This window comes from Citricoccus sp. GCM10030269, assembly GCF_042665635.1.
Taxonomy (GTDB): Bacteria; Actinomycetota; Actinomycetes; order Actinomycetales; family Micrococcaceae; genus Citricoccus.
On sequence record NZ_JBHTCV010000001.1, the window covers coordinates 1 to 55,890 of the forward strand.

Annotated in this window: 54 protein-coding genes (1 of these 54 only partly in view); 18 read left to right on the forward strand and 36 right to left on the reverse strand. The window is 66.8% G+C overall.

Translation table 11 applies throughout. The features are described 5' to 3' along the window. Positions 1-142: 142 nt before the first annotated feature. Positions 143-991 (reverse strand): PHP domain-containing protein, encoded by an 849-nt coding sequence (locus tag ACFQQD_RS00005; protein ID WP_378084903.1) that lies wholly within the window; start codon positions 989-991, stop codon positions 143-145. Positions 992-1,037: 46 nt separating this feature from the next. On the opposite strand from ACFQQD_RS00005, the gene ACFQQD_RS00010 reads away from it, so the two are divergent. Further along, a complete protein-coding gene (locus tag ACFQQD_RS00010) occupies positions 1,038-2,648 on the forward strand; it encodes an aminopeptidase P family protein (protein ID WP_378084904.1) in 1,611 nt (536 codons plus the stop codon). Positions 2,649-2,676: 28 nt separating this feature from the next. On the opposite strand, the gene ACFQQD_RS00015 is transcribed toward ACFQQD_RS00010, so the two are convergent. Further along, positions 2,677-3,786, reverse strand: coding sequence for a general stress protein (locus ACFQQD_RS00015; protein WP_378084906.1), 1,110 nt, complete (start codon positions 3,784-3,786; stop codon positions 2,677-2,679). A 43-nt stretch (positions 3,787-3,829) separates the two neighbouring features. Here ACFQQD_RS00015 and ACFQQD_RS00020 point away from each other — a divergent pair, with 43 nt between their 5' ends. Genes ACFQQD_RS00020 through ACFQQD_RS00030 form a run of 3 tightly spaced genes read left to right on the forward strand, consistent with a single transcriptional unit; the run spans position 3,830 to position 7,100 of the window. After that, positions 3,830-5,086 carry a magnesium transporter MgtE N-terminal domain-containing protein gene (locus tag ACFQQD_RS00020; protein ID WP_378084908.1) on the forward strand — a complete coding sequence of 419 codons (1,257 nt, stop codon included), beginning with the start codon at positions 3,830-3,832 and terminating at the stop codon, positions 5,084-5,086. Beyond that, entirely contained in the window at positions 5,086-5,904 is an 819-nt protein-coding gene (locus ACFQQD_RS00025; protein ID WP_378084910.1) for a DUF1003 domain-containing protein, read from the forward strand. The genes ACFQQD_RS00020 and ACFQQD_RS00025 overlap by 1 nt, the downstream gene beginning before the upstream one ends. Continuing rightward, a complete protein-coding gene (locus ACFQQD_RS00030) occupies positions 5,901-7,100 on the forward strand; it encodes an Mrp/NBP35 family ATP-binding protein (RefSeq protein ID WP_378084912.1) in 1,200 nt (399 codons plus the stop codon). The genes ACFQQD_RS00025 and ACFQQD_RS00030 overlap by 4 nt, the downstream gene beginning before the upstream one ends. Positions 7,101-7,146: 46 nt before the next feature. On the opposite strand, the gene ACFQQD_RS00035 is transcribed toward ACFQQD_RS00030, so the two are convergent. After that, positions 7,147-7,956 carry a twin-arginine translocase TatA/TatE family subunit gene (locus ACFQQD_RS00035; RefSeq protein ID WP_378084914.1) on the reverse strand — a complete coding sequence of 270 codons (810 nt, stop codon included), beginning with the start codon at positions 7,954-7,956 and terminating at the stop codon, positions 7,147-7,149. A gap of 68 nt (positions 7,957-8,024) precedes the next feature. Beyond that, positions 8,025-9,167: an anti-sigma factor family protein gene (locus tag ACFQQD_RS00040; protein ID WP_378084916.1), complete on the reverse strand. Its 1,143-nt coding sequence runs from the start codon at positions 9,165-9,167 to the stop codon at positions 8,025-8,027. 279 nt (positions 9,168-9,446) lie between these two features. Between ACFQQD_RS00040 and ACFQQD_RS00045 the strand changes: the two genes are divergently transcribed. Continuing rightward, positions 9,447-10,097 (forward strand): O-methyltransferase, encoded by a 651-nt coding sequence (locus ACFQQD_RS00045; protein ID WP_378084918.1) that lies wholly within the window; start codon positions 9,447-9,449, stop codon positions 10,095-10,097. An 8-nt stretch (positions 10,098-10,105) separates the two neighbouring features. Here the strand turns inward: ACFQQD_RS00045 and ACFQQD_RS00050 are convergent, their stop codons facing one another. Both ACFQQD_RS00050 and ACFQQD_RS00055 read right to left on the reverse strand, forming a co-directional pair. Continuing rightward, on the reverse strand, positions 10,106-10,276 hold the full coding sequence (locus ACFQQD_RS00050) for a DUF3117 domain-containing protein (RefSeq protein ID WP_378084920.1): 171 nt from the start codon (positions 10,274-10,276) through the stop codon (positions 10,106-10,108). Positions 10,277-10,420: 144 nt separating this feature from the next. Beyond that, a complete protein-coding gene (locus ACFQQD_RS00055; protein ID WP_378084922.1) occupies positions 10,421-10,723 on the reverse strand; it encodes a DivIVA domain-containing protein in 303 nt (100 codons plus the stop codon). A gap of 138 nt (positions 10,724-10,861) precedes the next feature. Between ACFQQD_RS00055 and ACFQQD_RS00060 the strand changes: the two genes are divergently transcribed. The 4 genes from ACFQQD_RS00060 to ACFQQD_RS00075 all read left to right on the forward strand — a co-directional run bounded on the left by ACFQQD_RS00060 (position 10,862) and on the right by ACFQQD_RS00075 (position 14,202). Continuing rightward, positions 10,862-11,656, forward strand: a complete 795-nt coding sequence (locus ACFQQD_RS00060) for an amino acid ABC transporter ATP-binding protein (protein WP_378084924.1) — start codon at positions 10,862-10,864, stop codon at positions 11,654-11,656. A gap of 102 nt (positions 11,657-11,758) precedes the next feature. Continuing rightward, entirely contained in the window at positions 11,759-12,625 is an 867-nt protein-coding gene (locus ACFQQD_RS00065) for a glutamate ABC transporter substrate-binding protein (RefSeq protein WP_378084926.1), read from the forward strand. Between the two features lie 21 nt (positions 12,626-12,646). Next, a complete protein-coding gene (locus ACFQQD_RS00070; protein WP_378084928.1) occupies positions 12,647-13,321 on the forward strand; it encodes an amino acid ABC transporter permease in 675 nt (224 codons plus the stop codon). Continuing rightward, complete coding sequence (locus ACFQQD_RS00075) at positions 13,318-14,202, forward strand: amino acid ABC transporter permease (protein WP_378084930.1); 885 nt, start codon at positions 13,318-13,320, stop codon at positions 14,200-14,202. Before ACFQQD_RS00070 ends, ACFQQD_RS00075 begins: the two co-directional genes overlap by 4 nt. A 31-nt stretch (positions 14,203-14,233) precedes the next feature. Here ACFQQD_RS00075 and dapE read toward each other — a convergent pair whose 3' ends face one another. Continuing rightward, positions 14,234-15,472 (reverse strand): succinyl-diaminopimelate desuccinylase, encoded by a 1,239-nt coding sequence (dapE, locus tag ACFQQD_RS00080; protein ID WP_378084932.1) that lies wholly within the window; start codon positions 15,470-15,472, stop codon positions 14,234-14,236. A 49-nt stretch (positions 15,473-15,521) separates the two neighbouring features. Here dapE and dapD point away from each other — a divergent pair, with 49 nt between their 5' ends. Both dapD and ACFQQD_RS00090 read left to right on the forward strand, forming a co-directional pair. Beyond that, a complete protein-coding gene (dapD, locus tag ACFQQD_RS00085; RefSeq protein ID WP_378084934.1) occupies positions 15,522-16,577 on the forward strand; it encodes a 2,3,4,5-tetrahydropyridine-2,6-dicarboxylate N-succinyltransferase in 1,056 nt (351 codons plus the stop codon). A 43-nt stretch (positions 16,578-16,620) separates the two neighbouring features. Beyond that, positions 16,621-17,502 (forward strand): hypothetical protein, encoded by an 882-nt coding sequence (locus tag ACFQQD_RS00090; RefSeq protein WP_378084936.1) that lies wholly within the window; start codon positions 16,621-16,623, stop codon positions 17,500-17,502. A 48-nt stretch (positions 17,503-17,550) separates the two neighbouring features. On the opposite strand, the gene ACFQQD_RS00095 is transcribed toward ACFQQD_RS00090, so the two are convergent. The 19 genes from ACFQQD_RS00095 to ACFQQD_RS00185 all read right to left on the reverse strand — a co-directional run bounded on the left by ACFQQD_RS00095 (position 17,551) and on the right by ACFQQD_RS00185 (position 40,636). Further along, positions 17,551-18,834, reverse strand: a complete 1,284-nt coding sequence (locus ACFQQD_RS00095; RefSeq protein WP_378084938.1) for a citrate synthase — start codon at positions 18,832-18,834, stop codon at positions 17,551-17,553. A gap of 138 nt (positions 18,835-18,972) precedes the next feature. Then, the gene (gene dapC / locus ACFQQD_RS00100) at positions 18,973-20,124 is read right to left on the reverse strand and encodes a succinyldiaminopimelate transaminase (protein ID WP_378084940.1); all 1,152 of its coding nucleotides are present in this window, start codon (positions 20,122-20,124) and stop codon (positions 18,973-18,975) included. 25 nt (positions 20,125-20,149) lie between these two features. Continuing rightward, entirely contained in the window at positions 20,150-20,482 is a 333-nt protein-coding gene (fdxA, locus tag ACFQQD_RS00105) for a ferredoxin (protein ID WP_378084942.1), read from the reverse strand. A gap of 75 nt (positions 20,483-20,557) precedes the next feature. Continuing rightward, the gene (locus tag ACFQQD_RS00110; protein ID WP_378084944.1) at positions 20,558-21,049 is read right to left on the reverse strand and encodes a hypothetical protein; all 492 of its coding nucleotides are present in this window, start codon (positions 21,047-21,049) and stop codon (positions 20,558-20,560) included. Beyond that, positions 21,036-22,943, reverse strand: a complete 1,908-nt coding sequence (typA, locus tag ACFQQD_RS00115; protein WP_378084946.1) for a translational GTPase TypA — start codon at positions 22,941-22,943, stop codon at positions 21,036-21,038. The genes ACFQQD_RS00110 and typA overlap by 14 nt, the downstream gene beginning before the upstream one ends. Positions 22,944-23,105: 162 nt before the next feature. Beyond that, a complete protein-coding gene (locus ACFQQD_RS00120) occupies positions 23,106-24,926 on the reverse strand; it encodes an ABC transporter ATP-binding protein (RefSeq protein WP_378084948.1) in 1,821 nt (606 codons plus the stop codon). Beyond that, positions 24,923-26,089 (reverse strand): ABC transporter permease, encoded by a 1,167-nt coding sequence (locus tag ACFQQD_RS00125; RefSeq protein WP_378086056.1) that lies wholly within the window; start codon positions 26,087-26,089, stop codon positions 24,923-24,925. The genes ACFQQD_RS00120 and ACFQQD_RS00125 overlap by 4 nt, the downstream gene beginning before the upstream one ends. A gap of 65 nt (positions 26,090-26,154) precedes the next feature. Further along, positions 26,155-27,672 (reverse strand): ABC transporter permease, encoded by a 1,518-nt coding sequence (locus ACFQQD_RS00130; protein ID WP_378084950.1) that lies wholly within the window; start codon positions 27,670-27,672, stop codon positions 26,155-26,157. 208 nt (positions 27,673-27,880) lie between these two features. Continuing rightward, positions 27,881-29,710 carry an ABC transporter family substrate-binding protein gene (locus tag ACFQQD_RS00135; protein WP_378084952.1) on the reverse strand — a complete coding sequence of 610 codons (1,830 nt, stop codon included), beginning with the start codon at positions 29,708-29,710 and terminating at the stop codon, positions 27,881-27,883. A 369-nt stretch (positions 29,711-30,079) separates the two neighbouring features. Continuing rightward, positions 30,080-31,012, reverse strand: a complete 933-nt coding sequence (locus tag ACFQQD_RS00140) for a hypothetical protein (RefSeq protein ID WP_378084954.1) — start codon at positions 31,010-31,012, stop codon at positions 30,080-30,082. Next, entirely contained in the window at positions 31,009-31,716 is a 708-nt protein-coding gene (locus ACFQQD_RS00145; protein WP_378084956.1) for a hypothetical protein, read from the reverse strand. The genes ACFQQD_RS00140 and ACFQQD_RS00145 overlap by 4 nt, the downstream gene beginning before the upstream one ends. A gap of 9 nt (positions 31,717-31,725) precedes the next feature. Beyond that, a complete protein-coding gene (locus ACFQQD_RS00150; RefSeq protein WP_378084958.1) occupies positions 31,726-33,237 on the reverse strand; it encodes a phytoene desaturase family protein in 1,512 nt (503 codons plus the stop codon). A 125-nt stretch (positions 33,238-33,362) separates the two neighbouring features. After that, positions 33,363-33,710 carry a monovalent cation/H(+) antiporter subunit G gene (locus ACFQQD_RS00155; RefSeq protein WP_378084960.1) on the reverse strand — a complete coding sequence of 116 codons (348 nt, stop codon included), beginning with the start codon at positions 33,708-33,710 and terminating at the stop codon, positions 33,363-33,365. Beyond that, positions 33,710-33,988: a monovalent cation/H+ antiporter complex subunit F gene (locus ACFQQD_RS00160; protein ID WP_378084962.1), complete on the reverse strand. Its 279-nt coding sequence runs from the start codon at positions 33,986-33,988 to the stop codon at positions 33,710-33,712. Before ACFQQD_RS00160 ends, ACFQQD_RS00155 begins: the two co-directional genes overlap by 1 nt. After that, a complete protein-coding gene (locus ACFQQD_RS00165) occupies positions 33,985-34,368 on the reverse strand; it encodes a Na+/H+ antiporter subunit E (protein WP_378084964.1) in 384 nt (127 codons plus the stop codon). The genes ACFQQD_RS00160 and ACFQQD_RS00165 overlap by 4 nt, the downstream gene beginning before the upstream one ends. Beyond that, a complete protein-coding gene (locus ACFQQD_RS00170; RefSeq protein ID WP_378084966.1) occupies positions 34,368-35,942 on the reverse strand; it encodes a proton-conducting transporter membrane subunit in 1,575 nt (524 codons plus the stop codon). Before ACFQQD_RS00170 ends, ACFQQD_RS00165 begins: the two co-directional genes overlap by 1 nt. Beyond that, positions 35,939-36,331 carry a sodium:proton antiporter gene (locus ACFQQD_RS00175; RefSeq protein ID WP_378084968.1) on the reverse strand — a complete coding sequence of 131 codons (393 nt, stop codon included), beginning with the start codon at positions 36,329-36,331 and terminating at the stop codon, positions 35,939-35,941. Before ACFQQD_RS00175 ends, ACFQQD_RS00170 begins: the two co-directional genes overlap by 4 nt. A 1-nt stretch (position 36,332) precedes the next feature. Continuing rightward, entirely contained in the window at positions 36,333-39,485 is a 3,153-nt protein-coding gene (locus ACFQQD_RS00180; RefSeq protein WP_378084970.1) for a DUF4040 family protein, read from the reverse strand. 29 nt (positions 39,486-39,514) lie between these two features. Further along, positions 39,515-40,636 carry a serine hydrolase domain-containing protein gene (locus ACFQQD_RS00185; protein WP_378084972.1) on the reverse strand — a complete coding sequence of 374 codons (1,122 nt, stop codon included), beginning with the start codon at positions 40,634-40,636 and terminating at the stop codon, positions 39,515-39,517. A 32-nt stretch (positions 40,637-40,668) separates the two neighbouring features. Between ACFQQD_RS00185 and zupT the strand changes: the two genes are divergently transcribed. Next, positions 40,669-41,472, forward strand: a complete 804-nt coding sequence (gene zupT / locus ACFQQD_RS00190) for a zinc transporter ZupT (RefSeq protein ID WP_378084974.1) — start codon at positions 40,669-40,671, stop codon at positions 41,470-41,472. A 39-nt stretch (positions 41,473-41,511) separates the two neighbouring features. Then, positions 41,512-42,804: an MFS transporter gene (locus ACFQQD_RS00195; protein WP_378084977.1), complete on the forward strand. Its 1,293-nt coding sequence runs from the start codon at positions 41,512-41,514 to the stop codon at positions 42,802-42,804. A 19-nt stretch (positions 42,805-42,823) separates the two neighbouring features. Here ACFQQD_RS00195 and ACFQQD_RS00200 read toward each other — a convergent pair whose 3' ends face one another. Beyond that, a complete protein-coding gene (locus ACFQQD_RS00200; protein ID WP_378084979.1) occupies positions 42,824-44,134 on the reverse strand; it encodes a S1C family serine protease in 1,311 nt (436 codons plus the stop codon). A gap of 12 nt (positions 44,135-44,146) precedes the next feature. Further along, entirely contained in the window at positions 44,147-44,647 is a 501-nt protein-coding gene (gene tpx, locus ACFQQD_RS00205) for a thiol peroxidase (protein ID WP_378084981.1), read from the reverse strand. Between the two features lie 31 nt (positions 44,648-44,678). Here tpx and ACFQQD_RS00210 point away from each other — a divergent pair, with 31 nt between their 5' ends. Continuing rightward, positions 44,679-45,572 (forward strand): patatin family protein, encoded by an 894-nt coding sequence (locus tag ACFQQD_RS00210; RefSeq protein WP_378084983.1) that lies wholly within the window; start codon positions 44,679-44,681, stop codon positions 45,570-45,572. Between the two features lie 23 nt (positions 45,573-45,595). Here ACFQQD_RS00210 and ACFQQD_RS00215 read toward each other — a convergent pair whose 3' ends face one another. Continuing rightward, on the reverse strand, positions 45,596-46,129 hold the full coding sequence (locus ACFQQD_RS00215) for a PACE efflux transporter (protein ID WP_378084986.1): 534 nt from the start codon (positions 46,127-46,129) through the stop codon (positions 45,596-45,598). Positions 46,130-46,374: 245 nt separating this feature from the next. On the opposite strand from ACFQQD_RS00215, the gene ACFQQD_RS00220 reads away from it, so the two are divergent. After that, positions 46,375-47,439 carry a DUF808 domain-containing protein gene (locus ACFQQD_RS00220; RefSeq protein WP_378084988.1) on the forward strand — a complete coding sequence of 355 codons (1,065 nt, stop codon included), beginning with the start codon at positions 46,375-46,377 and terminating at the stop codon, positions 47,437-47,439. Here the strand turns inward: ACFQQD_RS00220 and ACFQQD_RS00225 are convergent. Next, a complete protein-coding gene (locus ACFQQD_RS00225; RefSeq protein ID WP_378084990.1) occupies positions 47,419-47,841 on the reverse strand; it encodes a VOC family protein in 423 nt (140 codons plus the stop codon). The genes ACFQQD_RS00220 and ACFQQD_RS00225 overlap by 21 nt on opposite strands. 190 nt (positions 47,842-48,031) lie before the next feature. Between ACFQQD_RS00225 and ACFQQD_RS00230 the strand changes: the two genes are divergently transcribed. Further along, positions 48,032-48,871: a patatin-like phospholipase family protein gene (locus ACFQQD_RS00230; RefSeq protein WP_378084992.1), complete on the forward strand. Its 840-nt coding sequence runs from the start codon at positions 48,032-48,034 to the stop codon at positions 48,869-48,871. 19 nt (positions 48,872-48,890) lie between these two features. On the opposite strand, the gene ACFQQD_RS00235 is transcribed toward ACFQQD_RS00230, so the two are convergent. From ACFQQD_RS00235 to ACFQQD_RS00250, 4 genes are all read right to left on the reverse strand, one after another. Next, positions 48,891-49,817, reverse strand: coding sequence for an NADP-dependent oxidoreductase (locus ACFQQD_RS00235; RefSeq protein ID WP_378084994.1), 927 nt, complete (start codon positions 49,815-49,817; stop codon positions 48,891-48,893). Positions 49,818-49,858: 41 nt separating this feature from the next. Beyond that, complete coding sequence (locus ACFQQD_RS00240) at positions 49,859-50,653, reverse strand: alpha/beta fold hydrolase (protein ID WP_378086058.1); 795 nt, start codon at positions 50,651-50,653, stop codon at positions 49,859-49,861. A gap of 130 nt (positions 50,654-50,783) precedes the next feature. After that, complete coding sequence (locus ACFQQD_RS00245; protein ID WP_378084996.1) at positions 50,784-51,842, reverse strand: SRPBCC domain-containing protein; 1,059 nt, start codon at positions 51,840-51,842, stop codon at positions 50,784-50,786. 43 nt (positions 51,843-51,885) lie between these two features. Further along, a complete protein-coding gene (locus tag ACFQQD_RS00250) occupies positions 51,886-52,287 on the reverse strand; it encodes an ArsR/SmtB family transcription factor (RefSeq protein WP_378084999.1) in 402 nt (133 codons plus the stop codon). Between the two features lie 170 nt (positions 52,288-52,457). On the opposite strand from ACFQQD_RS00250, the gene ACFQQD_RS00255 reads away from it, so the two are divergent. Then, on the forward strand, positions 52,458-53,261 hold the full coding sequence (locus ACFQQD_RS00255; RefSeq protein WP_378085001.1) for a SurA N-terminal domain-containing protein: 804 nt from the start codon (positions 52,458-52,460) through the stop codon (positions 53,259-53,261). A gap of 71 nt (positions 53,262-53,332) precedes the next feature. Here the strand turns inward: ACFQQD_RS00255 and ACFQQD_RS00260 are convergent, their stop codons facing one another. Both ACFQQD_RS00260 and ACFQQD_RS00265 read right to left on the reverse strand, forming a co-directional pair. Continuing rightward, entirely contained in the window at positions 53,333-54,034 is a 702-nt protein-coding gene (locus ACFQQD_RS00260; RefSeq protein WP_378085003.1) for an SCO1664 family protein, read from the reverse strand. Then, positions 54,031-54,708: a histidine phosphatase family protein gene (locus ACFQQD_RS00265; RefSeq protein WP_378085005.1), complete on the reverse strand. Its 678-nt coding sequence runs from the start codon at positions 54,706-54,708 to the stop codon at positions 54,031-54,033. Before ACFQQD_RS00265 ends, ACFQQD_RS00260 begins: the two co-directional genes overlap by 4 nt. A gap of 101 nt (positions 54,709-54,809) precedes the next feature. Between ACFQQD_RS00265 and ACFQQD_RS00270 the strand changes: the two genes are divergently transcribed. After that, positions 54,810-55,890, forward strand: the 5' portion of a protein-coding gene (locus ACFQQD_RS00270; protein WP_378086060.1) for a sigma 54-interacting transcriptional regulator. 326 nt of this gene lie beyond the right edge of the window; 1,081 of the gene's 1,407 nt are visible here — the first part of the coding sequence; it begins with the start codon at positions 54,810-54,812; its stop codon lies beyond the right edge, outside the window.

Genomic DNA, 55,890 nt, shown 5'->3' on the forward strand with positions numbered 1-55,890 from the left:
GGCATTAACCATCCTGGTCCAGAGCCTGATCAACCCGATCACTGACTCCAAACAGGTTGACACACACCGTAAACCGCTCATAATGGGGCACTTTTGACCTCCAGTTGCACGCAACGGGGGTGGCTCCGGGGGGCGGCGAGGGTCAGGGACGGATGACCGCTGATCCAGTGGCTCGCTCCTCGATCTGGGCGACCACGGCGTCCGGCGTGGTGTACTCGCCGAGCCGATTGGGTTTTCCGGCGCCGTGATAGTCCGAGGACCCCGTGACGAACAGCCCGTGTTCCCGGGCCAGGTCCCACAGTGTCCGGCGGTCCTCCTCGGAATGGTCCCGGTGGTCTGCCTCCACGCCGGCCAGTCCGGCGTCAATCATCTCCCGGAACAGATCCACTCCGACGACGCGCCCACGTACCGAGGCCATGGGGTGGGCGAACACCGGCACGCCGCCGGCCTCGATCACCAACCGCACGGCCTCGACCGGGTCGGGCGCATAGTGGCCGACGTAGTACGGCGAGCGCGGAGTGAGAATGGAGCTGAAGGCCGCCGAACGGTCATCCACCACGCCGGCCGTGACCAGAGCATCGGCGATGTGCGGCCGGCCGATCGTGGCATTCGGGCTGGAGTGTTCCAGCACCATCTCCCACGTGATGGGGTAGTCGCCGGCGAGGCGCTCCACCATGCGCTGTGCCCGGCTCAACCGGGACTGCCGGGATCTCTCGATCTCCCCGTAGAGACCCGGAGCGTGCGGGTCATGCAGGTAGGACAACAGGTGCACGCTGATGCCCGTCTCCGAGAAGCAGGACACCTCCATGCCCGGGATGAACGAGATTCCAGAGGAGAGGGCCTGTTCGTGCGCCTCTTTCCACCCGGCGGTGGAGTCATGGTCGGTCAGCGCCAGCCCCGTGAGTCCCGCACTGGCCGCGGCACGCACGACGGCGGCGGGCGGCTCCGTGCCATCCGAGACATGTGAGTGCGTGTGCAAGTCGAACGGCATGTACCCCAGCCTAGCCAACGGCCGAACGAGTGCGATGATGGAAGCCATGAACGACGAAACGCCTGAAGTCCCGGAGCACGCCGACCAGCCCGCCCCTGCGGCCCAGCATGACGCTGAGTCCGCCACAGAATCCCCCGACGAGAGCCAGCCCGTCGAAGACCGGGTGAACAACCGCTCGCAACGGCCGACGTCGGCGGCCTTCAAGAGGTTCATGGGCTCCAGTTGGGCCCCGGCTGAGGCTCCTGAGGTCGGCCCGGACCCCTCGGCGCCCTTCGCTGCGGAACGCCGGGCGGCGCTGTCCTCCCGGTTCGAGGGTGAACGGGTGGTCATTCCGGCCGGGCCGATGAAGGTCCGATCCAATGACACGGACTACCGGTTCCGGGCGCACTCCGCCTTCGCCCACCTCACCGGGCTCGGCGTGGACCACGAACCCGACGCCGTCCTCGTGTTGGAACCCGTCGATCCGGGCGCCGGCGACCATGGTTCGAACCACGAGGCGACCCTGTACTTCCGCCCCATGGCCGGCCGCGATTCCGAGGAGTTCTACTCCAACGCCCGTACCGGCGAGTTCTGGGTCGGCCCTCGTCCTACCCTGGGCGAACTGCAGGCGCGGACGGGCATCCGCACCGCCGACCTCTCGGAGTTGGAGGTGGCGGTAACGAAGAACGCCGGCGCCGTGGAGATCGGCGGCGTCCGCATCCGGCTGCTGCGCGGCTCGGACCTCGACGTCGAGGCGCTGGTGGACACCTCCCGCATCAACACCGGTGTGGACCTGGAGACCTCGGACGGCCTGGACGCCGAGTTGACCGAGTTCCTCTCCGAGCTGCGTCTCGTCAAGGACAGCTGGGAGATCGAGGAACTGCGCGGGGCAGTGGCCTCCACCATCGACGGGTTCGAGGACATCGTCAGGGCTCTGCCGGCTGCCCGCGGACACCAGCGCGGCGAGCGCATCATCGAGGGAGCCTTCTTCTCACGGGCCCGGCTCGACGGCAACGATCTGGGGTATGACACGATCGCCGCAGCAGGCAACAACGCCACGGTCCTGCACTGGATCCGCAACAACGGTGAGGTCCGCGACGGAGATCTGGTTCTGGTTGATGCAGGCGTGGAAGCCGAGTCGCTCTACACCGCGGACATCACCCGGACACTGCCGGTCAATGGAACCTTCTCCGAGGTCCAACGCCGGATCTACCAGGCCGTCCTCGATGCAGCCGACACCGCCTTCGCGGCCGTCAAGCCGGGGCTCACGTTCCGTGATGTCCACGCCACGGCGATGCAGGTCCTCGTCGAGCACTTGGATCAATGGGGACTGTTGCCGGTCTCCATCGATGAGGCCCTTTCCCCCGAAGGGCAGCAGCACCGCCGCTGGATGCCCCATGGAACCAGCCACCACCTCGGCCTCGACGTGCACGATTGCGCCCAGGCCAAGCGCGAGCTGTACCTGGATGCGGAGATCGAACCGGGCATGGTGTTCACCATCGAGCCGGGTTTGTACTTCAAGAACGAGGATCTCGCCGTGCCGGAGGAATACCGGGGCATCGGCGTGCGCATCGAGGACGACATCTACGTCACGGAGGCGGGTGCCGAGAACCTCTCCGCTGCCTTGCCACGCCGGCCCGACGACGTCGAGGCCTGGATGGCGAAGCTGCTGGGCTAGTTCCGCTCCGGCCGTCAGCGCGGCGTGATCAGTCGCGCGGGCCAGCCTGACGGCCGGCGTCAGGGCCGGCGTCGGGCTCAGTCTCACTCGAGGTCGCCGAGGTGTCCTCGGGCTCCGCTGTGATGTCCCGGCGCCCATAGCGGGGACGTTCGTACTGGTCGGCCTGATTCTCGCTGTGGTCGTCCTTCTTGCCGTGGTCGTCGCTAGCCTCGTCGGCTGACTGAGCCGACTGACCGGGTTGACCCGGCTCCGCCGGTGTGTGACCGGAGACCGTGCCTTCGCGAGGACCGCCCTTGCCATAGGCCGGAGCGGCGAAGGACCCCGTGGCCGATGAGGCTGCAGCAGGCTGCGCTGAGTTCTCCCGAAGGATCCGCTCCTGTAGTGCTTTGGCCTCGTGCTCGGGCAACCGGATCCCGTACTGTGGACGCCCATCCGGCAGATCGGCGTAGGACGAGTCCTGCGGTGACGTCAGGACGGGATGTTGCTGTGTCGGCTGTTGTGTCGGCTGCGGCGCCGGCTGCTGTGCTTGCTCCGGGCGCTCCGGCTCCTCAGGTCGTGGAGCCGGCTGCTGCGTCTGCTGAACCGTCGGCGCTGAGCCAGCTGCCTTGCCCAACAACTGCTTGGCCTGGCGGGCGGACTCGAACTCACAGACCACATCGAAGTTGGTCGGCACGAGCTGTTGCACCGAGCTCACGCCGCGACCTTTGCGCATCGCGTGGCCGATCACCCCGAAGAGCACCCAGACCGCGACGCCGAGTCCCACGGTATAGAGCACTTGGAAGCCGCTGGCGTCCGGGTCGATCAAGCTCAACAGGATGCCGATCATCAGACCGAAGAACGCGCCCTGGACGGCCGAACGCAAGGCCACCGAGGGATAGGTCAGCCGATTGCGAATCCGTTCGACCGTGCGCAGGTCAGTGCCGACCACTGACACGGTCCGCACATCGAACTCCTGTTCGGCCAGCTGGTCCACGACGTTCCGCGCCTCTTTGTAGGTCGGGTAGGAACCCAGAACCTCGCCGCGGGGCAGCCCGCTGACCGAGGGATCGGAGGTGGCAGGACCGAAGAGCATGGACATGCATCCCATTGTGCCGTCCCCGGCCTGACCGGTCACCACGGCACCGGGCTTCTCCGCCACCGGCGTAAGGAATCCACCCCGTCAGGCCGACTAGTCTGGATGGGTGAGTGCGCCCAAGATCTTCGTCGCCCGATTGCTGGGCCTGGACGTGTTCGACCCCCTGGGTGACCGTCTGGGCCGGATGCGTGATGCCGTCGTCGCCGATCGAGGACCGGGATTGTCTCCCGTCGCCGTCGGGCTCGTCATTGAGGTGCCGGGAAAGAAGCGCGTCTTCGTGCCGATGACTCGCGTGACCTCGATGGGTGCCGGTCAGATCATCACCACGGGCCTGATCAACTTGCGCCGCTTCGAACGCCGCGGCGCGGAGATGATGGTCGCCGCGGACTTGTTCGACCGCCGCGTGACCCTCGCCGACGGCTCCGGACAGGCCGTCCTCGAGGATCTCGGCCTCGAGCAGCAGCGCAACGGCGACTGGCTGGTCAGCGATCTCTACGTGCGCCGTGAGGCCCGCCGCGGCGCCTTCGGCCGGGCCCGCGGGGACCACGTGCTGCTTAGCTGGAACGAGGCCCGCTGGGCGGCCCGTGAGGACCCGCAGGGCGCCTCCAGCTTCGTCGCGGCCCACGAAGACCTCAAGGCGGCCGACCTGGCCGACGTCCTGCACGAGATGACCACCAAGCGGCGCGTCGAGGTGGCCACCGAACTACAGGACGGTCGGCTGGCCGACGTGCTGCAGGAACTTCCCGACGACGACCAGGTCGAGATCATTTCCAACCTGGACATCGACCGCGCCGCGGACGTCCTGGGCGAGATGGACCCGGACGACGCGGCGGACCTGCTCCACGAGCTCTCCGATTCCCAACAGGAACTGCTCCTGGAACTGATGGAGCCGGAGGACGCCGACGACGTCCGGCGCCTGATGGAGTACGAGGAGAACACGGCCGGCTCCGTGATGACCACCGTTCCGGTCATCATGCCGCCGGAGGCGACCGTGGCCGAGGCCTTGGCCAACATTCGTCAGCAGGAGTTCACCCCGGCGCTGGCGTCGCTGGTCATCGTGGCCCGTCCTCCGCTGGAGACACCCACTGGTCGCTATCTCGGCGTCGTCCACTTCCAGCGCCTGCTGCGCTATCCCCCGCCGGAGCCCCTGGGAAATCTGCTCGACAAGAACCTGGAGCCCGTCTCCGACCTGACGCCCCTGCCTGCCGTCACCCGCGAGCTGGCGACCTACAACCTGACGTGTGTTCCCGTGGTGAACGAGCATCACCGGGTGGTCGGGGCCGTCACGGTGGACGATGTACTGGACCATCTGCTGCCGGAGGATTGGCGGAGCATGGACGATTCGGATGAGGAGGTGACGTGATGCCTGAGAAGAACATCGACCCGCCAGGACAGCGGCGGGCCGGACTGGACACGCCACTGGGTGCCCGCGGGCGCCGCTGGCCACGACTGACCCCTGATCCGGACGCCTTCGGCCAGGCCACGGAGGGCTTTGCCCGGTTCATGGGCACACCGCAGTTCATCCTGTGGATGACCGTCTTCTGTGCGCTCTGGCTCGGCTGGAACTCCTTCGCCCCGGAGCAATGGCGGTTCGACTCGGCCGCCATCGGCTTCACCGCCCTGACCTTGGTGCTGTCCCTGCAGGCCTCGTACGCCGCTCCCCTGTTGCTGTTGGCGCAGAATCGCCAGGACGACCGGGACAAAGTCTCCCTGCGCCAGGACCGGAACCGTGCTGAACGCAATCTCGCGGACACCGAATACCTCACCCGTGAGCTGGCCGGCCTGCGCATCGCCCTGCAGGACGTGGCCACTCGCGACTTCGTCCGCTCCGAGATGCGTGACGCCGTCGTCGAGATCACCCAGGAGCTCAAGGACGAACTGCGCGAACAGGTCCGGGCCGAGATCCTCGAGGAGATCGAACAGGATCCCGACGCCGGCCGGGCACCGAAGGCGTCCGGCACCGGCCCACGGAAGCCCAAGAAGAAGAAGAACCGGGTCAGCCGCGAGGTTCGTGAACGCATCGAGGGCGATGACGACAGTCCCCAGACCACCACGCTGGCCATCATCGCTGCCGAAGAGGCCACCCAACCGACCGGCTCGCCTTCCCCGGACGACTCTCCTTCGGAGGTCACCCCGCCCTCCGAAGACCACCCGACTTCTCAGGACACCTCCACCGAATGACCGATACCCCAGACCACTCCCCTGACCGCACGCCTGATCACACGCTCGACGAAACTCTGCCGCCACCCGAGCTGACCACCGACCTGGAACGGGCCGCCTGGGAACGGCTCGGAACAGTGCTGGACCCGGAGATCCGGCGCCCCGTCACCGAACTGGGCATGGTCGCCTCCATCACGGAAGACCCGGCGTCCGGGCACCTCACCATCGGCGTCCGGCTGACTATCGCCGGCTGTCCGATGCGGGACACCATCACCGACGACGTCACCCGCGCCCTCGAGGGACTGCCGGGCTGTTCCGGGGCCGAGGTGGTGATGGCCGTCATGACGGCCGAGCAGCGTGCCGCCTTGAAGGGCATGCTCACCGAGGGCCGGCCGGCGAACCAGTTCGGGGAAGGGACGCTGGCTCGCGTGTATGCGGTGGCCTCAGGCAAGGGCGGTGTCGGCAAATCCACGGTGACGGCCAATCTTGCCGCCGCGCTGGCTGAACGCGGGCTCGCCGTCGGGTTGATCGACGCTGATATCCACGGCTTCTCCATCCCCGGCCTCTTGGGCACCGCCGCACGACCCACCCGCGTGGACGAGATGATCCTGCCGCCGGTGGCCCATGGCGTGAAGGTCGTCTCGATCGGCATGTTCCTCGATGCCGACCGACCGGTGGCGTGGCGCGGCCCCATGCTGCACCGGGCGCTGGAGCAGTTCGTCACCGACGTCTATTGGGGAGACCTCGACGTACTCCTGGTCGACCTGCCTCCGGGCACCGGTGACATCGCCATCTCCGCCGCACAGCTGCTGCCGACCTCGGAGCTGCTGATCGTGACGACTCCTCAACAGGCGGCGGCACAGGTGGCGGCCCGGGCCGGCGAGCTGTCCGGGCAGACCGGTCAGCAGGTGGCCGGAGTCGTCGAGAACATGGCCGCCATGACCCTGCCGGATGGCACCGTGCTTGACCTCTTCGGGTCCGGGGGCGGACAGATCGTGGCCGATCGGCTCACCGAGCGGTTGGACTCGACCGTTCCGCTGCTGGGCTCGGTTCCCTTGGACCAGGAGTTGCGTCAGGACGGCGACGGCGGCACGCCGGTCGTGCTGGAGCATCCCGGCTCGGCAGCCGGTACCGAGCTACGGCGCATCGCTGAGTCCCTGGCCGTCCGGCCGAGGGGACTGTCCGGGCTCAAGCTGCCGGTCACGCCACGCGACTGACACTTGCGACGGGGGCGCGGCGGCTGACGGTGGCACGGTCGACTGCCTAGGTGGCGTCGACGTCGAAGGGGGTCGGGGCCACCTCGCCGGCGCCCGCCTCCGCGTGCTGGTCCCCACGGCTCCGGCGGGCGGTGCTGCCCTCGCTGTCTTCGGGGTCGGTGCTGGAGGAATCGGCGCTGGAGGACTCAGCAGCGGCGCCAGCGGCCGCCGCGGTGCCCACGGCCGTAGCAGTTCCGGCAGCAGGTCCCGCAGCGGCAGGAGGTCCCGCAGCGGCAGGAGGTCCTGCAGCGGCAGGAGGTCCTGCAGCGGCAGGAGGTCCTGCAGCGGCAGGAGGTCCTGCAGCGGCGCTCCTGCTACCGGTCGTGGAGCGACTGGAGGACTTGCCGAAGAACAGCGACCGTGGGTCCATGTCCTTGAGATCGTCCCGCAACTCATCGCGCTGGGACCGGACCGATTCCAGATCGCGACGCAGCGCCGCCCGCTCGGACGTGGAGGATGTCGGGGATACCCCACTCCTGGCGGCGTCGGCGGTATCGGTGTCAGCGGGAGCGGCATCGGTCGGGTTCGCCGTGCTCCGCGAACCGGAGTCGGCCTCGTCCGCGGGCTCGGCCAGGGCCTCTCTGATGATGCGGCGCGGATCGTACTGACGAGGGTCGTACTTCTTCCAGTCGATCTCGTCGAAGTCTGTGCCCGTCTCTTCCCGGAACTGGGTTTTGGCCCCTTCCGCCATCCGCTGCAGATTGCGGATCCACTCCGTGAGCTTGCGCGTGTACTCGGGGAGCTTCTCCGGACCGAGAATGAGCACGGCCAACAGAATCAGGATGATCAGCTCTGCGCCGTTGATGCCGAAGGTCACGAAACCTCAGCCTACCCGAGGGACCAGGGCCGGATTTCGGCGTAACGATCCGCGGTGATCGGTGCTCTTCATCGGGCGGCAGCCTCGGGTCCGCCCGTCCACGGGAGCAGCCGTTCGAAGCCACGGGCCAGTCGATCCGTCGCACTCTCGGGGGCGGTACCGGCCTGGACGCGGGAACGTTCCGAGACGACCACGACGGTCATGATGCGTGCGGCGCTCTCAGCCGGAAGATCCGAGTGCACGTGGTACGTGGCGTGCGCCGTCTGTGTGCTGGCCGTCCAGGAGCCGTCGTCGTGTTCTTGGATCGTCATCTCGACGCCCACCGGCAATTCCCGGGTTTCTCCGACCGCCGCCTCGTCCTGGCCCAGGGGGCAGTCCGGCGTCTTCGCTGCCTCGCCAGTCTGATCCGCCTCATCTGCCAGAGAACGGCACTCATGCAGGACGAGCGCAGACTCGTCATTGTGCAGCGACACCACGACTTCGCCGGCGCGCTCGCCCAGGTGCCATCCGGTGGACTGACTACGCATGCCGAGCCCGTGCAGCGTCGGGACATTCCACCCCAGCTGACGCAGGTCCGTGACCATCGACGGCGTCAGTTCGACCACGCCGGCCAGTGTGGTCTCCTCGGCTCCCCCGGTCGCTGTTCCTCCGGACGCTGCTGCCCCGGCGCCACCCTTCGTGATCGCCGAGGAGGAGCCGGAATCGCCGCTCGACGAGCCCACCGGAGCAGCGTCGGGGTTGGTCAGCGTCTCACGCGGAGCGCCGGTTCCTGTGTTGGCGCCCGAGTCAGGTCCCGACCCTCCAGTCGACGGTGAGACGACCGCCGACGAGGCCGGGCTGGAGGTGGGCATCAGAAACGCTTCCGCTCGGTCCGGGTCACTCATGGTGGCCGGGTCACCGGCGATCCAGGCGATGGAGATCGCTCCCAGGCTCAGCAGACCGAAGGCGCTCAGTCCGGCCGCGATTCTCCAGCTCGCCGATGCCTCACGGTCCTGGGTCGTCGATGTTCCGAGGTCCGCGGAGTCGGCTCTCGACTGACTCAGCGACGAGGCGGCCTGCAGGATGCGTTCACGCTGTTCGACTTCCCGGCGGCACTCGTCACAGCGCGCCAGATGGGCAGCAATCCGTTGGTGCACTACCGGGGGCAACACACCCTCGATATACGAGTCGAGCCGCGCACGGGGGTGAAAACCGGGGTGGAACACCGCCATCAGAGAGGTCCCTTCCCTCCGACGGGAGCGACGGAACCAGACGGTGCGACGAAGGGGGTGGTGCAGCTGGGGGTCATCACTGCAGTCGACTCCTTTCCGTATCCGTTCAGTCTGGTCCCTTTTTCTGTGAGGAGCCTGAGCATGAGAGCGTGTCGCCCTAGACTGGAGTGCCGGTCCGTCAAAGACCGGCCCGGATGTCCCGCTTCAATCCTCCTCTACCCTCTACCACCCTCTACCAACTTCTTCAGCCTCTTCACCCGAGAGAAACGAGTACGCCGCATGAAGGCCCTGAGCCCCCACCAGACGGACAAGCATGCCAGTTGGGCATTCGCCGAATCCCGTCCGGCCGAGGACGAGGTCCTCCTTCGGGCCCGCGAACGCTCGGCCGACCTGGGCATTGACCCCGTCTCCGAGGGCACCGCGGCTCTGCTGACGGTCCTGGCGGCGACGCGCTCTCCCGCCACCGTGGTGGAGATCGGCACCGGGGCCGGCGTCTCGGGCATTGCTGTGATGCGGGGGCTCTCTCATGATGCGATGCTCACGACCATCGACCCGGACGCCGAAGCCCTCCGGGCCGCCAGGGAGGGATTCGCCGAGGGCGGTTTTCCCGCCAACCGCACCCGGATGATCACCGGGCGGGCCCGCACCGTGGTGCCGCGACTGAACAGCAAATCCTACGATCTGGTTTTTCTGGACGCGGACAAGGCGTCCCTGGTGTTCCACGTCGAGCAGTCGGCGCGATTGCTCCGGCCGGGCGGACTGCTGGTGATCAATGATGCGCTCGACGGCGACCGTGTCCCCAAGCCGGCCGTGCGCGAGCCTTCCACGGTGGCCGCACGGGAAGCCGGCAAATTGCTGCGCGAGGACGAGATCTGGCACTCCGCACTGGTTCCGACCGGTTCCGGCGTGCTCCTGGCCGTACGGCGCTAGGCGTTCACCTAGCCCTGAGTGACCCCGACGAGACACTCCTTCAGGGAGTTCGCCTCTTCCTTGTTGAGTTCGAGAACCAGACGACCGCCGCCGTCGATCGGCACGCGCATGATCAGGCTTCGGCCCTCCTTGGTCACTTCCATGGGACCGTCGCCGGTTCGAGGCTTCATGGCTGCCATCTGTGTTCCCTTCTCAGTGCGGACACGACATTCATCGCGGGCCGCATGACGGTTCGTGCGGCCGGTACACCTGAAGCCGGTCGCGGAGCGCTTGACGTGGCTATTATTCCGGATTCGGGGCAGTGCTGCTAATCACACGGCATTTCACGCCGTGTCTGCCGCGCGTTCACGGAGCCGTTCGATCTCCGCATCACGCTCGGCCAAGGCCTCAGCGAGCCGGTCGAGCGCCTGGTCGACCTGGTCCATCCGGTAACCCCGCAGCGCGGGTGAGAACCGGAGACGTTCGAGATCTGAGGGATCGGGGTCTTCCGGCAGGAGCACCGGAGGAAGCGTGCGCACGGGCTCGGACAACGGCCGGGCGAATCCCGTCCGGCCGGTCAGCGCGAGGGCCAGGAGACCCACCACGACGACGGCCGCCACCAGCACCAGCACCACGGAGAGGTTCATAGCAGCATGCTAGTGGGCGGCTGACGCCGTTAACCCATGCGTCCAGCAGGAAACATCTGTGTAAAACGTTCGAGTCAGCGGCAGATTCGCCGGTCAGAATGTCAGCCGAAGAGCCACAGTGTCCTATAGTGTCGATTTATGACGCAGAGCACACCGGCGCCCACGGATCGCACCGAGACCGACGCCACCGATGGGCGAGCCCTCGTCGAGTTGGAGAACGTCAACAAGCACTTCGGCTCGTTCCAGGCTCTCAAGGACATCAACCTGACCATTCCGGTGGGCCAGGTCGCCATCGTCCTCGGGCCGTCCGGGTCCGGTAAGTCCACCCTGTGCCGGACCATCAACCGACTGGAGACCATCGACGACGGCGGCACCATTCGCATCGACGGCAAGCCGCTGCCGGCCGAGGGCAAGGGTCTCGCAACGCTGCGGGCCGACGTCGGGATGGTGTTTCAGTCCTTCAACCTGTTCGCCCACAAGTCCGTCCTGGAGAACGTGACGCTGGGCCCGATCAAGGTCAAGGGAGTCAAGAAGTCCCACGCCGAAGATGAGGCCATGACCCTGCTGGAACGGGTCGGTGTGGCCGAACAGGCCAAGAAGATGCCGGCTCAGCTCTCCGGCGGTCAGCAACAGCGCGTGGCCATCGCCCGTGCCCTGGCGATGAAGCCCAAGGTGATGCTCTTCGATGAGCCGACCTCGGCGCTGGACCCCGAGATGGTGCAGGAAGTCCTGGACGTCATGGCCCAACTGGCCCACGAGGGCATGACCATGGTTGTGGTCACCCACGAGATGGGATTCGCCCGCAGGGCCGGCAACCGGGTGATCTTCATGGACGGCGGGGCCGTCCTCGAGGACACCGACCCGGAAACGTTCTTCAACCATCCCGAACACCCCCGGGCCAAGGACTTCCTCGGGAAGATCCTGACCCACTGATCAACACCTCACTCGTCAACACCGCACCGTCAACACCGCACCGTCAACACCGCACCACCGTCATCAACTCTCACCACCGTCATCACCGTCTTTGGAGGAACCATGCGTAAGAAACTGTTTTCCGCTGCTGCGATCGCCGCGTCTGCCGCTCTCGTGCTGACCGGCTGTTCACCGTCGTCCACCGACGAGGGTGGCGAGTCCGGCGGCAGCGAGTCCGCGGGCGGCGGCGACTCGGTCCGCATCGGCATCAAGTTCGACCAGCCGGGCCTGGGCTTCCGCGAGGGCAGCGGCGACCCGACCGGCTTCGACGTCGACGTGGCCAAGTACGTGGCCGGCGAACTCGGCTACTCCGAAGACCAGATCGAATGGGTCCAGACCCCTTCGGCCAACCGCGAGAACGCTCTCGAGGGCGGTGAGGTGGACATGATCTTCGCCACCTACTCGATCACCGACGAGCGCAAGCAGCGCGTCGACTTCGCCGGGCCCTACTTCGTGGCCGGACAGGACCTGCTGGTCCGCGAGGACGAGTCCGAGATCACTGGCCCGGAGGATCTGGACGGCAAGAACCTGTGCTCCGTCACGGGTTCCACCTCCGCGCAGAACATCAAGGACGAGTACGCCGAAGGGGTGAACCTGGTCGAGCAGGGCGGCTACGCCGAATGCGTGACCTACCTCGAGTCCGGTCAGGTCGATGCCGTGACCACTGACGACATCATCCTCGCCGGCCTCGCCGCCACCCCGGAGAACTCCGGCAAGTTCAAGGTCGTCGGCAACCCGTTCTCCGAGGAGCGGTACGGCGTGGGCCTGCAGAACGGCTCGGAGGACTGCCAGGCCATCACCGACGCCATCACCAAGATGCGCGAAGACGGTGACCTGGAAGAGGCTCTGACCGCCAACACGGAGGGCACCGGCTACACCCCGAACGAGGAGCTGAACTCGGACATCGAGATGGAGTCCTGCGCATCCTGATGTTCACCAGAGAGGTAGCTCATGAACGGGTTCTTTGAACTCTTCGCCGACTATGACATCTTTGGCGCCTTCTGGATGAACATCCGGCTGACGGCCCTGGCCGCCGTCGGCTCCTTCGTCCTGGGGACGATCCTGGCGCTGTTCAGGATCTCCCCGGTCGGCTCGCTGCAGAACATCGGCGCGGCCTACGTCAATACGGTGCGCAACACCCCGTTGACGATCATCATGGTCCTCGGCGTCCTGGCGGTGTGGGGGCAGCTGAAGCTCGAGTTCTTCTCGGACTTCGATCTGAACTTCTTCACCTACGCCGTCATCTCGCTGACCCTCTATCACGCGTCCTTCGTGTGTGAGGCGATCCGCTCGGGCGTCAACACGGTGCCCCTCGGCCAGGCCGAGGCGGCCCGCGCCATCGGGTTGGGCTTCTTGCCGTCCGCGCGTCTGGTCGTGCTGCCACAGGCCCTGCGCGGTGCCATCACGCCCCTGGGCAACACCTTGATCGCGCTGACCAAGAACACCACGGTGGCCGCGGCAGCCTCCGTGGCGGAAGCCTCGGGCCTGATGAAATCCATGATCGAGACCAACCCGGACCTGATGATCTACATCTTCTTGACCATCGCGATCGGTTTCTGCGTCATCGTGATCCCCATGGGTCTGGTGACCACCTGGCTCTCCGACAAGCTGGCGGTGCAACGATGAGCGCACAAGTCTCCGTCCTGTTCGACGCTCCCGGTCCCCGGGCCAAACGGAACATTCTGGTCTCCAACGTGGTGGCCCTCGCGGCCGTCCTGGTGGTCGTCGTGTTGGTGCTGATGCAGCTGGGCCAGCGGGGTCAGTTGGCTCCGGAGATGTGGATCAGCGCCCTCGACGGCAACGCGTGGTCGAACTACTACCTGCCGGGGCTCCAGTTCACGCTGCAGTCCTCCGGGATCGCCGTGGTGACCGCGCTGATCTTCGGGTTGGTGTTCGGCTTCCTCCGTTTGGCGCCATTCGGGCCGATCCGGTGGCTGGCCGGAATCATCGTGGAGTTCTTCCGCGCGGTGCCGGTCCTGGTGATGATGTTCTTCCTGTACTTCTTCTTCGCCAGGGTCGTGGCTCCGGCCGGACTGATCGCCTCCGCGGACGCCGCCTACTACGGCGTCATCGTCGGGCTGACGGTCTACAACGGCGCGGTGATCGCCGAGCTCGTGCGCTCCGGTGTCCGCTCGCTGCCGCACGGCCAGCGGGAGGCCGCGGCCGCCGTCGGGATGACCAACAACCAGTCCCTGCGGCTGGTGGAGATCCCCCAGGCCCTGACGGCCATGCTGCCCTCCCTGCTGAGCCAGTTCGTGGTCATCCTCAAGGACTCGGCCCTGGGGTATCTGATCGGCTTCTACGAGCTGCTGCAGTACTCCCGTCAGCTCGGTTCGGGCTACTCGAACATGCTGCAGACGCTGGTGGTGGCGGCGCTGATCTTCATCGTCATCAACATGATCCTGACCTGGCTGGCCACCCGGTTGGCCGGCCGGCTGACCTCGAGGACCGGCATCGTCACGACGGCGGAGGCGCCCGCCGTGGCGACCACACTCCCCGCCAAGTAGCCGTCAGGTCTCAGGCGTCAGCCATCTGGTCTCAGGCCTCCGGCAGCAGCCAGCGCCGCAACGCGGCCAGGCACCGACGGATCGCTCCGGCGGTGACGTGCTCGTCGTCCGTGTGGGCCAGCAGGGCGTCGCCCGGGCCGAAGTTCACGGCGGGCACGCCCAGCTCGGAGAATCGGGCGACGTCGGTCCAGCCGTACTTCGGCAGCGGGGTGCCCCCGACGGCGGAGACGAACGCGGCGGCGGCCGGGTGGTCGAGGCCGGGACGGGCCGCCGGTGAGGCGTCCGTGATCTCCACCGCCTCCGCAGAGATTCCGACGGCGGCCAGGATCCCGAGCACATGGGCGTGGGCCTGCTCCAGGGTCTTGTCCGGTGCGAAGCGGTAGTTGATCTCCACAGCGCAGGCGTCAGGGATGACGTTGCCGGCGGTTCCGCCGTGAATCCGCACGGCATGGAGCCCCTCTCGGTACTCGAGTCCCTCCACCGTCACGGTGGCCGGCTCGTAGTCGGCCAGAGCCGAGAGCAGCGGGGCGGCGGCGTGAATGGCATTGGACCCCTTCCACGCCCGGCCTGAGTGCGCGGCCACGCCTGGCACCGTCATCAGGTACCGCGTGGTCCCGTTGCATCCGCCCTCCACGACGCCATTGGTGGGCTCCAGCAGCACCGCGAAGTCGGCCTCGAGCAGTTCGGGCGCCTGCCGGACGACCCGGCCCAGTCCGGACAGCTCGGAACCGACCTCCTCGTGGTCGTAGAACACCCAGGTGATGTCGCGCTCCGGTGCGGGGCCGTCGTCGTGCCCGAGCAGTCCCGCCAGCGCCAGTTGGACCGCCACGCCGGACTTCATGTCCGTCGCGCCGCGGCCGAAGAGGACGTCCTCGTCCGCCGGAGTGGGACCAGACTCAGTCTCTTCCTCTCGCCCGCTCTCTCGCCCGTTCTCTTGCCCGACGCCGGGCTGGCGCTCCCAGCTCGAGGGCACCGTTCCGCGGGAGCCGGGGGTGGTGGGCAGCGGAACGGTGTCCAGATGCCCGGCCAGCACCACCCGGGTCGAGCGGCCCATCGCGGTTCGCGCCACGATCGCGTCCCCGAAGCGGTGGACCGTCAACCGCGGCAGGCTCCGGAGGGCGGCTTCGACGGCGTCGGCCAAGGCGGTCTCGTGATCGGAGACGGAGTGGATGTCCAGCAGCGCAGCCGTCAGCATCGCCACATCTGTGTCCAGGGGTGGAAGAGCAGGAGACGAGGCTGGCGGGTTTTCGGCCGAGACAGGGGTGTTCATGCCCGTCAGTCTAGGTTTGAGTGAACGCTGCTGCCGGTAGGATGTCAGCATGACTTCCACGCCTTCGCGGCCGGATTCCGGCCGGTCCTCCGACTCGCCCGCTGACTCGTCCAATCTGCCGTCGGACCTGCCGTCGGACCTGCCGTCGGGCGCTCGTATCGCCTCGGGCACCGGGTTGGCCACCGTGACGAGCGACGGCACGATCCTCGACGTCTGGTACCCGGCACCGGCGCTGGGCCCTTTGGCGACCGGCGCAGCCTCGGACCACACTGAGGCCGACCTGGAGAGCGCCTTGGCCGCCGTCGCCGTCCGGGACGCTGACCGAGGCACGGCGCAGCAAGTGGTCTCCCCCGAGATCGATCTGGACGCCGCACCGGCCGACGCCCTGGATGTGTGGTTGCGGCTGCACCTGCTCTCCCACCGACTGGTGAAGCCGAACACGATCAATATGGACGGCATCTTCGGTTTCCTGGCCAACGTCGTCTGGACGAACTTCGGTCCGTGCGCCGCGGCCGGTTTCGAGGCCACCCGGCTGAAGCTGCGCGCCCGCGGACCGGTTCAGGTCTACGGTCTGGACAAGTTCCCGCGGATGACCGACTACGTGATCCCGTCCGGTGTGCGCATCGGCGACGCCGACCGCGTCCGGCTCGGCGCGCACCTCGCCGACGGCACCACGGTCATGCACGAGGGCTTCGTCAACTTCAACGCGGGCACCCTGGGCGCCTCCATGGTCGAAGGCCGCATCTCGGCCGGCGTCGTGGTCGCCAACGGCTCGGATGTGGGCGGTGGCGCCTCGATCATGGGCACCCTGTCCGGGGGCGGAACCGAGAGGATCTCCATCGGTGAGCGAGTGCTGCTCGGCGCCAACTCCGGAGTGGGCATCTCGATCGGCGACGATTCCGTGGTGGAGGCCGGTCTGTACATCACCGCGGGCACCCGGGTGACGGTCCGTCAGGACAACGGGGAACAGACACAGGTGAAGGCCCTGGATCTGTCCGGTGTGCCGAACTTGCTGTTCCGCCGGGACTCGTCCACCGGTCAGGTGCAGGCGCTGCCGCGGGCCGGTCAGACCGTGACCCTCAATGACGCTCTGCACGCCAACTGACCGCGCTCACTGACCTGCGACCGCGTCGTCAGCCGAAACACCGATGAGTTCTCGTTCTCGCCGTCGCTGGCGCGCCCTGGGGGTTCTGGCCGTCTGCACCGGGTTGGTGGCCGGCGGCTCCTGGGCCGCGTGGCGGTTCATCGACACCTCGGAAGTGCTCGTGCGCGAGCGCTGCACCGCGATCGTCGGCACTGACTCCTTCGACCTGTCCCCGGAACAAGCCGCGAATGCCGCCCTGATCTCAGCAGTCTCCATGGAGCGAGGATTGCCCGCACGGGCCGCCTCGATCGGGATCGCCACCGCCATCCAGGAGTCCAAGCTGCGCAACATCGACTACGGGGACGACGCCGGCCCGGACTCGCGAGGATTGTTCCAGCAGCGGCCCTCTCAGGGCTGGGGTTCAGAGGAACAGGTCATGGACCCGGTCTACGCCGCGAACCGGTTCTTCCACGAGCTCGAGCAGTTGGCGCCCGACTTCCAGGATCTGGACGTGACGGTGGCCGCCCAGATCGTGCAGCGTTCCGCCTACCCCGACGCCTACGCGGATCATGAGCCGGAGGCCCGCGCCTACGCCTCGGCCCTGACCGGGCATTCCCCCGCGGCGCTGAACTGTGTGCTGAAGGCGCCCGACGAGAGCGGTGATCCAGCGGCTATGCTCGAGGCGCTGCAGGCCCAGTGGCCCTCCACGCAGTCGTCCGCTCAGGCCCCGCTGAGCCGGGCAGCATCGGCTGAGGGCGGCCGCACCGTGGCGATCCCCGCCACGGGACAACGCGGTTGGGCGCTGGTGCAGTGGGTCGTGGCCAACGCCGATCAGTTCGGCGTCACCGCGGCGTCCTTCGGCGGCCAGCGCTGGATCCGAGCCGACCACGGCTGGGCGACGGCCACCGGCGCCGATGGTGCGGTGACCATCACCTTCGCGGGGTGATCAGCCGCCAGTGTGATCAGCTGGAGCGGTGATCAGTGGCCAGTGTGATCAGCTGGTGGGGTAATCGCGCCGGTCGTGGCCGGTGTAGATCTGGCGCGGACGGCCGATCTTGATGGAGGGATCCGCCATCAACTCGCGCCACTGGGCGATCCAGCCGGGAAGGCGACCGAGGGCGAACAGCGGGGTGAACATCTTCTCCGGGAACCCCATGGCCTTGTAGATCAGCCCGGTGTAGAAGTCCACGTTCGGGTACAGCTTGCGCTCGATGAAGTAGTCGTCGGCGAGGGCCTTCTCCTCGAGTCGCAGGGCGATCTCGAGCAGTTCGTCATTGCCGCCGAGCTTGCCCAGGATCTCGTGGGCGGTCTTCTTCACGATCGTGGCTCGTGGGTCGTAGTTCTTGTAGACGCGGTGACCGAAGCCCATGAGCTTCACGCCGTCTTCCTTGTTCTTGACCTTCTCCATGTAGTCCTCGGGGGCGGTGCCCTCGGCCTGGATGCCGCGCAGCATGTTGAGCACGGCCTCGTTCGCACCGCCGTGCAGCGGACCGTACAGGGCATTGATGCCGGCGGAGATGGAGGCGAACATGTTGGCCTGGGAGGAGCCAACCAGGCGCACGGTGGAGGTGGAGCAGTTCTGCTCGTGGTCGGCGTGCAGCACCAAGAGCAGGTCCAGGGCCTTGGCCATGTCCGGATCGAGCTCGTACGGCTCGGCGGGGACGCCGAAGCACTGCCGCAGGAAGTTCTCCACGAGGTTCAGGGAGTTGTCCGGGTACAGCATCGGCTGACCGATGGACTTCTTGAAGGCGTAGGAGGCGATGACCGGCAGCTTGGCCATCAGGCGGATGGTCGAGATGTGGACCTGTTCCTCATCGAACGGGTCCAGGGAGTCCGCGTAGAAGGTGGAGAGGGCGGAGACAGCCGAGGACAGCACCGGCATCGGGTGGGCGTCCCGCGGGAAACCGGAGAAGAAGCCCTTGAGGTCCTCGTGCAGCATCGTGTGGTGACGGATCTCGTCATCCCAGGTGCCCAGCTGATCCCCGGTGGGCAGTTCCCCATAGATCAGCAGGTAGGCGACCTCGAGGAACGAGGAGTGTTCGGCCAACTGGTCGATCGGATAGCCGCGATAGCGCAGCACGCCTTCCTCACCGTCGATGTAGGTGATGGCCGACTTGGTGTTGGCCGTGTTCATGAAGCCCGGGTCATAGGTGACCAGACCTGTGTTCTTCAGCAACGGTCCAATGTTCAGCCCGTCGTTGCCGATCGTGGCCTGTTCGCGGGCCAGCTCGACGTTCGTGCCGTCAACGGACAGCTGAGCTGAAGTGTTCTCGGCCATGGGTGCTCCCTCATGAGTTGATCAATGTGCCGACCACGGCGCACGGTGGTGCTGCCAGTGATGCAATCCACGCCAACGCTATCAAGAGCCGGACCCTGGCATGGAATCGGTGACGCCGTTAACGCCCGTACTGCGATGTCACCGCCAGGTTCGCAGGCGGTCGGCGGCCCGGGAGACCGCCTCGTCGCTGGCCGTGATGGCCACCCGGACATAGCCGTTGCCCGCGGCGCCGTAAAAGGTTCCCGGCCCAGTCAGAATGCCCAGGTCCGCCAACTCGCCGATCAGCTCCCAGCTGTCCTCAGCTGTGGCCGGTGCGTCGCTCCCGGGACGGCGGCCGTCCCGGATCCACAGGTACAGGCCGGCCTCGGAGTGGTCGACGACCAGCCCCGCGGCCTCCAGGGCGTCCTTGAGCAGGGCACGACGGACGCGATACCGCGCCTTCTGCGCTCGCACGTGGGCGTCATCGTTCAGCGCCACGGTCATGGCCGCTTGGACCGGCATCGGCACGATCATGCCCGCATGCTTGCGCGTGTTCACCAGGGTGGCCGTCAACGCCGCGTCGCCCGCCACGAAGGCCGCACGGTAGCCGGCCAGGTTGGACTGCTTCGACAGGGAGTACACGCTGAGCAGGTTGGTGTGGTCGCCGTCGCTGACCTCCGGTGACAACAGGCAGGGGGTCCCGTACTCGGAGTCGTCCCACTGCTCCCACCCCAGCTCGGCGTAGCATTCGTCTCCGGCCACCACGGCCCCCAGCTCGCGAGCGTGCCCGACGACGGCGCGCAGTTGCGCCGCCGAGGTCACCTCGCCGGTGGGGTTGGCCGGGGAATTGAGCCAGACGAGTTTCACCCGGGAACGGGTCTCGGCATCCAGCTCGTCGAGCGAGTCCGCAGCAACCGCGGTGGCCCCCACGAGCAACGCACCGATGTCATAGGTCGGGTAGGCCACGGAGGGCCGCACGATGACATCGCCGGGCCCCAGTCCGAGCAGGAGGGGCAGCCAGGCGATGAACTCCTTCGAGCCCACCGTGGGGAAGATGGTGGCCGGATCAAGTCCCGGCACTCCGCGGCGGCGCTCGAACCACGCGGCAATGGCCTGGCGCAGGGCGAGCGTTCCCTGCGTGGTCGGATAACCGTGGGCATTGGCCGCGGCGGCCAATGCTTCTTGGATCAGCGCGGGGGTGTCATCCACGGGCGTGCCGATCGACAGATCGGCGATCCCCTCGGGATGGGCCTCGGCGGTCCGGCGATAGGGCGTCAGGGACTCCCAGGGGTATTCGGGCAGGGTCAGCACAGTGTCTCGTCGTCCGGTCCGGGCGTCAGAGGTTCTCGGGCTGAGGCTGCGGCGGCAACGCCGAGATCACGGGGTGGTCCTTGTTGATCAGCCCCATCTTCGCGGCGCCGCCCGGAGACCCGATGTCATCGAAGAACTCGACATTGGCCTTGTAGTAGTCAGCCCACTCGTCCGGGACGTCGTCCTCGTAGTAGATCGCCTCGACCGGACACACTGGCTCACACGCACCACAGTCGACGCATTCATCCGGGTGGATGTACAGAGAGCGTTCGCCCTCGTAGATGCAGTCGACCGGGCATTCCTCGATGCAGGCCTTGTCCTTGAGGTCTACACACGGCAGGGCGATGACGTACGTCACGTGAGACCGTCCACCTTCCAGCGGGTCGGATATGGAGCCCGGACGCGTCCGGGCACGGAGAGCTTCGTGGCCATTCTAGTCCCGTCCAGCCGTGGTCACGGTGCTCAGTCGGTGTGACGTCAGCATCGTCACCACCGCCACCACGGGGATTCCCCAGGCCCACACGGCTCCGGCGATGGCTGCTCCGGGCACTGCCTCCAGGGTGTACTCGTTGAGGGCCACCGAGAAGGATTCCATGCCGGTCAGATTGCCGAGCGCCAGCGCCGTCGTGAACGCCGCGATCGCCAGGACTCCCCCGGTCCAGGCGAGCGAGGACCTCAGGCTCCACCACAGCTGCGCCGATCCGACCAGCAGCAATGCCAGCACCGAGCCCCACGGCAGCACCACGGGCCCCACCCACACCACGTGCAGGTGGAGCACCGTGCCCAGGATCCCGACGGCGGCCCCCAACAGCACGGAGATCACCACCGGCGCCCAGCGGCGTCGTCCGCGAACCGGCGGCGCCGCTGACTCGGCGCCTCGCGCGGCCTCGGGCGTGGACGCCCGAGGAGCGTCAGGAACGGGCACGAGCGCGGGCGGCCTTCGAGCGTTCGTTGCTGTCCAGGATGACCTTGCGGATGCGGATGTCCTCGGGCGTGATCTCCACGCACTCGTCCTCGCGGGCGAACTCGAGAGATTCCTCCAGCGTCAGCTTCTTCGGCGGCGTCAGGCCTTCGAAGGAGTCGGAGGACGAGGCTCGCATGTTCGTGAGCTTCTTCTCCTTGGTGATGTTGACGTCCATGTCATCGGCGCGGGAGTTCTCGCCGACGATCATGCCCTCGTACACCTCGGAGCCCGGCTGGATGAAGAAGGTGCCACGCTCCTGCAGGTTGATCATGGCGAACGGAGTGGCCGTGCCGGCACGGTCCGAGACCAGCGAGCCGTTGGTGCGGTATTCAATGGGACCGGCCCACGGCTCGAAGCCGTTGGCGTAGGAGGAGGCGATACCGGCGCCACGGGTGTCCGTGAGGAACTGGGTGCGGAAGCCGATCAGCCCACGGGCCGGGACGTTGAACTCCATGCGGATCCAGCCGGTGCCGTGGTTCTTCATCTCGGTCATGCGGCCCTTGCGGGCGGCCATCAACTGGGTGATGGCGCCCATGAACTCGTCCGGACTGTCGATGGTCATCAGTTCCATCGGCTCGTGGACCTTGCCGTCCACCATCTTGGTGACGACCTGGGGCTTGCCCACGGTCAGTTCGAAACCCTCGCGGCGCATCTGCTCCACCAGGATGGCCAGGGCCAGTTCGCCACGGCCCTGGACCTCCCAGGAGTCAGGGCGCTCGGTCGGCAGAACCTTGAGGGAGACGTTGCCGATGAGCTCGGCATCGAGGCGGTCCTTGACCTGCCGCGCGGTGACCTTGGCGTTCTTGACCCGGCCGGCCAGCGGCGAGGTGTTGATGCCGATGGTCATGGAGATCGCCGGAGCGTCCACGGTGATCAACGGCAACGGCTTCGGGTTCTCGGCATCGGTGAGCGTCTCACCGATCATGATGTCCTCGATGCCGGCCACGGCCACGATCTCGCCGGGCCCGGCCTGCTCGATCGGCTGGCGGGACAGACCCTTGGTGCCGAGCAGCTCGGTGATCTTGACGTTCTTCAGCTGTCCGTCCTGACGAGCCCAGGCCACCTGCTGGCCCTTCTTCAGCGTGCCGTTGAAGATGCGCAACAAGGCCAGCCTGCCCAGGAACGGCGAGGCGTCCAGGTTGGTGACGTGCGCCTGCAGGACTTCACCCTCGGTGTACGTCGGGGGCGGGGTGTGCTCCAGAATCGTGGAGAACAACGGCTCGAGGTCCTCGCTGTCCGGCAAACCGCCGTCGGCGGGCTGTTCCAGGGACGCTTTGCCGGCCTTCCCGGAGGCGTAGACGACCGGCAGGTTCAGCACCGAGTCCAGATCCAGGTCGTCGACCTCTTCGGACAGGTCGGAGGCCAGGCCCAGCAACAGATCCATGGTGTCCGAGACGACCCCCTCGATGCGGGCGTCCGGGCGGTCGGTCTTGTTGACCACGAGGATGACGGGCAGCTTGGCCGCCAAGGCCTTGCGGAGCACGAACCGGGTCTGGGGCAGGGGGCCCTCGGAGGCGTCCACGAGGAGCACGACGCCGTCGACCATGGACAGCCCGCGCTCGACCTCGCCACCGAAGTCGGCGTGGCCGGGGGTGTCGATGACGTTGAGGGTCACGGTCTCACCGTTGGCCGAGGGACCGGAGTAGAACACCGTGGTGTTCTTGGCCAGGATGGTGATGCCCTTCTCGCGCTCCAGGTCTCCGGAGTCCATCACCCGGTCCGCCACGTCACCGTGGCTGGAGAAGGCACCCGTCTGGCGCAGCATCGCGTCCACCAAGGTGGTCTTGCCGTGGTCAACGTGGGCCACGATGGCGACATTGCGGAGATCGGTGCGCTGGGTGAGGGTTTCAGTCATAGGGGGACCTGTTCGTCGGATGGTGTCAGGGGCGGAGGTGAAGTTCGGCGGGCGCCCTGAAGCTCGGTGTCACTCGACTTTCAGCAGCGGCTCGACGGTCCCGCACCGCGAGGGCCCGTGTGGCGATTACCGACACCGGCCCCGAATGATTGTACGTGACGATCAGTACGGGCGTTCGCCGAGCGACTCCAGGAGCTGGCGACGTTCGGTGCGCTTGCTGAGCTGCTCGTCCGGATCCGGCACCGGTGCCGCGGCGAGGAGGCGCTTGGTGTACTCCTGCGTGGGGTGATGCAGAACGTCCTGAGTCGGTCCCTGCTCGACCTGCCGGCCGTCCTTGAGCACGAGCACCCGGTGGGCGAGCATGTCCACCACGGCCAGGTCGTGCGAGACGAACAGACAGGCGAACTCGTACCGGGACTGCAATTCGGCGAACATGTCCAGCACCGCGGCCTGCACCGAGACGTCGAGGGCCGACGTCGGCTCGTCCGCGATGAGCACCTCCGGATCCAGCGTCAGCGCCCGGGCGATGGAGATGCGCTGGCGCTGGCCACCGGAAAGCTCGTGCGGAAAGCGATTGACGACCGAGCGCGGCAGCTTGACCGCGTCGAGCAGCTCGTAGGCCCGGTCCAGCCGGGATGCGCGGTTGCCCACCTGGTGGATGACCATCGGTTCCGTGATGATGTCGCCGATGGGGAACCGCGGATCCAGCGATGCCGCCGGGTCCTGGAACACCACTCCGATGCGCTTGCGCAGGGCTCGTGCCTGCCGGCCGGCCATGCGGGTCAGGTCCTCCCCGTGGATCTTCAGCGAGCCCTTGGCCACGGGCAGCAGGCCGAGGACGGTCTTGGCGATCGTGGACTTGCCGGACCCTGATTCGCCCACCAGCCCGAGGATCTCCCCCGGCGCGACGGAGAAGTCAACACCGTGGACCACGCGCTTCTTCGCACCGCGGTGGTCGTACTCGATGCACAGGCCTTGTGCCTCGATCGCGTAGGCGGGCTGAGAGGGGCCAGCAGCATCGAGGGGGCCGGCGCCGGTGTCGTCAGCCTCCGCAGCGTCGACAGTGACCTGGGCTCCCAGCCGCGGCACCGAACCCAGCAGCCGCTCCGTGTAGGGATGCTGCGGATTCTGCATGACCTGATGGACCTCACCGGATTCCACCAGCTCGCCGCGCAGCATCACGCAGACCCGGTCCGCCATGTCCGCCACGACGCCCATGTTGTGGGTGATCAGCAGGATGCCGGTGTTCAGCTGGTCCTTCAGCGACCGCAACAGCTCGAGGATCTCCGCCTGAACGGTCACGTCGAGCGCCGTAGTGGGCTCGTCGGCGATGATCACCTCCGGCGAGCAGCTGATGGCCATGGCGATGACGATGCGCTGTCGCTGACCGCCGGAGAACTGGTGCGGGTACTGCTTGAGCCGGTTCTTCGCGTCGGGAATGCCCACCATGTCCAACAGCTCTGCCGCCCGGCGATCGGCGTCCGTGCCGAAGGCGATGCCGTGCACGTTGAGTGACTCCGTGAGCTGATCGCCGACGGTCAGCACCGGGTTCAGCGCGGTCATCGGCTCCTGGAACACCATGGCGGCATACCGGCCGCGGATGGCGCGCAAGCCATTCGAATCCAAGGCGGTGACCTCGCGGTCCCCCAGCTTGACGGTGCCCGTGACATAGGCATTCGACGGCAACAACCCCATGGCAGTGGACGAGGTCACGGACTTGCCGGATCCCGACTCCCCGACGAGAGCCACCACTTCGCCCGGCTTGATGTCGAAGCTGACGCCCTTGACGGCGTGCACGGCACCGAACTCGGTGTCGAAGTGGACGGACACGTCCTCGAAGGACAGGATCGGCTGGCCGTCCCGGTCCGGGTGGCGCTGGACGAGTCCCATGGCCCCGGTGACCGGCCCGATCGGTGTCGGGCGTTCGGGCGCGATGCCGCCGTCGGGCTGCTGGGTCTTCTTCTGACGTCCGAAGATGCTCATGGGTTTCCAATCGTTCCGGAACCGCGGGGGTCGGACGGTCCTTGCGTCGGGTTGGCGCCGCCGATCTGGGAGCCGCCTTCAGGAACCTCTGGACCAGCGTCCATGGTGTTGCCAGCGGGTCGGGTGGAGCCGGCAACGGCCGCCTCAAGGGCCCGGGAGCGGCCAGAGAAGCCCAGGAACCCGCGCTTCTTGCCGCGGGAGCCCTGACGCGGGTCGAAGGCGTCCCGCAGCCCGTCACCGATGAAGTTCACCGAGAGGGCGATGCCGAGGATCATCATGCCCGGCCACCAGAACAACCAGGGACGGGTGGTGAAGGCGTTTTGATAGTCACTGATCAGGAGGCCGAGGGAGGAATCCGGCGCCTTCACGCCGAAGCCTAGGAAGGACAGCGAGGTCTCCAGCAGAATGGCCGCGGCGATAGCGAACGTGGCGTTGACCACGATGACGCCGATGGTGTTCGGCAACAGGTGGCGCAGGATCACGCGCCCAGGCTTGGCGCCCATCGCGACCGCGGCAGAGACGAATTCCTTCTCCCGCAGGGACAACACCTCACCGCGCACCAGTCGGGCCAGGGAGGTCCAGGTGACCAGCCCCAGGACCAGGGCGAGTGGCAGGATGCCGGCGCCCAGCCCCGAGGACATCTGTCCCAGGACGGCGGCCAGGACCAGCAGTGGAATGACGATGACGAGGTCGGTCATCCGCATCAGGACTGAATCGAGCCAGCCCCGGAAGTACCCTGCCAGCGCACCCACCACGGAGCCGATGACGGTGGAAACGAGGCCCACCACCAGGGCGATGATCAACGACTGCTGCGTGCCGCGCATCACCAGCGCGAAATAGTCCTTACCAGTGGACTCCTGCCCGAAGGGATACTCTCCCCAGCGCAGTCCCTCGCCGCCCAGCCACTGCGGCACGATCGACAAGGTCGGAACGCCGCCGTCGACCACGGAACCGGCGGCTGTGTAGTCCTTGTCCCACCAGCCCGGGATGCCGGCATAGCCGATCGAGCTGAAGGCCAGAATGAAGACCAGCGCCAGGAAGGCGGCCGAGATCATGGCTGCTTTGTGGTTGCGGAAGCGCCGCATCACCAGTTGGCCCTGGCTGTAGGACTTTCCGGTCTGCTGCCGCAGCTTGGCGTCTTCCACCTCGGCCAGGTTGGCCATGTCCACGGCCTGCTGTGTGGGGCCGTTGCCCGTGCGGGCGGCCCCGTTCTCGTTGCTCATCTCGCTCACACTCGAATCCGGGGGTCAAGGACGGCATACAGAATGTCCGCCAGCAGGTTGAACAGCACGGCGGCCGTGCCGGTGACCAGGAAGAAGGCCATCACCGGTGCGGGGTCCACTTGCGTGAGTCCCGTGCGGAACAACTCGCCCATACCCTTCCAACCGAAGACCTGCTCGGTGATGACCGCGCCGCCGATCAGGCTGGCGAAGTCGAACGCCATGATCGTGGTGATCGGAATGAGCGAGTTGCGGAAGGCGTGCTTGAGGATGACCTGCCGTTCGTTCAGCCCCTTGGCCCGGGCGGTGCGGATGTAGTCCTGCTGGCTGACCTCGAGCATGGAGGCACGCGTGTAGCGCGAATACGTCGCCAGGGAGATCAGGGCCAGCAGAATCGTGGGCAACAACAGCTGGGTGCCCTTGTCCAGGAAGTCCTCCCAGAAGGTGCCGGTGAAGTTCGGCGTCTGAGAACCGATGGTCGCGATGGGCCGGCCGACCTCGGCCAGGTAGCTCGGCCAGGCCCGGAACAGGTGTTCGACGATGATCAACCCGCCCATGACCAGCGTGGTGAACACCGAGACGATGGTGGCAGCGCCTTTGGAGTATCCCCCCGTCAGACGCCCGACGGCGACGGCCACGCCGATCGCTACGACGGCCATAACGAACAGGATCAGCCAATTCGGGTCCCACAGCAGGCTGTAGGTGGCGTAGTAGGCCACCAGGCCGAGTCCGGCCGTGATGAGGCCGGAGTAGAGCACCCGTCGGTTCTGCAGGCCGACGCCCAGTGCGGTGGCGCCGACGGCGGCGGCCGCGCCCACCAGGGTCAGGGCGATGGGCCCCAGCTGGGGGAAGCGTGCGAAGTTCAGCCAGTCCAGGTACGGCAGAGCGATGCAGACGAAGATGAAGGCACCGAGGAAGGTGAACAGCCGGCGTCGTGGATTTCCCCCGAGGACCGCCTGCAACGCCACACCGAGCACCAGGCCGATCGCGATCACCGTGGGCCAGGCGTACGTAGGATCCGCGATCCAGTCGTTGAACCCGATGGCCAGGTACTCCTTCAGCAGCACGGCGGCCCAGAACACCGGCAGCGAGAAGAACATGAACGTGAAGAACGTCACCACGTAGTCCAGCCCGGAGTACTGCCGGATGGCGGTGAGGATGCCGATGGCGATGCCCACGATCATGGCGAGCACCGTGGCCAACACCACGAGTCGCAGGGTGGACGAGGCGGCCAGGCCCAGCAGATCGAGTACCGATTGGCCGGAGCGGTTGGTGCCCAGGTCACACTGGCCGATGACGCATTTGCCGACGCCGGTCAGCCAGGTCCAATACCGCACGTACCACGGCTGGTCCAGGCCCATGAAGTTGACGCGCTGTTCGATGAGGAACTCGCGGTTGTCCGCATTGGACTCCCGCAGGTCACTCAGGGGGTCGCCCGAGTTGATGGTGAGGACGTACAGCAACAGCGAGGCGCCGAGGAGCACCAGAAACGAGCTGCCGAAGCGGCGGAGGATGAATTTCAGCACAACAGAACGTTGCCTTCCGTACCGTGGGGTCGATGACGTCACCCTGATCACGCCGGCCGGTTCCACCGGCCGATGCATCGACCGATCGTACCGGAGAGTAACCACTCAGTCCGGTAGAACACCGCTGGGGCCCGGCCGAATGCGGTCGGGCCCCAACGGTGGTGGCGGCTCAGCGCCAGATGATCAGGGAACTGATCGTTTCAGTCGATTACTCGGCGCGGAGCCACTGCTGCGCGTTCCAGACGGCGCCACTCTGGGTAGAGGTCTGGCGGACGTTGGCGATGTCAGCCGAGTGCGCTACCACGCCGGGGTGGGTGTACAGCGGGATGCCGAACAGTTCGTCCCACAGCAGCTTCTCGATCTTCTTCGTCTGTTCGGCGTGCACCTCGGGATCGACCGAGCTGGCCAGGGTGTCCCAGGCGGCGTCGACGTCCTCGCTGGAGAACTCGCCGTAGTTCTGCGGACCGTCCGAGTGGTAGATGTTGCGCCCGGAGGCGATCTGTCCGGATCCGGCCCAGGCGAACAGCGCGACTTCCCAGTCACCCTGAGGCTGCACCACGCCGAAGAAGTCGGCGTGGCCGGCGTCAACGACATCGAAGCCCGCCTCATCACACGACGACTTGATCATGGACACGGTCTCGGAGCGACGCGGGTTCGGGGAGCTGTAGCCGATGCGCACGGTCAGGTCGTCCGCGCCGGACTCCTCGACCAGCTGCGAGGCGCGGTCCAGATCCACCTCGTCGTACCGGCCGTCATAGGAGGCCTCCACGACCTCCTGGTAGCTGTCCTGGAACGGGAAAACCTCGCGCGCGTTCAAGACGGTGGCCTCGGGGTCCAGCGGCTTGATCAGGTTGTCCACGATCTGCTGGCGCGGCACACACAGGGCGAAGGCCTCGCGCAGCTCCGGGCTGTCCGCGAACAGGGAGCCGTCCATGAAGTTGAAGTCCAAGTGTTCCCACGTCAGCTGGGAACCCTGCTGGACGACGACCTGGTCGCCGAGGCCCTTCAACTGCTCAAGCGTGTCCACGGTTGCCTGCGGTTCGACGACGTCGAGGTCACCGTTCTCCAAGGCTTGCACGTGAGTATCAGCTGCGGCGAAGCGGATGACCAGCTCCTGGGTGGCCGGCGGCGTGCCCCAGTACTGATCGTTGGCTTCCAGTGTGATGGACTGGCCCGGCTCCCAGCTCTTGAACTTGTACGGGCCGTTCGAGGGGGCGATCTCCTCGTCCGGCAGCGTGCCCGGAGAAGTGTTCCAGCCGGTGTTCCAGAACTCCGCGGCCGGAGCCAGGGCCTCGGAGTCCTCGTTGCGGATGGCCTCGATCATCTCATCCATGCCCATGCCGGACTGTTCGGCGACCACGTGGGCGGGCTGGGCGGTGTCCAGCAGGATCGGCCAGTCGGCGTAGGGCTCGTCGAAGGTGATGGTGAATTCCTTGCCATCGGCCTCGCCCTCGGGCGCTTCCGGAACACGGCTGCCGTATTCCTGCGAGATGGCGTTGAACAGCGGATCACCGTCGGCGTTGGTGATGCGGGGGTTCTCGGCGGCCCACTTGAGGATGTAGTCGGCGGCCGTGACCGGGGTGCCATCGGACCAGACGGCGTCCTCGTTCAGGGTGTACTTCACCTGCAGCGGATCATCGGAGATCTTCTCGTAGGTGCCGTACTCCTCGTTTTGGTAGATCTCTCCGTCGGTGCCGAAGTAGGCGAACTGAGAGATGATGCGCTCGGTGACCGCCGAGTTGTACGTGGAGTAGGTCTCCGGGGTCATGGAGTTGTAGGAGATGAACTCGTCCTCGCCCACGGAGTAGGAGATCGATCCGTCCTGCGTCTCGATGTCTCCGAGGTCGGCCAGTCCGGTGTCCGCCGGTTCGGCCGTGAGCTTCTGGCCGGCCTCACCGGTGATCGTCTCACCGTTGCCGCCTTCGGAGGCGTTGCCGGATTCATTCTCCTCGGCCGGGCCGCCCGGCGCGCAGGCGGTCATGACGAGTGCCGAGCTGGCCAGAAGGGCAGCAGCGGCAGAAAGCTTTGTGTACTTCATCAAAGCGTCTCCATTCAAACAGGTGCGAGTGATGGTGTGCTCCCGATCCGACCCGAAAGGGGTGGGAGGGTCGGTCCGAAAGAAGCCGTGATCCGAGACTCCGGATCACGGCCGCAGGGTGAGCAACACCACAAGGTCTGCAAGAGAATAGCCGCGCAACATGCGAAAGCAACATTGAATAGTGGGCGGATCGGGCAATCGTTACCAGGCCGTAACTTTCCCAACGTCCGCAGAAAACCGCGTGTTTCCGGGCCGTTACGCAACAAGCACCCCATGATGAACGCCACTCTCGAAAGGGGTGTTTCATATCACGACGCCCGCAAAGGTCGGTGTAGGCCGGCGGAGATTGAACAGGGCCGATGGGTGTGCTCAGCGGGGCAACTGGGGCCCGACAGGGAAATACGGCAGGTAGGAAACCCCGGAGAGGTTGTACTTGAACCTGATTCCCATGATGATTCTGATCCCCACGTGCATCCCCCAGGCGGCGAGGGCGAACAGCTGACCCCCTCGGCGGTGGAACAGGGACAGTGGGGCGCCGAGCTCCACGGCCAGAGATCCGACGGCCAGGAGCGTGAACAGTCCCTTCTGCTGGTACAGCGCCGTCCCGGCTGCCGGCCTGGTGGAGCCGAAGAGCTCTTTACGTATCCCGTCCACGGCGATCTGTCCTCGAAGGACGTCTCCCCCGGCCCATTTCACCCCGAGCGGACCGCGTACTTTGGCCACTCCGGAGATGAAGTACACCGCTGCCGTGGCCACGTTCATCGCGGTCGGGACGGCCCCATACTCGCGGCCATAGCGCTGAGGGAACAGCGTGCCCTCTCTCAGCAGCGCATCCACACTGAGGGCATCGGCGGACTGGGTCGAGCCGAGGATCATCTGGTGCAGGGTCAGCATGTTGTCGTTGTGCAGCAGCATGGTCCAGGAGTTCCGGTAGCTGATGGTCCAGCACTGCAGCACAGCGTTGAGTGGTCCCGTCACCCGGTGTCCCACACCGAAGGTGGCCGCGATGTTGACGATCTGTGTCGCGTCGAAGATCGCGTCCGCCCACCGCGGAGGCAACGGCTTGCTCAGGACCTTGACCACCCCCACAGGGCTGAACTGGGAGGCATCCTGGGCGTGCAGCTTCTGGAACATGGACCGTCGTTTGAAGTTGTGCGCGGCGGAGAACACACCGGTGGCCACCCTCAGCACGGCAGGACGCAAAGGCTGCGCCGCCGGCCGGAGCAGGTCGACCACATGCTGAAACACCGGCGAGTGGAAGGACGGAAAACCGAACGGGACACCAGGGTCGCCGACACTCATCGTGCGGCCTCCTGTTCAACATCCTGTTCACCTTCCAGTTCACTTTCCTGCGTGACGTCGGACCGGATGGCGGACACGGCCACGGCGGTGCCGCCGACCTCGGCTCGGGCATGGACCGTCTCCGTCTGCGGGACGACGTTGCCGCCGAAGTACGTGTCGAAGACATACCGCGAGCGCACCACCTCGACGCGAACGATGTCCGCTTCCCGGCGCCGATGTCGCCCGTGCTGCTCGGCCAGGGAATCGGCATAGCGCTGGGCAATCTCCGCCCCACGGCCCTGACGGACCATGCGCGCGATCTGCTTGCGGACCTGGTTCAGGCCGCCGGCCCCGAAATGGCTGTAGTGCGGGACGATCCGCTCCCCCTCGGCGGTGAAACCGGCCACGTGCGGGACCCGCACACGGTCCTTCCGATCCTCCGAGAACATCGGGTAGGTGGACAGCGGGAACGAGTCCTTCGCGAACTTGCGGCGGTTCTGCTCTTTCCGGTCCTGGTCTTTCCGGTCCTGGTCTTTTCGGTCCTTGCCGCCCTGCCGCTCACCGCAATGGCCGCCGAAATAGTGGCGCACCGGTGACAGCAGGACTACTGCGAAGGCGGTCCCGACCGCGAGGGACCAGAGGTCACGTTCGGTGGCGCGCAGTTCAGCCGCGCACACAGAGTCAGGGCGATGGCGGGAGACGTCGACGGTCGTGAACAGAGTCATGATTCTTCCTCAGCGTCGCGAGGCGGCGGCGTCGGCCATAGCAGCACGTGCGGCATGGAGGCCGGCCATCCCATGCACTCCCCCGCCGGGCGGAGTGGAGGACGAGGCCAGATACAGACCGGGTGCGGACGTGCGGTGAGGACTGAGAACGGGCGCCGGGCGCAGGACCTGCTGCAGGCCACCCATCGACCCGCCGGCCACATCCCCGGCGACGACGTTCGGGTTCCAGGACTCCAAGGCCGACGGCGGAGTGGCCACCCGATGCACGATGCGGTCGCGGAATCCGGGGGCGAACCGTTCGATCTGAGACTCGATGAGGTCCTCGACGGGGACGTCGCACCCGCCGGGGACGTGCGCGTAGGTCCAGAGCACGGTCTTGCCGGCCGCTTCCCCAGTGGCCCGGCTGGCGTCGGCCGACTGTTGCTGACACACCATGACGAAGGGCCGATCCGGCAGCCGTCCAGCCTGGGCTTCGCGCTCGGCATGCTCGAGTTCGGCCAGCGTGCCGGCGACATGCACGGTGCCGGCGCCGGCGACCCGCGCATCGGTCCACGGCACCGGGCCATCCAGCAGGTAGTCCACCTTGGACGCCGCCGTGCCGTACTTCCAGCGCCTCAAATGCGCGGAGTAGCGACTGCTGAGGTCGGTGCCGTCCAGAGCGAGTAGCTGGCGAGGTGTCAGATCCAGCAAGACGGCATCGGCGTCCTCGAATTCCCGGAGGTCCGTGACCTCGTGCTGGAGATGCACTCGGCCTCCGTGGGCCCTCAGCACCGCCACCAGCGCGTCGGCGATGCCCTGCGAGCCGCCCCGGGCCACCGGCCAGCCACGGGTCATGCCCAAGGCGCCGAAGATGAGGCCGAAAGCGGAGGTCAGCACGTGCGACGGCGGCAGGATCGCGTGGGTCGACGATCCGGCGAAAAGGGCCCGGGCCGGTTCTTCCCGGAAGAGGGCCCGGCCGGTGGCACCCGCGGACCACAGGGCACGAACGCCGAATCGGACCATGCTCACCAGATGCGGGGGCCACCGCAGCAGGGACGGGCCCAGGATGTTCTCCAGGTGGGCGTCGATATGGTCCACCAAGGGTGCGTGCAGCGCCTTCCACGCCACCCCATCTCGGCCCAGGCCCGCCATCGTCTCCTGCACAGAGCGGTGCAAGAGCGCAGCGGGCTGTCCCTCCAGCGGATGCGCCATCGGCAGGTCCGGCTGCAGCCATTCCAGCCCGTATCGAGTCAGTTCGAGATCGCGGAAGATCGGGCTGGCGACGCCGAAGGCATGACCGGCGGCTCCGAGATCCACGATCGTCCCCGGCCCCAGGACGTCCGAGGAAGCCGACGCCCCGCCGTAGGCGGCATTCCGCTCGTGGACGTCGACGTCCCAGCCGGCCCGGGCCAGTACCGCCGCGGCCGTGAGGCCGTTGGGTCCGGAGCCCACGACGACGGCGCGTCGGCCGGCGTCGCCGTCTGTCGGCGGAGTGCGGTGGTCCTGTCCGCCGGAGAAGCGGTCCATAGCGTGGTTCGACATTGAGCCTGTATCCGTCCTTAGAAGATCCTGTGCATACCCTGCAGGGCCGGAATGAGACGGTGATGAGCCGCGGGTGAGAGGAGCGTGAGAAGAGGGGGGAAGAGGTGGGGAGAGGAGTGTTCGGCTCAGTCGCCGGGGGCGGCCAAGTCCTGGGGGTCGGTGCGCGGCTCCAAGGGCGCGCCGGACTGGTACACCGCGCGGGCCAGGGTGTTCGAGGCCAGGGATGACACGACCACCAAAGCGTAGATGGTCAAGGCGGCCACCAGCAGGGTCCACCACTGAAAGCCGTCACGGCCCGTCAGATGGAAGAACACTCCGGCCACCACCAGGGGAAGTCCCATCCCGGTGGCCGGCGAGAACACGTTCATCATCTGCAGCGCGTCCCGGGCGCGGACCATGGACCAGGCGGAGAGGAGGACGAACAGCACTCCACAGAGGATCAGCACGATGGCGAGAATCTCGAAGGCGGTCATCAGCGCTCCCCTCGGGTCAGAATACGGGCCAGGGCCACGGTGGCCAGGACGCCCAGGAAGGCGGCCAGCATGGCGGCGTCCTGGACGATCGCCGACTCGATCTGGATACCCACGATCATCAGCATGCCGATCGAGGCGAAGAACACCAGGTCGCCGACCACGGCTCGTTCTGCGGCCGAGGTGGCGGAGTAGATACGGTACAGCCCCAGCAGGATGGCCAAGGCCAGCACGCCCATGGCCATGGCCAGCAGGGCATCGCCCAGGGAGTCGATCGTCATGAGTGCTCCTCGCCGTTCACGTCAGTCCACCGGCTACCGCGGGTGGCTCGCAAGAGCCGGTCTTCCATGGCTCGGAGCCCCTCGTGGACCGAGGTCCGGTCCTGGTCGAAGACGGAATGCACGAAGACGGTGACCGGCTCCGTGTCGGAGCCGTGAGCCGTGCCGACCACCAGCGTTCCCGGCGTGATCGTGATGGACGAGGCCATCCAGGTCACCTCCAGGTCGGTTCGGCACCGCAGAGGAAAGGCCACCACGGAGGGATTCGAGAAACGACCGGGCGTCAGCGAGCGGCGCGCCACGGTCACGGAGCCGAGGATGATCTGCCCGATCAGCCAACCGAGGTATCCGAGCATATTGACGAAGCTGAATCGCCATCGCATCACGGCAGCACCGCCTCGACGTAGGGTCCGGTCTCCAGCAGTCCGGCCGCCGCCGAATCCACGAAGGGCATCAGCGTGCCCGCGAACACGAACAGCAACACGGAGACTCCCATCATCACGGCACCCGGCGCCAACAACCGTCCGGGGACGCGCACGGAATCCGTGATCGCCTGCACCGGACCTCGCGTGCCGTCGTCGAGCGCCGGACGATACCCCGTCAGCGGGCGACCGGCGAAGCTGCCGCTCCACAACCGTTGCAGGGCCAGCAGGGTCGCCACCGAGGCCACCACGATGGCGATCAGGTACACGGCCGACGGCCAGCCGGCGCCGGTGTCAGCACCGGATTCGGCCACGGCCATCCCCAGGCCGAGCTTGCCCCACAATCCCGACGTCGGCGGGAGTCCGGCCAGGGACAGCAGTCCCAGGGCGATGACGATCGCGGCCAGCCGATCGCGGTGCAGAAGACCCGAGAGCCGCCCCAGCAGACCGGTGCCGTAGGTGTGCTCCACGGCGCCGGCGGCGGTCAACAGCGACGCCATCGTCACCACGTGGTGGATCAGGTAGAACAGTCCGGCCGCCACCGCGGCAGGAGAGGCCACCGCGGCACCGATCAGGATGTGCCCCACGCCGGCCACCATCTGGAAGGCCAGCACTCCGCGGAAGCGGCTCTCCCCCAGTGAACCGAGCGCTCCGAGCACCATGGTCGCCAGCACGACGACAGCCAGCACCACCGCGACCGTCGTGGCCGTGCCGTGGGGTGCGCCACCGCCAGAGGCGCCAGAGCCGCCCGGAGCGAACGTGGTGAAGTAGATCCGGAAGACGGCGTAGAGCGCGACCTTGGTGTGCAGCGCGGAGAACAGCGCCATGATGCCGGCCGAGGTTCCCGGGTACGCCCGGGGCAGCCAGCCATGGACCGGGACCACACCGGCCTTGATGGCCAGGGCCAACAGCACCACGGTGACCGCCAGAGCCACCTGCGGGTCCTCCCCCGCACGCCCCGCGAGGGCGGCCAGATTGACGGTCCCGGCTGAACCATAGACGAGGCCCACACCCATCACCAGGATCGCGCTGGTCACCAGGTTGACGACGACGAACATGCGGCCGATACCCAACCGTCGCCAACTGCCGGTGGCGGCGATCAAAGCGTAGGAGGGCAGCAGCATGACCTCGACGAAGACGAACAGGTTGAACAGATCCCCGGTCAACAGGGCACCGTTCACTCCCGCCATCAGCATCAGGGCCAGCGCCGGGACGAAGCGAAGACGGTAGTCACCGGAGGCAGTCAGGAACCAGCAGGACGCGGCCGTGGCCACACCCGTGGTGGCGAGCATCAGCGCGGTGAGCGTGTCCGAGACGAACGGGATGGCGATCCCGCCCCGATAGTTGCCGATCGCACTGGCCAGCACGGGCACGTCCCGGTGGTGCAGCAGCAGGGCGACGGCTCCGGCCAGGACGAGAACCGGGACAGCGATGATCAGGACCCGGTCCACGGATCGCCGGCGCAGGACCACGGACAGTCCGGCGAACAACAGGGGTACCGCGACGAAGAGGGGCAGCGATGCGGCGATGTTCATGCGCGTTCCGCCTCCATCTCGTCTTCTGGCTCCGCTGGCTCAGCTGGCTCAGCCGGTTTGGCTGGTTCGTCTTCGACGGTCGGGGACTTCTCCTGATCATCGTTCTGGCCGATCACGGCCAGCGACAGCATCAGGATCGTGGTCGCCATCGAGATGACGATCGCGGTGAGGACGAAGGCCTGGGGAAGCGGGTCGGCGGCGTCGGTCGCCGTGTTGACGTCCATCAGGGGCTCGTTGCGCCAGCCGGGAACGCCGCTGGCCAGCAGGAGCAAGTTCGCGGCGTGGGAGACCAGAGTCAGGCCGAAGATGGTGCGCACCATGTCCCGTTGCAAGAGCAGCCAGACCCCCGCAGTGGTCAGCACGCCGACGGTGATGGCCAACACGAACATATCAGCGCCCCCATTCGTTGGGACGGTTACCGGTGGAGATGTGCCGTGTACCCGGCTGGACCCGTTTCGTGCTGGTGTCCGAGCCGACGACGTCGTCCACGGCGGACTCCAGTGGTCCCTCGATCTCGCCGACCACGGCCTCGTCCACACGCTCGCGAGTGCTCTCGCCCTCAGAGCTCGCGGCGGCCGTCGGTGCGGTGCCGAGGACGTTGAAGGCGAGCATGATCAGTCCAATCACCGTGAGGTAGACGCCGGCGTCGAACACCATGGACGTGGAGACGTGCTGCCCGAACACATAACCGTGCTGCGGCTCCATGTACGTCCCCTTGAAAGCCATGTTCCAGAGCCCGATGGCCACGGAGACCATCACCCCGCCGCCGATCAGATAGAGCGGGGCTCGTGGCGGTCCGATCTGCCGGTCCTTGGAGGTGGACAGATACAGCAGGCCGACCACGGCGGAGCCGACGAGGGCCGCGATGAATCCGCCACCGGGCTCGTTGTGACCGCGCAGGAACAGAATCGCGGAGACGATCGCCAGAATGGGGAGCATCACCCGGACCAGGAGCTGTAGCTGGCTGGTGTTGCCCCACGAGCTGAGTATCGCCCGGCGCGCCGTCGGACTGCCCAGGGCCGGACCCTCAGGGGCGCAGCCATCCGCAGCCGGGTCGTCGACGTGGCCGTGAGCAGCGCTGCCAGCATCACCAGCAGGACCTGTTGAGCCGCTGTCTTCACGAACGTCCAGCTGAACCAGGGTCGGATCCATGTGGCGATTGCGCACCGTGGAGAGGATCGCGGCGATCGCCACACCGGTCATGCCCAGCACGGTCAGCTCCCCCAAGGTGTCGAGGGCACGGAACTCCACCAGGACCACATTGACGATGTTGTAGCCCCCGGTGATGTCCTCCCCGTTCTCCAGCAGGTAGGTGCCGACCTCGGAGCGACCGCGGCGACCCGTCAGTCCCCACGTCGCCAGGCCGGTGGCCAGGCCGGCGCTGATCGCGATGATCGCCGCCGGAATGGCGCGACGCTTCGGCGGTTTCTGGAACATGCGGGGCAGCTTCTGCAGCACCAGCATGATGACCACCACGGTCAGTGTTTCGACCAGCAGCTGAGTCAAGGCCACGTCCGGGGCGCCCAAGGACACGATCTGCACGGTCATCAGACCCCCGATCGCGGACAGGGCCACCGTCGCGCCGAGCCGGGACTTGGCCAGGGCCAGCCCCAAGGCGGCAGCGGCCAGCAGAACCAGCAGGACGACGTCGATCGGCCGGTTGAGGTTGGACTGCAGCGGCGGCAGCCCGTCGCCGGCGTGGAGGATCAGCACCCCCGGCACGACAATGGCGGCCAGCGACAGCACCATTACGGCCGCGTGGGAGACAGCGGCGTCCCGCGCGGTGAGACGCTCGAGTCCGGCACCCAGCCGAGTCAGCCCCCGGATTCCGGCCTCGATGATCGACGTGCCACTGAAGGGCAGTCCATGAGCTTCCAGGGCCGGCCACAGGCGATGCCGCACGGCGAGCGTGCCCAGCCCCAGGGCCAGCACCGCGACCGTGGTGAGCAGTTCTGGGGTGACCCCGTGCCAGAGGACGAAATGCGGGTGCGCGTGGGCCTCGGGCAATGCGGTGTTCGTCGCGGCGCCCACGACCACGTCGAGGACCGGCAGCGCCAGCAGCGCGACGACGGAGACCAGGATCGGCACGGCGGTGGCACCCGCCAGAATCGCGCCAGGGGCATGGAAGTCCGAGTCGTGCGTTTCTCCCTCGGAAGACCCCTCGGAACCTCCCTCGGCATCTCCCGCAGGTCCCCGGACCGGGTCGACGAAGCCCCCCACGACAATCTTGGCGCAATAGGCCAGCGTCAGCACCGAGCCGATCGCGGCCCCGGCCAACGCCACCGGTCCGGCCCAGCCCGCGAGCATTCCGGCAGCCCCGCCGTCGGAGGCCCAGCCGTTGAGTGCCGTGAAGATCGACTCCTTGGAGACGAACCCCAGCAGCGGCGGGATGCCCGCCATGGCGCCCGCCCCGAGGATCGTCACGGTGAACGTCGCGGGAAGCACTGAGCGGATCACGGGCAGTTGACGCAGGTCGCGGGTGCCGACGGCGTGGTCCACGACGCCGACCATCATGAACAGCCCGGACTTGAACAGGGCGTGGGCGATGGTGTGGATCAGCGCTGCCGCCAGGCCGGCCTCGGTTCCCGTACCGATGGCCGCCACGATGAGTCCGAGCTGGCTGACCGTGGAGTAGGCCATCAGCTTCTTGAGGTCATACTGCTGCAGCGCTCTCCATCCACCGACGGCCGAGGTCACGAGCCCGACGGTCACCAGCAGGATCGACCAGACCGGGTTGTCATGAAAGACCGGCGAGAAGCGCATCAGCAGGAAGATGCCTGCCTTCACCACCGCGGCGGCGTGCAGATAGGCCGAAACGGGGGTGATGGCAGCCATGGCATCGGGCAGCCAGGAGTGGAAGGGGAACTGAGCCGACTTGGTCATGGCCGCGAGCGCGATGAGCACGGCCACCATCGTGGTGAAGGCCGGGTCGGTGGCCCACAGGTCGGACGCCAGAACGGTGCCGAGGTCCGTGGTGCCCATCCGCGCGGCGATCAGCGCCACCGCGACGAGCAGCGCTAGACCACCCATGAAGGTGACCAGCAGGGTCCGCATCGAGGGGCGGAACGCCGGGTCCCCGGAGCGGGCGATGAGCAGGAAGGAGGCCAGTGAGGTCAGTTCCCAGCAGAGGAACAGGACCACGAGGTCATCGGCGGTCACCAGCCCGACCATGGACACCGTGAACATGGCCATGCCGAGATAGAAGCTCAGGTACTGAGAGGGCGGCATGCCGCGATCCAGATACCGGGTGGAGTAGATCAGGACCACGGCCCCGATGAGCAGCGCGATCATCGTGAACACACTGCCGATGGGATCCGCCGAGAACGCCAGGTCCACACCCCAATCGGGGATCCACGGCACCGACCAGTCACCGGGTCCCGAGTCGGAGCCGCTCGACGAGAGAAGGGCCGGGAGGTAGGCCACGGCAGCCACCAGATACACGCCGGCGAGGGGCCACCCCGCATTGCGACCGAGACCGCGGCAGAACACCGGGGTGAGAAGAAGCCCGACCGCCAAGAGGGCAAGAGTCAGGGCGGTGGACATGGCTTCCACCCTACCAATTCAGGGGCGTCTCAGGGGACGGTTGCCGCCGATGACGACGACGTCGCGACGCGGCGAATGGCATCCGACACCCGAACGAGCAGCTGCCGGTCCGCCGGGTGACCACTGGCTCGGTCCGTGACCAGACCGACGGCGAGATGGAGGTTCGGATCGGCCCATCCGAGGCAGACGTCGGACCCGTTGTGGCCGAACGTTCGCTCGGTGCTGGTCACTCCCATCGGGCAGCCCTCGCCCGTGCCGCCCAACTGGATGCCAGTCCCCCACCGCGTCGGCAACCTGGTCCAGGCGTCCTTGCTGCCGTTGGAACTCGGCATGCACAGCGCCTCGCGGTCTGATGCTGTCTCCCGTGCTGCGTCCGATGCCGTTCCGGGATCCATGGACGGGGCCGTGAGAAGGTGCTGGTACAGCGAGGCCAGTTGATGCGCGGTAGTGGAGATCCCCGCCGCCGGGATTTGCGCTTGGCGTACGTCCCGCCGATTGACGACGGCCGCGACCAGCGGTCCGCCCGGAACCGCATGCCATGAGCCGTCCACGGGCAGGCACCGGTGCAACTCGCCGTCGGGAACCCCGGGATGCACGTCGGTGAGGCCGGCGGGCTCGAGGACGAGTTCGCGGAGCAGTTCCGCCCAGGGGCGGCCAGTTGCCCGCTGGGCCACTTCCGCCAGGATGAAACCGAAATCCAACGGCTGGTACGCGGAGCGGGCAGCAAAACGCCGGTCCCGACGTCGGCCCCGCACGACCCGCTGCACGGAGTCTTCCCTTCGGTGCATGGTCAGGACCGCGGCCGGATAGGGCCCAGCCGTGGGAAGGGCGGTGCGGTGCGTGAGGACCTCCCGGACGGTGGTCGCTGCCTTGGACCTGCGCGCGGCGGCTCCGTATTCCGGCCAGAGATCGGCCACCGGGGCGTCGAGATCGAGGTCTCCTCGGCGGGTGAGGCGGTGGATGAGCAGGGAGGTGAAGGGTTTGGAGGCAGAGAACAACCAGCCCAGGGCCTCGCGCCGGCACCGGACGGCATCATCCAGGACCGTGATTCCGTGATGCATGATCGTCAGCTGAACCGAGGCGCCACGAGATCCGGCCAGCAGGAGAATCTGGTGCCACGACTCGGGGTCGTGCACCGGCGTCGTGTCCATGGCACCACCGTAGTGGGCCCTACACTCGGCACGTGGAGACCTTCTGGCTGGCGTTCGGGCTGACCCTGCTCGCCGGTCTCTGCACCGGCATCGGCGGCCTCGCCTCCGTGGTTCCACGCCGGACTTCCGGCCCGTTCCTCTCGGTGTCCCTCGGTTTCTCGGCCGGCGTCATGCTCTACGTCTCCTTCATGGAGATCCTGCCGAAGTCGCTGGAATCACTGACGGAAGCGAATGGGGAGACGGCCGGCCCCTGGGCCGCTGTGGTCGCCTTCTTCGGCGGCGTCCTGCTCATCGGTCTCATCGACCGGTTGGTGCCCGATCCCATCAACCCCCACGAGCCCGGGCTGGTGCACGATCCCGGCGCGGCGCTCAAACGCCGTCGCATGAGAAGGACCGGCACCGTCACCTCCGTGGCGATCGGTGTCCACAATTTCCCCGAGGGCTTCGCGACCTTCATGGCCGGCATGACCGATCTGCAGGTGGCGCTGCCCGTGGCCCTGGCCATCGCCCTGCACAACATTCCCGAAGGCGTGGCTGTGGCGGTGCCGATTCGTGAGGCGACCGGGTCCCGCCGTCGGGCCGTGATGTGGTCTTTCATCACGGGACTCTCTGAACCGGCCGGGGCGTTGATCGGCTTCGCGCTGCTGATGCCGTTCATGAACGACTTCACCTTGGGCGTCACCTTCGCCGTCGTCGCCGGAATTATGGTGTTCATCTCTTTGGACGAGTTGCTGCCCACCGCCCGGGAGTATGGTCGTCATCACTTGGCGATGTACGGGGTGGTCGCGGGAATGGCCGTGATGGCGGTGTCTCTGCTGCTTTTCAACAGCATCTGAACGCCCGAGGCGACTCGACCCCGGGTGTAGAACAGAATCATGACCACTCCGCGGGGCGATTGCGCCGAACACACTCCTGACTCGCCGGCCTCTGCTGGCACGACCGGCCCGAGGCGGGTTCGGACGATCGGCTTCGGCCTGGCCATGCTGGCGGTGCTGTTCATCTCCGTCGTCCTCCGCCCCGGTGCCACGTCCCTGGGCCCGGTGCTGGCCGAGGTGTCCAGCTCCCTGAGCATCGACGAATCCACGTCGGGCATCCTTACCGCCCTGCCAGGCTTGATGTTCGGACTGGTGGGGTTCATCGCCGTCCGGATGGGGCAGCGAGCCGGGTTGTCGTTGACCATCGCCCTCAGCCTGGTCGTGGTGGTCCTGGGACTGGTGTTGCGTCCGTTCTCCACGTCCTTCTGGGGCTTCATGCCCCTGACCGCGCTGGCTCTCGGAGGGATGGCCGTGGGCAACGTCCTCGTGCCGGCCTGGATCAAACGCCATGGCGGCCTGCACACCGTGGCCCTGATGACGCTGTACAGCATGTTCCTGACGGTGGGCGGTTCGGCCGGTTCCGGCCTCGCCTCTCCCCTCGCCGGAGCAGCCGGAGCGACCGGTGCCCTCGGTGATCCCGCCGACGGCTGGCGCTGGGCTCTGGCCTTCTGGGGTGTGGTTGCCGCTGTGCCCATGGTGTTGTGGCTGCTCGTGGCCCGCCACACCGGCCACGACTTCCCCGGCACCCCCGCGCAGGACCGACCGGACCGGCCTCTGTGGACGTCCCCCACGGCCGTGTTCCTCATGATCCTGTTCGGCTTCCAATCGATGAACGCCTACGTCCAGTTCGGCTGGTTGCCGCAGATGTATCGCGACGCCGGCCTCGATGCGAACCTGGCCGGTACGCTCACCGCGGTCGTGGCCGCGATGGGCGTCATCGGTGGCCTCATCATGCCCACGGTGATCGACCGTTCCCGGACGCTGGCCCCGTGGATGATCGGCTTCGGTGCGCTCACGACCGCCGGCTGGCTGGGGGTGTTGATCGCGCCGGCCGAGGGGGCCCTGATCTGGTCGCTCCTGCTGGGAGTCGGCGGCTTCGCCTTCCCCACCGCGATCTCCTTGATCCCGGCCCGGAGCCGCCAGCCCCACGTCACGGCCCGGCTCTCCGGCTTCATCCAGCCGTACGGCTATCTCGTCGCCGCGATCGGACCGATGGCCGTCGGGATGATCCATTCGGCCCTGGGCAACTGGACGCTGGTGCTCATTCTGCTGGCCTGCTCCGGCGTGGTCCTGGCGGTGGCCGGGCTGCGGGTGTCCGGCCGGATCTTCGTGGACGACGAGGTCCAGGCCTGACCGGTCCCCTCAGGGAGCCTCAGTAGACGACCGCTTCTTGCAGCGTGGCCTCCGCTGAGCGTTCCTCGCCGTCTTGGGTGGTCCAGTCCACAGAGATGACGTCACCGACGTTGTGGTCGTTGACGATCTCGGACAGTTCTGCGCCCGAGCGCACCGGATGGCCGTCCACCGAGTGAATGACGTCGCCGGCCTGCAGGCCGAGTTGATCCGCCGAGGAGCCGGGAGTCACCTCGATCACCACGGCCCTGTCGCGCTCCGTGCCCACGACGATGCCCAGTGCGCCGTCCACCCCGATGCTGACGGTCTCGGTCTCCTCACCGGAGAGCACCTGCTCCACGACGTCCAGGGCCGTGGACACCGGCACCGCATATCCACTGACCTGCTCGGCCGAATCGCCCTTGGACGCCGCCGTGGTGATGCCGATGACCTGTCCGTTGCCATCCACCAGCGGCCCGCCCGAGTAGCCGGGGACCACATCGGCGCTGGTCTCGATCAGCCCGGAGAGTCGCGAGTAGTCGTCCGGCACCTCTGAGGAGGCGACGATCGCCTCGTCCAGCCCGGTGACCTCACCGGTCACGGCTGTCAGGTATCCCTGTCCCCCGCCGTTACCCACGGCAGCGGACCGCTCCCCCCGCTGTGGCTTCTCGGTGTCGATGGAGGCCGTCTGCAGGGCTGGGGCGTCCTCGATCTGCAGGACCGCGATGTCATGAAGGGAGTCCCGGCCCAGCACCTTCGCCGAGTACACGTCGCCCGAATCCGCAACCGTCACCGTGACCTCGGAGGCATCCTCCACCACGTGATAGTTGGTGACGGCTAGGCCCTCGGCGGAGAGCACGACTCCCGTGGCGGTCCCCATCCCCTGCATGAACCGGGTGTCCACCATCAGCACGCCCGGAGCATCGGTGACCTCGATGCCCCGGTCCAGACCCTCATCATCGAGCACTGGACCGGCGCTCCAATCCACCTGGACGCCGTCATGGCTGCGCTCCAGTGACTCCGTGAGCGGAGTGTCCCCGGCAGCAGGCAGCGCCGGCGCGTCCCCGGCCACGAAATCCTGGATCTCCTGAAACACCAAGGTGCCCACCCCGCCGGTCAGGATGGCCGCCGCCACGAATCCCGCGGTGATGATCAAGCGGAATCCGGCGCTCCGACGTCGGGCTGGGCGGCGCTGCGGGGGGTGCGGGTAGTACGGATACGAGTAGTGCGCTGAAGGCGCTGATGGCTCTGAGGGCGCTGAATAGATCGGGCCGACGGCGGGAGGCCGGTCCGGAAAGGGCGGGATCCCGGCCGCGGAGCGACCGGGATCCCGTTCGTCGTCAGTCTCGTTCACCGTGACCTGGGGTCAGGCGCGGACGGCTTCGAGGGCGGCGTCGTAGTCGGGTTCGGTAGTGATCTCCGGAACGAGCTCGGTGTACTTCACCGTGCCCTGCGGATCGATCACGATGACAGCGCGAGCCAGCAGTCCGGCCATGGGGCCGTCCGCCTGGGTGACGCCGTAGTCCTCGCCGAAGGACGACCGGAACACGGAACCGGTGGCGACGTTCTCGATGCCCTCGGCCGAGCAGAAACGACCGGCGGCGAACGGCAGGTCAGCGGAGACGGCCAGCACAGTGGTGTTCTCCAGGCTCGCCGCCAACTCGTTGAACTTGCGGACGGAGGCGGCGCAGACGCCGGTGTCCAGAGACGGGAAGATGTTCAGCACCACGGTGCGGCCGGACAAGGATTCCAGCGTGACCGGGGACAGATCGGAACCGGTGAGCTCGAAACCCGGGGCGGTCGATCCGACGGAGGGCAGTTCGCCGACGGTGTTGACGGGGGTGGAGTTGAATGCGGTAGTAGCCATGTGCTCCAACCTATCGGTTTAGGCTGGCGAGGTGGAACTGCGCAGCAACATCACCGGGACCGCCCTGTTGTTCGAAGGTGGAGGCATGCGGGCCTCGTATACCTCCGCCATGGTGGTGGCTCTCGTGGAAGCGGGAATCCACTTCGACTTCGTGGCCGGGATCTCGGCGGGCTCCTCCAACACCGGCAACTATCTCGCCCGCGACGCGTGGCGAGCTCGCCACTCCTTCGTCGATTTCGCCGCCGACCCCAAGTTCGGCAATTGGCGGACCTTCCTGCGCGGGGACGGTCTGTTCAACGCCAAGTACATCTACGAAGAGACCGGCCTGCCGGACCAGGCCCTGCCCTACCCGTGGGAGACGTTCCGAGACAATCCGGCCACCATGCGGTTGGGCGCCTTCGACGCGGAGTCGGGCGAAGCGGTGTGGTGGGGCCGGGAGGACACCCCGACTCTGGCGGACCTGATGGTGCGCGTGCGGGCGTCGTCGACCATGCCGGTGCTGATGCCACCGGTCCAGCTGGACGGACGCACCTACGTGGACGGCGCCTTGGGCCCCGACGGCGGCATCCCGCTGTCCGCGGCCGAGGACGCCGGTCATGACCGGTTCCTCGCCGTGCTGACCCGCGAGCGTGACTACGTCAAGACTCCCGAACGGTTCCCGGCGTTCTATCAGCGGTACTTCCGCAAGCACCCGGCGATCGCGGAGGCTCTCATCACCCGCTGGCGGCGATACAACGAGACACGGGAGCGACTCTTCGAACTCGAACGCGAGGGCCGGGCCTACCTGTTCGTCCCGGAGACGATGCCCGTGTCCAACGGTGAAAAAGATGTCCGCAAGCTGGCGGCCGCCCATGAGATGGGTCTGGCCCAGGCCCGCCGGGAACTGCCGGCCCTCCGGGAGTTCCTGGGGCTGCCCGTGAGCTGAGAGGCTACTGAGCTGAGAGGCTATTACTGCGCCGATTCGGGCAAGCCGAACACCCGGTCGAAGCACCAGGCATAGGCGGCGTTGTAGATGAGGAAGAAGACGATCAACGCCGCCTCGTACAGGAACGCCTCCACGAGACTGACCTGCAGCAGCAGTGCGACGGCCGGAACCAGCAGGATCACCAGCCCGGTCTCGAACAACAGCGTGTGCATCAGGCGCACCCGGACCGGCCGGCCGGTGCTGCCCGAGCGACGTTCCCAGCGCTCGAAGAGGGTGTTGAAGACCAGATTCCACAATAGGGCCACCACGGAGGACGTCACCCCGACGGCGGCGCTGGCACCGGCGGGATTGCCCAGCAAAGCGAGGATGACGGTGGTGAAACCGATGGCGAGCCCTTCGAACACCACGGCATATACCACGCGGCGGACGGCCGGCGTCGGGAAGACGGGGCGCCTCACTAAGGCTCGGCGTCCCCCCGGTGCCATCGGTGCTTGGCGTGCCGGAGATTGCCGGCGGACGGTCGGGGTCGATGCGGTGAACGGCGCGTGAGTGGGCATGGTGAAGAGACCTCCTGGCGAAAATCCATGGGAAGACCTCTACTGGTTCGCGTCCATGGAACTGGATGCTGGGTGATGCGCGGCGGGACAGGCTGCTCCTCTCGAGCCGGCCGTTCCCGGGGTCAGCACCGTGGAGCCATTCTATCAACTCGCAGCGACTACGCCGGGCCAACGCCGCCGTCGTATGCTCTGAGCATGACCACGCACTCCTGCCCCAGCTCCCTCGGCGCGCGCGGAGGCTCCCGGTGAGCGGCGGCCTCGTCGCCCTGCTCGACGACGTCGCCGCACTGGCCCGCATCGCAGCCGCCTCAGTGGACGACATCGCCGCCGGATCAGCCAGAGCCGGCACCAAGGCCATCGGGGTGGTGGTGGACGACGCCGCTGTCACCCCTCAGTACGTGTCCGACGTCGACCCGTCCCGCGAGCTGCCGATGATCATGAAGATCTTCTGGGGTTCGCTGCGCAACAAACTGCTGATCATCCTGCCCGCGCTGCTGCTCATCAGCTCGTTCATTCCGTGGGTCATTCCCTGGATTCTGATCCTCGGTGGCACCTACCTCTGCTACGAGGGCGCCGAGAAGGTATGGCACAAGCTCCGCGGTGACCACGAGCCCGAAGACGACCAGCCCGCTCCGGCGAAGGGTCCGGAGGCCGAAGCCAAGGTGATCAAGGGCGCCATCACCACGGACTTCATCCTCTCGTGCGAGATCATGGTCATCGCCTTGAACGAGGTGGCCGCCGAGAACATCTGGGGGCGGGCCCTGATCCTCGTGGTCGTCGCCATCGCCATCACCGCTCTGGTCTACGGAGCGGTGTCACTGATCGTCAAGATGGACGACGTCGGCCTGCACCTGGCGCAGCGGGACAGGCCGGCGACGCGTCGCCTCGGGGAATCCCTCGTCAAAGCCATGCCGGTGATCCTCGCCGCCATCACCTTCATCGGGACCATCGCGATGCTCTGGGTCGGTGGCCATATCCTCCTGCAGCAGTCGTCCGAGCTGGGCTTCCACGCCGCGTACGACTGGGTTCATGCGATCGAGGAGCCGGCCGCCTCGGTCCCCGCAGTGGGCGCCGTGCTGGGCTGGCTCGTCAACACTCTGTGCTCGGCCGTCGTCGGGCTGATCTGGGGCCTTCTGGTGCTGGTGGTCGCCACGCCGCTGCTGAAGATCCTGCCCTGGAGTGGAAACAACAGCGACAAGAACACCAGCAGCGGCGATGGCTCGCACCGGCCAGCGCCGACCGAATCAGCGCCGACCGAATCAGCGCCGACCGAGTCAGCGCCGGGCGAATCAGCTCGCGGCGGGGACTGAGAAGGCCCACATCACGCCGAAGCGGTCGAAAACCTGTCCGTACCAGTCGCCCCACGGGGCCTTGTCGAACGGCATGTTCTCGGACCCTCCGCCGTTCACCAGCTTTCCCATCAGGTCCCGAGCGGCCTCGGGGCTGTCCACGGTGTACAGCAGGGAGTAGGCGGTGTCCTTGACCGGGTAGTCGCCGTCGTCCATGACGTCGCCGCCGGCCAGCTCACCGCCGGGAGCGCTGAGCGTGACGTGCGCGACCGCTTGTGGGTCCGGCTCGAATGGCAGGCCCTCCAGGTCCATATCGCCGTAGCGGATCAGGTTCAGTTCGCCGCCGAAGACCTCTTGCCAGTGCCCGAAGGCTTCGGCAGTGGTCCCGGGCAGGGAGATGTAGGTGGCGATCGACGGTGCCATGGTGCGCTCCTCGTTCTCGATGGAATCGGTGGGTGATACGCACCAGCATGCCCTGCGCCGCTGACCTGCGCCCTCTCCGATCCTGCGCTTCCCGGGAGATCTGTCCGGCTGCTACTGGCGAGGATGACGTGACCTGTTCCACGGATCCGGACTGTTGGGTGCAGACCACTGGTCCGCTTACAGTCGAATCGTGAGAGCTACGTCATCCGGAACCGCGTTCGTGATCGCCGGCGGAGGCAATCGCGGGGCCGTGCACGTGGGCCAGTTGCGGGCCCTCTTCGAGCGGAACATCACCCCTGATCTCATCGTGGGCACCTCCGTCGGGGCGATCAACGGCTCCGTCGTGGCCCGTGACCCCCATCCCGACGTGGCCGAGGAGATCCTGTCCTTCTGGGAGACGGAAGAGGCACGGGCCGTCTTCGGCCAGTCCTGGTCGCGGCAGCTGGGCCGGGTCATCCGCGGACGGACCTACACCCTGTCCGACAAGCCCCTGGTGGATCTGATCTCCATGCACTTCCCGGACGGCGCGAAGATCGAAGATCTGGCGGTGCCGTTCGTCACGGTGGCCACCTCGATCGAGCGGGCCGCGGAGCAGTCCTTCGACTCCGGACCGCTGGTTCCGGCCGTCGTCGCCTCCGCCTCGGTTCCGGGTTTGCTGCCGCCCACCCGGATCGGCGACGAGCATTACCTTGACGGTGGCCTGGTGGCCTCGGTGCCCCTCGGCCAGGCGATCCGGCGGGGTGCCACGACGATCTACGTCCTGCAGGCCGGGCAGCTGGACAAACAGCTCCGCGTTCCGACGTCCATGGTGGAGACCCTCAACGTCTACGTGGACATCTCGCGCCGGCACAGTTTCACTCATGCCATGGACCACGTGCCCGACGGCGTCACGGTCCACGTCCTGCCGACCGGAGGAAAGCCCAAGGTCCGCGGCCTCAAGGCGATGATATCCTTGGAGCACACGGCAGAGCGCGCGGACCTGGCCTACGAGGCGTCGGTGGCGGAGCTCGACCGGATAGCCGGTCAGTGACTCAGTGCTCGACGAGGACTCAGTGCTCGACGTCGATGACGATCTTGCCCTGCGCCTCGCCTTCCTGGCTGATCCGGAACGCCTCAGCGACCTCGCCGAGCGGCAGGATCCGGTCGACATCGACGACGAGCTCCTTGGCCGCGACCCGGCGCAGCAGATCGCCCAGTCGTGAACCGTCCGGGCGGACCCACAGCCAGCGTCCTCCGTGCTCGGTCACCGAGGAATCGGTGATGGAGACGTGGCGACCGCCGTCCTTCAGCACCGCCAGAGTCGTCTCCAGCACGTCGGCGCCGGCGAAGTCCGCGACCGCCGTGACGCCGTCGGGCGCCTGCTGACGCACCCGCTCGGCGAGGCCGTCTCCGTACTCGACCGGAATGGCGCCGGCGGCCTCGAGCTTGCCGAAGTTGCGCTCCGAGGCGGTGCCGATGACCCGGGCGCCGGTAGCGACGGCCAGCTGCGTGGCGATGTGCCCGACGCCTCCGGAGGCCGCATGGATCAGGACGGTGTCATCAGCGGACAGGTCCAGTGCTTCGATGGCGCGGAGGGCCGTGAGCCCCGTCAGTGGCAGCGCTGCGGCCACCTCGTCGGGAACGGAGTCCGGGATGGCGGCGGCGAACTCCACTGGAATGGTTACATACTCGGCGAACGTTCCGCCGGAGACCACCATCTTGCGTGCGTACGCCGCCACGCGGTCACCGGGCTGAAACTCCGGAGTGTCCGGGCCGGTCTGCTCCACAACGCCGGCCAGGTCCCAACCGGGGATGGCCGGGAAATGGGCGTCCATCATCCCGTCGAGGCCGCCGGACATCACCTTCCAGTCCACCGGGTTGACCGAGGCGCGCGTCACTCGGACGAGAAGCTGCCCCGGACCGACCTTCGGCTGAGGCAGTTCAGACAGCTCGAGAACGTCAGTGTCTCCGTACTGGGAATAGGTCATGGCTCGCATGTCCGGTGCAACAGGAGTTTCCGAACGCCTATTCCTGCCCGTCAGTCCTGCCCGGTGCGCTCCAGGAACTCGCGCAGCACTTCGACGAACGTCTCGGGCGCTTGGGAGTGGACCCAGTGGCCGGCCTCGCGAATGGTGACCTTGTACGTGGAGGGGAACAACTCCCGCATGATCGGGGTGTATTCCTCCCGCACATAGTCCGAACGGCCGCCGGCGATCCAGAGCATGGGGCCCTCGTAGGTCGCACCATCGGCATCGGGAAAACCGCCGATGGTCGCCAACGACGTGCGCAGCAGCTCCAGATTCGGTTCCCAGGTGTAACCGTCCTCGGTGCTGCGCAGATTCTGCAACAGGAACAGCCGAGTGGTGTCCCACGGGATCGCCTCCTGGAGCGCCTCGTCGGCGTCCGAACGACGCTCGACGGTGGACAGGTCCAGCGCGGCCAGGCTGTCGAGCAAATGGGCGAACTCGCCTTCCTCTCCCCCGGACTTCGTCGGCGCGATGTCCACCACGATGAGTCGGGAGACCAGTTCGGGATGGCGCAGCGCCAGCACCATGGCCACCTTGCCGCCCAGAGAATGCCCGACGACGGCAACCGGGCCCTCCGCGGCAAAGTCGCCGCGGAGGGTCTCGGCCACCGAATCGGCCATCTGGCGATAGTCCACCACGTCGGTCCAGTCGGATTCTCCGTGGTTGGGCAGGTCCACCAGCAGCGAGCGGTACTCCGGCGAGAGTTCCTTGGCGACCCGGGTGAAGTTCTTGCCCCGCCCGAACAGTCCGTGCAGAAACACCACGCGGTTGCTGCTGGGCGTGCTGCTCGGCGAGCTGCTCGGCACTGACGCACCGGGTGATTCGGGGCCGCCGGACTCAGAACCGCCGGACTCAGAACCGCCGACGACTGCGGTGTGCACGGAGCTCAAGGAATAGTCAGCCACATCCTGAGCCTAAGGGATGCCGGACGCCGGACTACAGGGCGGCCAGCACCTCGGACTCCAGGCGTGCGTAGCTCGATTCCATGCCATCGGCCATGCCGGTCGCGAGGATGGTCTCGCGCAGTTCGGCGTTCGGGTACGTGACCAACAGCGAGAGAAGCGTGCCACCCTCCACGGATGTGAGCGTCATCTCGTTGGTGGTCGAGGTGTTCTCACCGCCGTTCATGTCGCCGCCGTTCATGTCGCCGCTGTTCGTGTCGCCGTCGATCATGGCCTCGGTGGTGACTTCCCGATGCGGTGGTGCGGATTCGAGGACCGTGCCGGTGAAGCCGAACCGTTCGCCGCCGTCGTTCCCTGCGTCCTTCCCTGCGTCAGCCTTCTCCCAGACGAAGCGGTAGGTGTCCCCCACCGACGTGCCGACCTCGCAGACGGGCATGGTCCAACCGTCGGGCCCCAGCTGCCACCGCCGCAGCAGCTCCGGCTCGTGGTGCGCCCTCCAGACCTCTTCCACCGGCCCGCGGATCACCCGGCTCATCCGTGCCTGGTTGTCGCCAATGAGCTGGGTGTCCACGGCCCGACCCGCGGCAAAGGACTGTAGGTCGGCGACCACGTCGTCGATCTGACTCATGGCCGAGAGCAGGCCTTCTTCCATCCCCATCCCGAGGATCTGCTCGAGCTCTTCGGCCGAGTTGAAGTAGGTGGTGTTGATGAGTCGAGAGCCTGTACCGGTCTCTGTGCTGGTCTCTTCGAACTCGAACACCATGCGCATGACCGGCGACTCGGGGTCACGAGTGCCGTCCTCTCGGGCGAACCCGTCCAGGACTTCGAAGGAGCGCCCCTCATCGACAGCCAGGTACTCGAACCAGCCGCCTGATCTCTCCCCGTCCGGGCCGGTCATGTAGTAATGCGATTCACCGCCGGGATACACGTCGTGGCGGGTGAACGTGGCCGGCCACTCGACCGGTCCCCAGAACTTCTCGATCTGGCGTGGATCAACGTAGGCGTCCCACAGCCGCCGAACGGAAACGGGGAAATCTGCGACGACGGTCATCGTCAGGGCTTGAGGGTCCTGGGAAACATTCGTGACAGGCATGGTCGTACCTTTCAGGTGTCAAGAGAGTCAGGTGTCAAAAGAGTCAGGTGGAGTTGTCGTCCTGAGGATCGTCCGCCAGCAAGGCGTCCAAACGGTCGATCCGCTGACGCCAGAGAGATTCGTACCGGTCCAGCAGTGATTGGACCGTGCGGATGGTTTCGGGATTGCCGCGAACGAGACGCTCGCGGCCTTGACGGTTCTTGTTCACGAGTCCTGCCGCTTCGAGGACTGAGACGTGCTTCTGGACGGCCGCGAAGGACATGTCGTACTCGTCGGCCAGTGCGGAGACGGATTGTGCCTCCGTGAGGGTTCGCCACACGATGTCCCTGCGGGTCGCGTCGGCCAAGGCCCGGAAGATCCGGTCCACCTCGTCGTCGCCCAGGGATGCCGCGTCGCCGAACGGCGCGCCAGCTGCCTTCGAGACAGCTGATTTATTTACAACCATATGGTTGTACGTTAGCGGGCAGTCGTGAGCCGGTCAATGGTCTGGACGACATGGAACGCGTGCACGTCAACAGGCTGACGACCTGAACACCTCCTGGCAAGACGCTGACCGTGGTATCCAGCCTCGGTTGCTATGTTGCGCAGGCCACCATCGAAAGGACGGTAATCGCCATGCGGAAGAAACTGCTGACCAGCGTCGCCTTGGTCGGGTCCCTGCTGGGTCTCGCAGCCTGCGGCGGCGGAGAGACCGGCGACTCTGCCGGAGAAAACGGCAATCAGGGCGCGAGTGCCTCGGCGTCACAGCCGGCTTCAGAGGGTGCCGAGGCGGCGCCGTCAGAAGGGCAGCCCTCGATGCCCGAACCAGACGTCAAGAACGTGCCGGAGGTCGTCGCCACCGTCAACGGCGAGGAGATCACCGGCGAAGAATTCACGAGTGCCTACGAAGCCCAGTTCCAGCAGATGGCCATGCAGTCTCAGATGACCGGTCAGGAGATGAATCAGGACGACATGAAGAAGCAGTTGGCTGACTCCATGGTCGGTACTGAGCTGCTGGTTCAGGACGCAGAAGCTCAAGGCCATTCCGCTGACGATGAGAAGGTCAACGCCTTCCTCGAGAAGACGGCCGAGTCCAGTGGCGTGAAGTCGGTCGACGAACTCGTCGCCAAGTTCAAGGAGCAGGGCTACAGCGAGGATCAGCTGCGCTCAGACGCCAAGAAGCAGGTGTTACTGGACCAGTCCATCGCCGAGATGGACATCGAGGAGCCGACAGAGGAAGAGCTGAAGGAACTCTACGAGCAGACCAAGGCCGCTCAGCCACCGGCCGAGGACGGCGCCAGCGCTTCTGCCGAGACACCGTCCTTCGAGGAGCTCAAGCCCGAGCTGGAGAAGCAGGTGAAGTCCCAGAAGGAGAATGAGGCGCTCGCCGCGAAGATCGAGGATCTGCGCAAGGACGCCGACGTTCAGGTCAAGCTCTGATCAACCTCTGATCGCGCTCTGAACAGAACTGCCCAGATCTGCTCAGAGCTCTGGTTCCCTGGCCGCCCCCGTCACACGAGGGGCCAGGGAAACCGCATTCCCGTGGGGTCGTCGGGGAACTCCCGCAGTTCCAGGAGTTCCCCGACCCTGCGGCGGAGAGCCTCGGCTTCGAACCAGCTGAGCTGTTCGGCGACCTCGTCCGGCACAGCGTCGGCAAGAGGCGCGACGTCGGCCAGCAGGCCGGCGTCGACCGGTTCGCCTGCGAAATCCCAGAGCACCGTACGGAGCTTGAACGGAGCCGCAAAGCAGAGCCCGTGATCAATGCCCCACAGCCGACCGTCCGAGGCTTGCAGCACATGACCAGCCTTGCGGTCGGCGTTGTTGGCCACTAAGTCGAAGAGCGCCAGTTGGCGCAACTGCGCGTGGATGGTGGGCTCGGCGACGAGGGTGAAGTAGTGCTGCGTCGGGTCGTGCTCCACAAACAGTTGAAGTGAGCCGATGCCGAAGGGCGCCTCTTCGCGCACCACGGTCGGTGGCACGATGCCCCATCCCAAGGACTCGCTCAACAGGTAGGCTCCCCGCTCGCGGCGATACAGGCCCGGCGGGAAATCCCGCAGAGGTCGTTCACCCAGCTCCGGTTTGTAGATCGCCCAGTGCTGCCGATCATCGTGGGTCAGCTCGATGAGAAACGTCTCGTTGCTGCTGTTGGCCAGCTGCCCCAGCAGCTCGATGCCTCCGTGGGTGAGGAGCTCGAGCGCTTCCTCCCCCGTCATGACGTTCCCGACGTCGACCTGAACTGGGCTAGCGACTCCTGTGTCGACGAATTCACCGTCAACACCACGGGATCACGACCCTCTTGGTAGGAGATGGCGGACACGGAGCACGGGCCGATACTCAGTCGCTGAAACCGGTCCAGCGGTGTGCCCAGGGCATCGGACACGGCCACACGGATGGGGTCCGCATGCGAGAAACACACCACGGTTCCCCCGTCGTGGGCCCGCCGTAGCCGTTCCAGCGTGCCGGCCATCCGGTCGCGGATCTCAACGAAGCTCTCCCCCTGGGGGAATCGAAAGCGCGACGGCTCCTGCTGGACCGTCTTCCATTCCGGCTTCCCGTACAGATCGGTGAGCTTGGCTCCCGTCCAGTCTCCGAAGTCCCCTTCCACCAATCCCTCGTCCTGGACGATGGGCACCTGCGTACGGGCCGACGTCGGGCCGGCGGTCTCCATGGTCCGCTCCAAGGGCGACGAATAGATGGCGGTGATGGGCAGAGCCTCCAGGCGACCGGCGACGCGATCGGCCTGCTCGCGACCAGCATCGGAAAGATGGAGTCCGGGGGCACGTCCCGGCAGCACCCGTCCAGTGGTCGGCGTCTGACCGTGCCGGACCAGCAGAATCAACGTGGTCGGTGGAGTGGGGGTGTTGTCTGTTGTGTCGTCGGTCGCCATCAGTGTCAGCCTAAGCCGACGCTGTGCTTCCGTCACGGACGCCGACCGCCGTGACCCGGAACACTCTCGACGGCGGTGGCGCCCGCCGTTACGGTGAGGGCATGGGCACCCCTCCTGAAATCAATACTGTGGCCGAACTGCGTGCTTCCGGGCATGAGCAGAAATCGTTGCGTGAGGAGATTCGAACGAATCTGCTGCACGCGCTGGCCGCCGGCGAGAATCCGTGGCCCGGGGTCCACGGCTTCGACCGAACCGTCATTCCCCAACTGGAGCGGGCCCTGATCGCCGGTCACGACGTCGTCCTGCTCGGCGAGCGCGGACAGGGCAAGACCCGGCTACTGCGGACTCTGAGCGGTCTGCTCGATGAGTGGTCGCCCGTCATTGCGGGCTCCGAACTCCATGAGCACCCCTACGACCCCATCACCACGGAGAGCCGGAACCGTGCCGCGCACGACGGCGACCGGTTGCCGGTGGCGTGGCGGCACCGTTCCGAGCGGTACGTGGAAAAGCTCTCGACGCCGGATACCTCCGTGGCTGACCTCATCGGTGATGTCGACCCGATGCGAGTGGCGGAGGGCCGGAGACTCGGGGACCCGGAAACCATCCACTACGGCCTGGTCCCGCGGGCCAATCGCGGCATCGTCGCCCTCAACGAGCTGCCGGACCTGGCCGAGAGGATCCAGGTCGCCCTGCTCAATGTCATGGAGGAGCGGGACATTCAGGTGCGCGGCTATGTACTGCGACTGCCCTTGGACGTGCTGGTCGTGGCATCGGCCAATCCGGAGGATTACACCAACCGTGGCCGCATCATCACGCCACTCAAGGACCGTTTCGGCGCCGAGATCCGTACTCATTACCCGATTGAAATCGACGACGAGATCTCCGTGATCCGGCAAGAGGCCAACCTCACGGCAGAGGTTCCGGAGGTCATCCTGGAGATCCTGGCCCGGTTCACTCGGGCCTTGCGGTCCTCCAGCGCGGTCAATCAGGCCTCCGGAGTCTCGGCTCGCTTCGCGATCGCCGGTGCCGAGACGATTGCAGCGGCCGCTCGACACCGGGCCACCGCACGCCATGACGATCCGGTGGCCCGGCTGGTGGACGTGGAGTCGGCCGTCGAGGTTTTGGGCGGCAAGATCGAGTTCGAATCCGGAGAAGAGGGCCGCGAGGAGGACATCCTCGAAC

Excerpts from the sequence above, each read along its gene's own strand:
- ACFQQD_RS00215 (WP_378084986.1), bottom strand. The coding sequence starts at position 46,129 with ATGCCCACTCACGCGCCGTTCACCGCATCGACCCCGACCGTCCGCCGG.
- ACFQQD_RS00125 (WP_378086056.1), bottom strand. The coding sequence starts at position 26,089 with ATGGCCAACCTGGCCGAGGTGGAAGACGCCAAGCTGCGGCAGCAGACC.
- ACFQQD_RS00145 (WP_378084956.1), bottom strand. The coding sequence starts at position 31,716 with ATGACTCTGTTCACGACCGTCGACGTCTCCCGCCATCGCCCTGACTCT.
- ACFQQD_RS00025 (WP_378084910.1), top strand. The coding sequence starts at position 5,086 with ATGCCTGAGAAGAACATCGACCCGCCAGGACAGCGGCGGGCCGGACTG.
- dapE (WP_378084932.1), bottom strand. The coding sequence starts at position 15,472 with ATGAACACCCCTGTCTCGGCCGAAAACCCGCCAGCCTCGTCTCCTGCT.
- ACFQQD_RS00075 (WP_378084930.1), top strand. The coding sequence starts at position 13,318 with ATGAGCGCACAAGTCTCCGTCCTGTTCGACGCTCCCGGTCCCCGGGCC.
- tpx (WP_378084981.1), bottom strand. The coding sequence starts at position 44,647 with ATGGCTACTACCGCATTCAACTCCACCCCCGTCAACACCGTCGGCGAA.
- ACFQQD_RS00040 (WP_378084916.1), bottom strand. The coding sequence starts at position 9,167 with ATGGCGGTGTTCCACCCCGGTTTTCACCCCCGTGCGCGGCTCGACTCG.
- ACFQQD_RS00235 (WP_378084994.1), bottom strand. The coding sequence starts at position 49,817 with ATGCGAGCCATGACCTATTCCCAGTACGGAGACACTGACGTTCTCGAG.
- dapD (WP_378084934.1), top strand. The coding sequence starts at position 15,522 with ATGACTTCCACGCCTTCGCGGCCGGATTCCGGCCGGTCCTCCGACTCG.
- ACFQQD_RS00030 (WP_378084912.1), top strand. The coding sequence starts at position 5,901 with ATGACCGATACCCCAGACCACTCCCCTGACCGCACGCCTGATCACACG.
- ACFQQD_RS00175 (WP_378084968.1), bottom strand. The coding sequence starts at position 36,331 with ATGTTCGTGTTGGCCATCACCGTCGGCGTGCTGACCACTGCGGGGGTC.
- ACFQQD_RS00095 (WP_378084938.1), bottom strand. The coding sequence starts at position 18,834 with ATGGCCGAGAACACTTCAGCTCAGCTGTCCGTTGACGGCACGAACGTC.
- ACFQQD_RS00135 (WP_378084952.1), bottom strand. The coding sequence starts at position 29,710 with ATGAAGTACACAAAGCTTTCTGCCGCTGCTGCCCTTCTGGCCAGCTCG.
- ACFQQD_RS00155 (WP_378084960.1), bottom strand. The coding sequence starts at position 33,710 with ATGACCGCCTTCGAGATTCTCGCCATCGTGCTGATCCTCTGTGGAGTG.
- ACFQQD_RS00150 (WP_378084958.1), bottom strand. The coding sequence starts at position 33,237 with ATGTCGAACCACGCTATGGACCGCTTCTCCGGCGGACAGGACCACCGC.
- ACFQQD_RS00140 (WP_378084954.1), bottom strand. The coding sequence starts at position 31,012 with ATGAGTGTCGGCGACCCTGGTGTCCCGTTCGGTTTTCCGTCCTTCCAC.
- ACFQQD_RS00045 (WP_378084918.1), top strand. The coding sequence starts at position 9,447 with ATGAAGGCCCTGAGCCCCCACCAGACGGACAAGCATGCCAGTTGGGCA.
- ACFQQD_RS00265 (WP_378085005.1), bottom strand. The coding sequence starts at position 54,708 with ATGGCGACCGACGACACAACAGACAACACCCCCACTCCACCGACCACG.
- ACFQQD_RS00195 (WP_378084977.1), top strand. The coding sequence starts at position 41,512 with ATGACCACTCCGCGGGGCGATTGCGCCGAACACACTCCTGACTCGCCG.
- ACFQQD_RS00090 (WP_378084936.1), top strand. The coding sequence starts at position 16,621 with ATGAGTTCTCGTTCTCGCCGTCGCTGGCGCGCCCTGGGGGTTCTGGCC.
- ACFQQD_RS00185 (WP_378084972.1), bottom strand. The coding sequence starts at position 40,636 with ATGGACACGACGCCGGTGCACGACCCCGAGTCGTGGCACCAGATTCTC.
- ACFQQD_RS00060 (WP_378084924.1), top strand. The coding sequence starts at position 10,862 with ATGACGCAGAGCACACCGGCGCCCACGGATCGCACCGAGACCGACGCC.
- ACFQQD_RS00050 (WP_378084920.1), bottom strand. The coding sequence starts at position 10,276 with ATGGCAGCCATGAAGCCTCGAACCGGCGACGGTCCCATGGAAGTGACC.
- ACFQQD_RS00165 (WP_378084964.1), bottom strand. The coding sequence starts at position 34,368 with ATGCGATGGCGATTCAGCTTCGTCAATATGCTCGGATACCTCGGTTGG.
- ACFQQD_RS00250 (WP_378084999.1), bottom strand. The coding sequence starts at position 52,287 with ATGGTTGTAAATAAATCAGCTGTCTCGAAGGCAGCTGGCGCGCCGTTC.
- ACFQQD_RS00245 (WP_378084996.1), bottom strand. The coding sequence starts at position 51,842 with ATGCCTGTCACGAATGTTTCCCAGGACCCTCAAGCCCTGACGATGACC.
- ACFQQD_RS00225 (WP_378084990.1), bottom strand. The coding sequence starts at position 47,841 with ATGGCACCGTCGATCGCCACCTACATCTCCCTGCCCGGGACCACTGCC.
- ACFQQD_RS00055 (WP_378084922.1), bottom strand. The coding sequence starts at position 10,723 with ATGAACCTCTCCGTGGTGCTGGTGCTGGTGGCGGCCGTCGTCGTGGTG.
- ACFQQD_RS00180 (WP_378084970.1), bottom strand. The coding sequence starts at position 39,485 with ATGTCCACCGCCCTGACTCTTGCCCTCTTGGCGGTCGGGCTTCTTCTC.
- ACFQQD_RS00260 (WP_378085003.1), bottom strand. The coding sequence starts at position 54,034 with ATGACGGGGGAGGAAGCGCTCGAGCTCCTCACCCACGGAGGCATCGAG.
- ACFQQD_RS00170 (WP_378084966.1), bottom strand. The coding sequence starts at position 35,942 with ATGAACATCGCCGCATCGCTGCCCCTCTTCGTCGCGGTACCCCTGTTG.
- ACFQQD_RS00065 (WP_378084926.1), top strand. The coding sequence starts at position 11,759 with ATGCGTAAGAAACTGTTTTCCGCTGCTGCGATCGCCGCGTCTGCCGCT.
- ACFQQD_RS00070 (WP_378084928.1), top strand. The coding sequence starts at position 12,647 with ATGAACGGGTTCTTTGAACTCTTCGCCGACTATGACATCTTTGGCGCC.
- ACFQQD_RS00255 (WP_378085001.1), top strand. The coding sequence starts at position 52,458 with ATGCGGAAGAAACTGCTGACCAGCGTCGCCTTGGTCGGGTCCCTGCTG.
- ACFQQD_RS00120 (WP_378084948.1), bottom strand. The coding sequence starts at position 24,926 with ATGAGCATCTTCGGACGTCAGAAGAAGACCCAGCAGCCCGACGGCGGC.
- ACFQQD_RS00010 (WP_378084904.1), top strand. The coding sequence starts at position 1,038 with ATGAACGACGAAACGCCTGAAGTCCCGGAGCACGCCGACCAGCCCGCC.
- ACFQQD_RS00005 (WP_378084903.1), bottom strand. The coding sequence starts at position 991 with ATGCCGTTCGACTTGCACACGCACTCACATGTCTCGGATGGCACGGAG.
- typA (WP_378084946.1), bottom strand. The coding sequence starts at position 22,943 with ATGACTGAAACCCTCACCCAGCGCACCGATCTCCGCAATGTCGCCATC.
- ACFQQD_RS00160 (WP_378084962.1), bottom strand. The coding sequence starts at position 33,988 with ATGACGATCGACTCCCTGGGCGATGCCCTGCTGGCCATGGCCATGGGC.